This is a genomic window from Salipiger bermudensis HTCC2601 (assembly GCF_000153725.1).
Taxonomy (GTDB): Bacteria; Pseudomonadota; Alphaproteobacteria; order Rhodobacterales; family Rhodobacteraceae; genus Salipiger; species Salipiger bermudensis.
Map to the genome: position 1 here is coordinate 689,594 of NZ_DS022277.1, position 56,604 is coordinate 746,197.

Below are 56,604 nucleotides of genomic sequence, written 5' to 3' on the forward strand. Positions count from 1 at the left end.
GCGACATGCCGGCCTCGGCCTCGAGGAACTCTTCCTGCGTCATCTCGCCGGCCTTCACCGCCTCGGAGAACTTCCACAGGTGGGTGCCGGAGCCCACGCGCTCGCCGCGGAAATAGCCGTTCAGCATCGGCCCGCCGGTGACCACGATCGAGGGCACGTCGCAGGAGGCAGCGGCCATCAGCAGCGAGGGCGTGGTCTTGTCGCAGCCCACCATCAGAACCGCGCCGTCGATGGGTTGGCCGCGCAGCTGCTCTTCGATCGAGAGCGCCGCGAGGTTGCGGTACATCATCGCCGTCGGGCGGAAGGTGTTCTCGGAGGCCGAAAAGGCCGGAACCTCGACCGGGAAGCCGCCGGCCTCCCAGATGCCCGCCTTCACCTTCTCGGCCAGCTCGCGCAGGTGGCCATTGCAGGGGGTCAGGTCGGACCAGGTGTTCATGATCCCGATGATCGGGCGCCCGTCGAAGAGATCGTGCGGATGGCCTTGGTTCTTCAGCCAGCCGCGGTGGTAGATCGTGTCGCGGGAATTGCCGCCGTACCATTCCTGCGAGCGCAGGCGCCGGGGCCAGGGGGCAGGTTTGAAGGTCATGTCGGTCGGTCCATTGCTAGGGAGATCTTGGCAAGGCGGGCAGGGCGCGACAGCCGCGCGCCCGTGATGGCGCCTCAGGCCTTGTTTTTCTGGTAGACGTCGAAGAACACCGCGGCGAGCAGCACGAGGCCCTTGATGACCTGCTGGTAGTCGATGCCGATGCCCATGATCGACATGCCGTTGTTCAGCACGCCCATGATGAAGGCGCCGACCACCGCACCGATGATCTTGCCGGAGCCGCCGGACATCGACGCGCCGCCGATGAACACCGCCGCGATCACGTCGAGCTCGAAGCCGAAACCGGCCTTGGGTGTCGCGGTGTTGAGACGGGCGGCAAAGATCAGCCCGGCCAGCGCCGCGAGCATCCCCATGTTCACGAAGGCCAGGAAGGTGAGCCGCTCGGTCTTGATGCCCGAGAGCTTGGCCGCCTTCTCGTTGCCGCCGAGCGCATAGATGCGGCGGCCGAGCGTGGTGTTCTCGGTGATGAAGGCATAGATCAGCGTCAGGACCACCATCGAGATCATCACGTTGGGCAGGCCACGGAACCCCGCGAGCTTGTACATGACGTAGAACAGCGCGCCGCTGACGATGATGGTGCGCGCCCAGAAGAAGGCGGCGGGTTCTTCCTCCATGCCGTACTTGCGGTTGGTGATGCGCTGGCGCAGTCCGAGCCAGACGATCAGCATGACCGCGATGACCCCGGCGACCAGCGCCGTGCCGTTGGGGCGGCCAAGCCCGGTAAAGTCGGGGATGAAGCCGGTCGAGAGCGACTGGAAGCTGCGCTCGAACGGGCCGACGGACTGGCCCTCGAGCAGCCACAGCGACAGGCCGCGGAACACCAGCATGCCCGCCAGCGTGACGATGAAGGCCGGGATCTTCCAGTAGGCGACCCAGTAGCCCTGCCAGGCACCGATCACGATGCCGGCCACGAGGCAGGCCGGGATCGTGGCCCAGACCGGCCAGCCCCAGTTCACCATCATCACCGCCGCCAGAGCGCCGATGAAGCCCATCACCGAGCCGACCGAGAGATCGATATGCCCGGCCACGATGACGATCAGCATGCCGAGCGCCATGATGATGATATAGCTGTTCTGCAGGAACAGGTTGGTGATGTTGACGGGTTTCAGCAGGGTGCCGTCGGTCACCACCTGGAAGAAGAGCATGATCGCGATGAGCGCCACCAGAAGCCCGTATTCTCGCAGGTGCTTCGACAGGTACTGAACGAGACTTCCGCCGTTGTTCCCGCGTTTGTTTTCAGCCAGTTCCAACTGTCCCTCTCCCTATTCCGCCGCGCCCATGGCGGGCTCGTCGACCACGTCGGTCACGATCATCGACATGATCCGCTCCTGGCTCGCTTCGGCTGCACTCAGCTCGCCGACCAGCGCGCCCTCGTTCATCACGTAAATCCGGTCGCACATGCCCAGAAGTTCCGGCATCTCCGACGAGATCATCACCACGCCCTTGCCCTGCTCGGACAGGCTGTTGATGATGTTGTAGATTTCAAATTTCGCGCCCACGTCGATGCCGCGCGTGGGCTCGTCGAGGATCAACACCTCGGGCTCCGAGAACAGCCATTTCGACAGCACCACCTTCTGCTGGTTGCCTCCGGAGAGGTTCATCACCTTCTGGAAGACCGAGGGGGTCCGGATGTTCATCGCCTGCCGGTAGCGCTCGGCCACGCGGGTTTCCTCGCCCTCCGAGATGATGCCGTTGCGCGAGACGCTGGGCAGGTTCGCCAGCGTGGTGTTCTTCTGGATCGTCTCCTCGAGGATCAGGCCCAGCGACTTGCGGTCCTCGGTGACATAGGCGAGCCCGGACTCGATGGCGCGCCCGACGGTCGAGGTGTCGACCTCGCGCCCGTGCATCTTGACCCGGCCCGAGATGTTCTGGCCGTAGCTGCGGCCGAAGATCGACATCGCAAGCTCGGTCCGGCCCGAGCCCATCAGCCCGGCGATGCCCACCACCTCGCCGGCGCGGACCCGGAACGAGGCGTTGCGGATCACCTGCCTGTCCTTGTGCTCGGGGTGCCAGACCGACCAATCCTCGACCTCCATCAGCATCTCGCCGGCGCGATGCGGGCGTGGCGGGTAGCGGTTCGACATGTCGCGGCCCACCATGTCGCGGACGATGCGGTCCTCGGTGATGTCGTCGGTGCGGGTGTTCATCGTCGACACGGTCGCGCCGTCGCGGATCACCGTGACGCTGTCGGCCACGCGGCGCACCTCGTTGAGCTTATGGCTGATGATGATCTGGGTGACGCCCTGCGCCTTCAGCTCGAGCATCAGGTCGAGCAGCGCCTGGCTGTCGTGCTCGGACAGGGCCGCGGTCGGCTCGTCGAGGATCAGCAGCTTCACGTCCTTGGACAGCGCCTTGGCGATCTCGACCAGCTGCTGCTTGCCGACGCCGAGGCTGTCGACCAGCGTGCCCGGCGGTTCGCTCAGCCCGACCTTGTCGAGCAGGTCGGTGGTCATCCGGAAGGTCTCGCGCCAGTCAACGACACCCTTGGTGGCGCGTTCGTTGCCGAGAAAGATGTTCTCGGCGATCGACAGCAGCGGCACCAGCGCCAGCTCCTGGTGGATGATGATGATCCCCAGCTCTTCGCTGTCGTTGATGTCGGCGAACTGTGCGGTCTGGCCGTCATAGCGGATTTCGCCGTCATAGGTGCCGGCGGGATAGACGCCGGAGAGCACCTTCATCAGGGTCGACTTGCCGGCGCCGTTCTCACCGCAGATGGCGTGGATCTCACCCCGGGCCACCGTCAGGTTGACGTTGTCGAGCGCCTTCACGCCGGGGAATTCCTTGGTGATGGCGCACATCTCGAGCAGGGATGTCATGCCGTTGACCTCTCGTATTCAGGGGTGGGATCCGCGCGGGGCGGCGATGCGCGCCCGCTCCGTGGGAGACCGGTGCGGATCCCTCTGGGTCGACGCCGTGGCCGGCCCGGGTCCGGGCGTCCGGGGCCGGTGGCCCCGGCTCCGGTTTGCTCAGAACTCCGAGGCGTCGTGATAGCCGCTCTCGACGACGATCTCTTCCCAGTTCGAGCTGTCCACAAGCACCGGCTTGAGCAGGTAGGACGGGACCACCTTCTCGCCGTTGTCGTAGGTCTCGGTGTCGTTGATCTCGGGCTCGGTGCCGTTCTGCAGCGCCTCGACCATGTCGACGGCCACGCCCGCCAGTTCGCGGGTGTCCTTGAACACGGTGGAATACTGCTCGCCGGCGATGATCGACTTCACCGAGGGCAGCTCCGCGTCCTGACCGGTGACGATGGGCATCTCGAGATCGCCATTGCCGTAGCCCACACCCTTGAGCGAGCTCAGAATGCCGATCGACAGCCCGTCATAGGGGGACAGGACGCCGTGCACCCGCTCATCGGTGTAATGCGCGGAGAGCAGGTTATCCATCCGCGCCTGCGCCACCGCGCCGTCCCAGCGCAGGGTACCCACGGTGTCCATGCCCATCTGGCCCGAGACGATATTGATGGTGCCGTCATCGATCAGCGGCTGCAGCACCGACATTGCACCATTGTAGAAGAAATACGCGTTGTTGTCGTCCGGCGAGCCGCCGAACAGTTCGACATTGTAGGGCCCGTCGCCGAACCGCTCCTTCATGCCGTCGACCAGGGACGAGGCCTGCAGAACGCCGACCTGGAAGTTGTCGAAGGTGGCGTAATAGCTGACATAGGGGCTGTCGCGGATCAGGCGGTCGTAGCTGATCACCTCGATATCGGCGTAGTAGGCATTCTCCAGTGCGTTCGAGAGCGTGGTGCCGTCGATCGCCGCAATCACGAGGACATCCACGCCGCGGGTGATCATGTTCTCGATCTGGCTGACCTGGTTCGGGATGTCGTCTTCGGCATATTGCAGGATCGTCTCGTAGCCGGCGGCCTGAAGCTGCTCCTCCATCGAGTTGCCGTCGGAAATCCAGCGGGCGGACGACTTGGTCGGCATGGCGATGCCAATCAGGCCGTCGGCATAGGCGCCGGTAGCCAGCACGAGAGCGGCGGCCGAAACGGCCGCAAGTGACTTGATAGTCATGATCTCCTCCACATTCGCGGCCGGCTCCTCACGCCTTGGTGGCCGCTGATCAGTTCCTGGTCTCCTCAACCATCAACTGCGTAGCGCTTTCGATCTATATCTGTAAAATGCTATTATGAAAGAAATGCATATCATTTCAGGTATGGCGACCGGATGGATCTGAGCAGACGGCTGAAGCCGAACCACCTCAAGTTGATCGATGAGATCGCGAAGAAGCAGAAGCTGCAACTCGCGGCCGAGGCGCTGTCTATCTCGCAGCCGGCGGCAAGCCGGATGCTGGCGGATATCGAGACCAATATGGGCACGCCGCTATTCGTGCGGCACCCCCGCTGGATGGAGCTTACCCAGGCGGGGCAGGCGGTCCTGCGCCACGTGCGCGTGGTCCTTTGGGAGCTCGAGACGCTCGAGGCCGAGGTCGAGAGCATCGCGGGCGGCCGGTCAGGCGTGGTGCGGGTCGGAGCGGTGACCGGTCCGGCGGTGGGCTGCCTGATGCCGGCGCTGCGCAAGGTGAAGGACGAGAGCCCCGATATCGAGACCACGATCGAGGTCGGCCCGTCGGTGCAACTGGTTCGCGGCCTGCGCGAGGGTCGGCTTGATTTCATTATCGCGCGGCTGACGCCGGAGCAGGACAGCAGCGAGTTCCACGTCTACCCGGCCCGCTCGGAGCGCGTCACGCTACTGGTGCGCGACACGCATCCGCTGGCGGGCGTACCGGATCTGCCCCTCGAGGCGGTGGCGGGTTACGAATGGGTGATTCAGGAGCGCGGCTCTCCGATCCGGCAGGCGGTGGAGGCGGCGTTCCTCGAGGCCGGCACGCCGGTGCCGGCGAACGTCTCGAACTCCTCGTCGCTGTTGATCGTGCTCTCGATCATCGCGCAGGCGGACGTGATCTCGCCGCAGTCCGAGGAGGTCGCCGAGATCCTGACCGGCAGCGCGCTCGGGGCGCGGCTGGTGGCGCTGCAGATGGCCTGCGACATGACGGTCTCGCCGTATTTCGTCCTTTCCAACCGCAGCCAGCAACTGCCGCGCGCCTCCGAACGGGTTCTGAAGGAAGTGCTGAGGCGGTTGTGAGCAAGGCCCCGCGCGCGGCCCGAGATGACCTGACAGCTAGAGCATCGCGGACAGGCCACGCGCGCCGGCCGAGAGGGCGGTCGCGAGCAGCACCGAGAGCGACACCAGCCGGTAGCGTTTCTCGCTGGTCAGCGCGAACAGCCTGCCGCCGAGCCAGGTGCCGCCAAGCATCACCGGAAAGGCACAGAGCGCCGCGACGAGGTCGCTGCCGTGCAGGAGGCCTGCGACGGCAAGACCGGGCAGCGCGATGGCGGCGGTGATGGCCACGAAGATCATCAGGCTCGCCCGCATTCGCGCGGCGGCTGCGCCCGTATAGAGGAAATAGGTGATCGCCGGCGGTCCCGGCATGGCGGCAAGCCCGCCGAAGAATCCCCCCGCGAGCCCGGCCGGAAAGGCCAGCCGCAGCGCCCCGGCACCGCGCGGTTTCTGCGGCAGCGCCAGCATCGGGATGGCAAGGCAGATGATCGCCGCGATCACCACGCGCATCACGTCGGGATCGAGCCAGCCCAGAAGCAGGATGCCCGGCGGCGTGCCGATCAAGGCGCCAAGGCCCATGCGGCCGAGCTCGCCTCGGTCGAATTGGCCGTGGAGGCTGATCAGGTCGCGCACCCCCACGAGGCACTGCAGCAGCACCGCGATCACCACCGCCTGCGCTGGCGGGATCACGAGGCTGAGCAGCGGCACCGCGGCGAGCGCGAAGCCGAAGCCGGTGAGGCCGCGGAGCACCGCCGCGATCCCCACCACGCCGCAGATCTCTGCGATCGTCACGAAGGAAAGACCGGTCAGCATCAGCTCATCGATAGCACGACGGTCTTCTTGCGGGTGAAATGTTCGAGCATCGACTCGAGCGAGGCCTCCTTGCCAAGCCCCGAGCGCCCAAAGCCGCCATAGGAGAGGTTCGGCTGGATGGTGAAGCCGGCATTGACCTGCACGAATCCCGCATCGAGCTGCTTGGACGCGGTCAGCGCGGTGGCGAGGTCCTTGGTCCAGATCGAGGCGGCGAGGCCGAACTCGGTGTCGTTGGCCTGCGCCATGACCTCGTCATAGCTGGTCCATTTCCGGATCACCGTGACCGGGCCGAAGATCTCTTCCTGCACCACCGGGCTCTGCGGGTCGATGCCGAGAACCAGCGTCGGCTGAAGGAAGAGATCGGGCGCGACCGTGTCGGCCTCGGGCAGTTTTGCGCAGCGGATCACCTCGGCCTCGGGCGCGGCATCGGCCAGCGCGACGTAGCCTTTCACCTTTGCCACCTGCTGCGGCGAGGAGATGGTGCCGATATCGGTGGCCTCATCGAGCGGATCGCCGATCACCAGGGTGTCGAGCCGCGCCTTCAGCGCCGCGACAAAGGCGTCGTGGATGTCCGCGTGCACGTAGATCCGGCTGGCGGCAGTGCAGCTCTGGCCCTGCCGGGTAAACCGCATGCCGGTCACGGCACCTTCGACGGCGCGCTCGAGATCGACATCCGCGCAGACGATCATCGGGCTCTTGCCGCCGAGTTCGAGCGACACCGGGATCAGCCGTTTCGCGGCCGAGATGTAGATCTTCTCGCCGACGGCTTCCGAACCGGTGAAGGTGATCTTGGCAACGTCGCGATGATCGACAAGCGCCTGTCCGCATTCGGCACCGCTGCCGCAGACCACGTTGATCACTCCCTCGGGCAGCAGCGCGGCCAGCATCTCGGCGCAGGCATAGGTGGCGAAGGGGGCGACCTCGGAGGCCTTGATCACCACCGGGTTGCCGGCAACCAGCGCCGGCGCGATCTTGAGCATCATCAGCACCAGCGGCACGTTCCACGGCAGGATCGCACCGACCACGCCCACCGGCTCGCGGGTGGTGGCGGCGAAGACGTCAGGGGCGAATGGAAGGGTCTCACCCTTGATCTCGGAGCCCAGCCCGCCGAACATCTCGAGCAGGTCGGCGGCGACGCGGATCTCGCCGCGGCACTCGGTGCGGATCGCCTTGCCGGTCTCGCGGGCCAGCAGATGCGCCAGCGGCTCGAGTTGCGCCAGCATGATGCGGCCGGCTTCGGCCACCAGCCGGCCGCGCTCGCGCGCCGGGGTCTCGGCCCAGTCATGCGCGGCGGCCTTTGCGGCGGCGACGGCGGCATCCACGTCGGCGGCGTCGTTGGCGGCCACCTCGCCAAGCACCGTCATGTGGGCAGGCTCGATCACCTCGATGGCGTTGGCCGAAGGGACGAGCCTGCCGCCGATCAGGGCAACCTTGGAATAGCGGTCGCGCCAGAGTTCGGCCTGCGCGGCGGGGGAGATATCGTGCGTGTCTTTCATCTGTCCTTGCCCGGGCTCAGGCCCGGTTATCCTTGAAATGATACCAGTGATCGGCGCAGCGCTGTCCGATCCGGCGGAGCGGCGTCGGGACGCCATGACGGGGCAGGGCGCCCCGGAAGATCGTCAGGTCCGGGATAGACGTCCTGTCGCCGGCTGCAAGCTGTGCAAGCCACCGCCCGGCCTGCGCAGGACGCATCGCGCCGTTTTCCGGTGTCGCCGATGCTGGAGTAGATCGAATTTTCGGCATCCACGGAACGATCCCGCGCATGAGCTGGTGGCCGAGATGACTCCAGCCCACCGCGCTTGGGTTGGGCGCAAAGGGCTCTGGTCGGCTTGGTGGGCCGGTCAAAGGACCCTCTCGCTGCGCGAGGCCATAGCAGCGACCAAGCCCGTGGAAATCCGTCATGCGTTCGTTCCGCGCCGCCGGTCTACGGGCCGTCAGCCTCGCTGTCCTCCACGAGAAGCGCCCCGGCAATCGAGGCCGTATTGCTGATATGAGTGCGCATCGTGAGGGCCGCCATGGCACCATTGCGTGCCCTGAGAGCTGCGAGGATCGCGTGATGTTCCGAGATCGAAGCCTCCATTCTCGAAACCTCGGTGTTCGGGATCGGAACCCTCTGGCTTTCGGTCAGCACGTCATGAATGGACCGGTAGAACATGCGCAGCATCCCGTTCGGGCAGGCGTCGGCGATCTGCGAGTGGAAATCGAGATCGGCCTCCACATGCGCCAGAAGATCACCCTTTCGCCAGGCCTGTTCGAAGGTCCGCGCGGCGGCTTCGAGCGCTGCGAGTTGTACGTCCGTCATCACCGGGGCCGCGAGGCGACACATCTCGCTTTCGATGACGAGCCTCGTCTGAAACACTTCGGTGATCGAATAGCGGGCATCATGTCGCCAGTTCTGGCCGGCCTTGGGCGCGCGCGTGCGCTCTCCGGTCACGAAGGTGCCGCGCGCGGGCAGCGTACGGATGAGCCCGAGCGTTTCGAGGGTCAGAAGCGCCTCGCGCAAAGAGGCGCGGGAGACACCCAGTCGCTCCGACAGGATCCGCTGCGAGGGAAGCTTGGCATCGGGAGGGAATTCGCCGCTACGGATCATCTCCTGAATCCGACGCGTCACGACCTCCGTGACCGGCAGCTTTCCAAAGTCTTCTTCCATCGCTCTGTTCCTAATTCTGAGCATTGCCTGCGGCCGCGGCTCTCGCAGCGCCGAAATTAGTGATTGCACACTTGCAAAAATCTTGCCAGCGTGATCCTACCGGTATGACTGGTCTGACCGGTTGATCCGAACGCTTCGGATGCAAGACAACAGGGAGAAAAAGATGCTCAGAAAATTCATCGTTCCGGTTTGGGTTGTCGCCGCTGGCGCAGGTGCTGCGGCTCAGGCGCAGGACGCGCTCGAGGTCGGTGCGAATATCGGCAACGTGCCTTGGGAGTTCCAGGACGAGAGCGGCGAATTCGTCGGCTTCGAGGTCGAGCTCGCAAACGCGGTTGCGTCGCAGCTCGGACGCGAGGTGGAGATCGTCAACATCCCGTTCAACGGGCTGTTCTCGGCGGTGCAGTCGGGCCGCATCGACATGGCGATGTCGTCGATCACCATCACCGACGAGCGCCTGCAGTCGGTGAGCTTCGCGCAGCCCTACTATGACAGCGACCAGTCGCTCACCGTTGGCGCCGAGGGTCCTGCCTCGCTGGACGAGATGAAAGACAAGGTCGTCGGTGTCGACACCGGCTCGACCGGCGACATGTGGGCCACCGAGCACGCCGAGGACTACGGCTTCGCCGACATTCGTCGCTACGAGGGCCTGCAGCCGGCCATGCTCGACCTGACCGCTGGCCGCATCGACGGCTACATCTCGGACATCCCGGCGCTTCAGTACTACGTGAAGGACAAGCCCGCTCTGGAGGTCGTGCAGCGCATCGAGACCGGTGAGAAGTACTCCTTCATGTTCGCCAAGGACGCGGAGCTGGCCACCGAGGTCAACGAGATCCTCAGTGGTCTGAAAGAGGACGGGACGCTCGCGGAGCTGCACGAGAAATGGTTCGGCGCAGCGCCCGAGGCCGGAACCTCGACGGTGACCGTTCTCGACATGCCGAGCGCCCAGTAAGCGCGCGCGATCCGGGCGCGGGAGCGCCCGGGTCCCTGCAGGGGATCCAGATGGACTTGTTCGAAACCTTCCTCAATTTCGAGGTGCTCGCCCGAAGTTTTCCGATGTTGCTCAAGGGGCTCTGGCTCACGCTCAAGCTGGGCGCCGCGAGCATCCTGGCTGGGCTCGTGCTGGGCCTCGCGCTGTGCATGATGCGGCTCTATTCGGTGCGGCCGGTGCAGATCCTCACGCGCATCTACATCGACGTCTTCCGCTCGATCCCGCTGCTGGTGCTGCTCATAATCGTTTACTACGCGCTGCCCTTCGTCGGGGTGCGGCTCTCGCCCTTCGCGTCGGCCATGACCGCGCTCACGATGGTCTCGGGGGCCTACACGGCCGAGATCTTCCGCTCGGGGATCGAGGCCATCCCGAAAGGCCAGTTCGAAGCCGCCGCGGCCCTGGGCCTCGGTCATCGCCAGACCATGGTCGACGTCATCCTGCCGCAGTCGATCCGCATGGTGATCCCGCCGCTGACCAACAATTCGATCAACGTCGTCAAGGACACGGCGCTGGCCTCGGTCGTGGCGATGCCGGACCTGCTGAAGCAGGCGACGCAGGCGCAGGCGCTTGCGGCCAACCCGAGCCCGCTCATCGGTGCCGCGGCGATCTATCTCGCGTTTCTGCTGCCGCTGGTGCTGCTGGTGTCGCGTCTGGAGCGGCGGCTCAACCGGGGGAAAGCATGATGTCGGGCTATATCAGCATCCGGAACCTGCAGAAATTCTACGGCCACTATCACGCCCTGCGCGGCATCGACCTCGAGATTGCGCGCGGTGAAGTGGTGTGCGTTGTCGGCCCTTCGGGCTCGGGCAAGTCGACACTGATCCGATGCATCAACAGGCTCGAGGATTTCTTCGCCGACAGTGCCATCCATGTCGACGGCGTGCCGGTGTTGCCCGGGGCCAATCTGGCCAAGGTGCGCGCCGAGGTCGGCATGGTCTTCCAGAGCTTCAATCTCTTTCCGCACCTCACCGTGCGCCAGAACATCATGCTCGCGCCGCGCCGCGTGCGGGGAACGACGAAGGCCGCGGCGGCCGCCCAGGCCGACCAGCTGCTCGCGCGCGTCGGGCTGGAATCGCAGGCCGAGAAATACCCCAGCGGCCTGTCTGGCGGCCAGCAGCAGCGCGTGGCGATCGCCCGTGCGCTGGCGATGGAGCCGCAGGTGCTGCTCTTCGATGAGCCCACCTCGGCGCTCGATCCCGAGATGGTCGGCGAGGTGCTCGACGTTATGCGCGACCTCGCGCAGACCGGCGTGACCATGGTGGTTGTGACCCACGAGATGGGTTTTGCCCGGCAGGTCGCCGACCGCGTGATCTTCATGGATGGCGGCGAGGTGATCGAAAGCGCGCCGCCCGCGGAGTTCTTTTCCGCCCCGCGCGAGACGCGCACCCGCAACTTCCTGCACGCCGTGCTGGACCACTGAACACCACTTCGAGACAGACACAGGGGCAGCCGATGTCAGAGTACACAGATCAACTGGATATGGAGTTCGTGCGCGGCCAGTTTCCCGCGTTGGCCAAGGACTGGGCGTTTTTCGACAACGCTGGCGGCTCACAGACGCTGCAGGGCGCGATGGACCGGATCGTCGAATTCCTCACCCATCGCGACGTGCAGATCGGCGGCAGCTACGAGATCTCGCAGCTTGCGGCGGAGGCGCTGATGGATGGGCGCCGCGCCGCTCAGACCTTCGTCAACGCCGCGCGGCCCGAGGAAATCGTGTTTGGTCCCTCGACCACGGTGTTGGTCCAGACCCTCGCGGCCGCCATGCGCAGCCAGTTCGAACCCGGCGACGAGATCATCGTGACCCATGCCGACCACGAGTCCAACATCGGGCCGTGGGAGCGGCTGCGCGAGTTCGGTGTGGAGATCAAGGTCTGGCCCATCGACACGTCGTCGATGCAACTGCGTCTCGAAGACCTCGCGCCGCTGATGGGGCCGCACACGAAGCTGGTCTGCGTGCACCATGTCTCCAACATTCTGGGGTCCATCAACCCGGTCGGCGAGATCGCAGATTTCGTTCACAGGCACGGTGCGAAGATCTGTGTCGACGGCGTCGCCTATGCGCCGCATCGCGCCATCGATGTGACCGCATGGGATGTCGATTACTACATCTTCAGCCTCTACAAGTGCTACGGGCCTCACACCGCGGTCATGTATGGCAAGTACGAGCTCCTGGCCGAGCTCGACGGGCTCTATCACTACTTCTACGGCAAGGATAAGGTCCCCGGGAAGCTCGAGCCGGGCAATCCGAACTACGAGCTGGCCTACTCCATGACGGCTGTGGTCGAGTACGTGCAGGCGCTGGGTCGCCGCGCCGGATCGGATGCGGAGGGGCGCGCGTTGTTCGAGGCCGGCTTCGCGGCCATAGCGCGTCAGGAGGAAGTGTTGACCAACCGTCTGCTGGATTGGCTGGGCGCGCGCAACGACTGCCGGGTGATCGGCGATCCCGGGAATGGCGGCAACCTGCGCGTTCCGACGATCTCCTTCCGTGTCGAGGGCGTGAACTCGGGGGCAGTCGCGCGTGGGATGGACGACCACAAGGTCGCGATCCGCTTCGGCGATTTCCACTCGCGCCGTTTGGTCGAACGTTTGGGGGAAGATCACGACGACGGCGTCGTGCGCGTCTCGATGGTGCACTACAACACCCTCGCAGAGCTCGAGCGCATGCTCTCGGCACTGCCTGACGTTCTGAGCGGCGCCGAGCTGACACTGGCGGCGGACGCGGATTGAATAGCATCGCCAGCGGAGGCCTGTGGCGCGGCTGTGATGGTCGCGCCCGCTGGGCGCGCCCGACGCCTCGGACCACAGCAGTCCGGGCGTCTGTGGGGCTTGGCTCATCCCTTCGTCCGGGTGAGTTGCAGAAGCGGCGTTTCCTGCGGTTGTCCCCGGGGGCGTGATGCCCTTCACTGTCAGGGGCAGTCCTGACCGTCGGTTGGAGGGTGCCCCTGCAGGTGCACCGCTTCTATGGGGCACGACCATTGCAGCCTGCCAGGCTGTACAATCAGAGACCCGGACAGCCTCAGGACGAATGCCATGGACCAGACCTATCACATCGCACAGCGCCTTTTGCTGGCCTACGACGAGATGCCGCGTGGAGAGCGGCGGCTGGCCGACCTTCTGCTCGAGGATGTCGGCGTGCTCGCTTACATGACCGCAGGCGATATTGCTGATCAGGCAAACGTGTCGAAGGCCACCGCAGCACGGCTCTTCCGGCGGCTCGGCTATCGCGGCTATCGCGAGGCACAGCACGAAGTGCGCGAGAGCCAGTCCGCCAAGCCCACGGCGCCCGAGGTTCCGGCGTTCTCGGGCGGGTTTCTCTCTCCGGGAGAGTATCTCGATGCTGAGGTGAAGCATCTCGTGCGGACCTTCGAAAGCCTTCCGGCAGAACAGATGTCGGAAGCCGTCGAGATCCTCTGCCGCGCCGCCAAGCTCTGGGTGGTGGGCTTCGGCGAAGGCTATCCACTGGCGCTCTTCGCACGCGCGCTGCTCATCAAGGTCTTTCCGGACATCCGAATGATCCCCCTGAGCGGCTTTCCGGTGCCGGAGGAATTCGCCTCGATCAGCCCCGAGGACGCGGTGCTGGCCTTCGGCGTCGGTCGGCGCACGGCCGAGCTGCGCAACGTGATCGGCTCGTCACGGCGCGCGGGCGCCAAGGTCATCCTCGTCACCAACTCGCTCGCGGCGGGCGACAAGCGGGGCGCCGACCTGATCCTGCGCGGTCGCTCGGAAGGGCCGACGGTCTTCGGTTCGATGACCGCGCCGCTGAGCCTCGTCACCTATCTCTGCGCCCGGGTTGCGACGCGGACCGGCGATTCGGCGCAGAGGCGACTCGACCACATCGAGTCGATCCATTCGCAATGGGCTGAAGAAAGCAGCAAATGAGATCGCTCGGTTTTCAGAACTGAAAAGAACGATCTGCCGCGCACGTGAAAAAGATTCATTTATGAAAATCGACATGTCGTTTGTGAACCTTTTTCTTGCGCCGGCCTGTATCCTGCCCGGAGCCTTGTCTGCATGTCGCTCCTCGATCCGAGGCGACGCACCGCGACTTGATGGAGATGAGGAACATGGACGACACACGCAGAAGACTGCGCGGATTGCCCGCGCTGCCCGGGCTCGCGCTGACGGCGTCACTGACACTCGGCGCGACAACGGCCAGCGCTCAGGAGCTTGTCTGGGCACGCTATGGCGACATCGACAGTCTCGACCCGCACCGCGCCACAAGCACCCTGTCGATGCAGGTCTGGGACCAGATCTACGATACGTTGCTCGCCTTCGACATGGAGGGGAACCCCGGGCCCAACATGGCCGCAAGTTGGGAGGCCAGCGAGGACGGGCTGGAGTACACCTTCACCCTTAACGAGGGGATCATGTGCCATGACGGCACGCCGTTCGACGCCAATGACGTGAAGTTCACCATCGACCGGGCCTTCGGCGACACGCCGAGCCTGACCAAGACCAGCTGGGGCCCGATCACCGACGTGACGGTCGTCGATCCGCTGACCTTCAAGGTCACTCTGGCAAGCAAGTTCGGCGCCTTCCTGCCGTTCCTCGCCGACAGTTTCTCGTCGATGATCTGCGACAGCAACACGGCCGAGACCTTCGGCTCGACCACCGCCATTGGCACCGGGCCGTTCAGTCTTGACGAATGGGTCAAGGGCAGCGAGGTCGCGCTGTCGAAGAACCCGGATTACGTCAATTACGGCGAGCCCTACGACAACGAGGGAGCCCCTCATATCGACAGGCTGCTGATCCGCACTGTGCCGGAGGCTCAGACCCGCCTCGCTGCGCTGCGCACCGGCGAGGTGCATATCGCCGAACCGCCCTTCGATGACATCGAGGCCATCAAGGAGGCCGGCGAGCTGGAGATCATGGTCGCCGAGAACACCGGTCAGGACGTGTTCTGGGAGTTCACCACCTCGCGTGCGCCCTTCGACGACATCCGCGCCCGGCAGGCGGTGGCCTATGCCACCGATCCGCAGATGGCGATCGACATCATCTACGGTGGCCTGACCAACCGCGAGTGGTGCCCGGTGGCGCGCGGTGTCTTCGGCAACGACCAGGAGTTCTGCAAGCAGTACGGCTACGAGTACGACCCGGAAAAGGCCAAGGCGCTGCTCGCCGAGATGGGCTACGGCCCGGACAATCCGCTCGAGACGACGATGTTCGTCTGGACCGGTGGCAACCGGCACAAGCTGGCCGAGATCTTCCAGTCGCAACTGGCGCAGGTCGGCATCGATGCGGGCGTCGAGATCATGGACATCGGGACCATGAACGCCCGTGTGAAGGCGCAGAACGAGGACACCACCTCGGACGAGCCTGGCACGTTCGACATGATGACCTGGTCCTGGTACGACCCGGATATTCTCTACCAGCTGTGGCACTCGCCGGGCGCCTATTCAGGCTACCAATCGCCCGAGCTCGACGCGATGCTCGAGGAAACCCGCACCACGATCGATCCCGACGCCCGGCTTGAGAAGGTGCAGGCGGTGATCAAGTACCTGATGGAAAACGCAGTGCATATCGGCCTCTACAGCCCCGGCTGGGAGTGGGTCTTTGCGGTGCGTCCCGAAGTCGAGGGGTTCAAGGTCGGTCCCTTCCTGCACCCGAACTTCCTTGACGTGACGGTGGTGAGCGGGGGCTGAGGACCGTCCCCCCAACGGATCGCTTCCCCTCACGACCTCGGCGCGCGGCCTTGCTCCCGCCGCGCGCCGGACCCTTCCCTTCGGCAAGGAGATGCCCCATGGGCAAGTTCATCCTGCAGCGCCTGTTCGCCGCGCTCGTGACCATCTGGATTGCGACCATCGCGGTGACCATCCTGATCCACCTGGTGCCGGGCGATCCGGTGCGGATCATGTATGGCAGTTTCCAGACCACCCCCGAGGAACTCGAGGCGATCCGCGTGCGGCTTGGGCTCGACCAGCCGATCTGGACCCAGTACCTGATGTATCTCGAGCGCCTCGTGCAGGGCGATCTCGGCCGCTCCATCGTCGGCGACCAGCCGGTGCTCGACGTGCTGCTGACGCGCTTCCCGGCAACACTCGCGCTCACCGTGTCGAGCCTTGCGATCGCCATCGTGGTGGGCATGAGCCTCGGCTTCCTGGCCGCCTACAAGCGCGGCACATGGGTCGATGTCGGTGCCATGGTGCTGGCGATCGTCGGTGTGTCGATGCCGCATTTCTGGCTCGGCCTTCTGTTGCTGTTCCTGTTTGCCCTTCAGTTGCAATGGTTGCCCGTGGCGGGCGGTGACTGGCGCAGCCTGCTGCTGCCGGCATTGACGCTCGGGCTCGCCAATGCCGCCGTGCTGGCGCGCCTGACCCGCTCGGCGATGATCGACATCTTCGACCAGGATTTCATCCGTACCGCCCGCGCCAAGGGTCTGCCGCGCTCGATCGTGCTGTACCGCCACGCGCTGCGCTCGGGGCTCGTGCCGGTGGTGTCGATGCTGGGCCTGCAGTTCGCCTACCTCATGGGCGGCGCCATCGTGATCGAGAATGTCTTCGCCTGGAACGGCGTGGGGCGGCTGGCGATCGAGGCGGTGCTGTCGCGCGACTACCCCCTGATCCAGGGCTTCATCCTGTTCTTTGCAACCGTGGTCGCGCTGGCATCGGTGGTGATCGACATCGCCTACGCCTTCCTTGACCCCCGCATCCGGTATTCGTGATGATCCACTCATCCTCCACCGCCGAGCTGGCGGACGATCTCGCCACCGCCTCCGCGCCGCGCAAGCGCAGTTTCTGGCGGGCGCTCCTTGCCGGCCCGTCCGGCCTGATCGGCCTCGTGATCGTGGCGGTCCTGATATTCGCGGCACTGACCGCTCCGGTGATCGCGCCCTACGATCCGCTGCGTATGGCGGCCGGGCCTCGGCTCGACGCCCCATCCACGAACTATCTCATGGGCACCGACGATTTCGGCAGGGACGTGCTGAGCCGGATCATCTACGGCGCGCGGCTGACGCTGCAGATCGGCGTGATCGCCGTCGGCATCTCGCTGTCCTGCGGACTGCTGCTCGGCCTCGTGGCCGGCTATTCCTCGGGCTGGACCGAGCGGGTCCTGATGCGGCTGGTGGACGTGCTCTTCTCGTTCACCGAGATCGTGATCGCGCTCGCCTGCCTGGCCATCTTCGGCGTCGGCCTGACGAACGCGATGATTGCCATCGGCATCGCCTCGATCCCGTTCTACGCCCGTGTGACCCATTCCGTGGTGCTGGTGGAGAAGGGCAAACCCTATTTCGAGGCTGCCGTCGCCGCGGGCGCGGGCCACCTGCGGCTGATCTTTCTGCATCTGCTGCCCAACGTGGTGCCGACGCTGATCGTCATCGGCACACTGGGGGTCTCCACCGCGATCCTCGCCGCGGCCGGGCTGTCCTTTCTCGGGCTCGGTGCACAACCGCCACAGCCGGAATGGGGCTTCATGCTGTCTTCGTCGCGCGATCTCATCAGTCGCGCTCCGTGGATGATGATCTTTCCCGGCCTCGCCATCGCCACCACCGTCCTGGGGTTCAACCTGCTGGGCGACGGCATCCGCGAGGCCCTCGACCCGAGGCAGACAGACCGATGACACCAGACACAGACGCCCCGCTCCTGTCCGTCAGGGACCTGACCATCTCGTTCGGCAAGGGCCGCCACCGGAACGTCGCTGTGAAGGACCTGAGCTACGATCTGCGCGCCGGTGAAACGCTGGCCATCGTCGGCGAGAGTGGCTCCGGCAAGAGCGTATCTTCAATGGCGCTGCTGGGTCTCTTGCCGCGGGGCGCCGCGACCATCGAGGCCGGCAGGGCCCGGTTCGACGGTCGGGATCTGTTGCACCTGAGCGACGAGCAGCTGCGCGGCATCCGGGGCGACCGGGTGACGATGATCTTCCAGGAACCGATGACCTCGCTCACCCCGGTGCTGCGCATCGGCCAGCAGCTCACCGAGGCGCTGATCGAGCACAAGGGCATGAGCCGGTCGCAGGCCGCGGCGCGGGGCCGCGAGATGCTGACACTGGTGGGGCTCGACGACGCCCCACGCCGCATGAAGCAGTTCCCGCACGAGCTGTCGGGCGGTATGCGTCAGCGGGTGATGATCGCGATGGCGATGGCCTCGGACCCGGCGATCCTGCTGGCGGATGAGCCGACCACGGCGCTCGACGTGACCGTGCAGGCCCAAATCCTCGATCTGATGCGCGACCTCAAGGCCCGCTTCGGCACGTCGATCATCCTGATCACCCATGACATGGGCGTTGTCGCCGAGATGGCCGACCGGGTCGTTGTCATGCGCAAGGGGCGTAAGATCGAGGAGGGCACGGTCCGCGAGATCTTCGAGACGCCGCAGCAGGACTACACCAAGGCGTTGCTCGCGGCGGTCCCACGGCTTGGGGCCCATGCGGCGGCGGCGGAGCCGCGGCAGGTGGTCGACAGCCCTTCACGTCCCGGCGCACGGCTGCTGCATACGCACGGCATGTCCAAGACCTTTCGCGAACGCGGGCTTTTCGCGGCTAAGGCGGGGGGCACGGCGGCGATGCAGGACGTGGGCTTCGACCTCGCGGCGGGAGAGACGCTGGCGCTGGTCGGCGAAAGCGGTTCGGGCAAGTCCACCACGGGACGGGCGGTGCTGCGATTGCTGGAGCTTGACCAAGGCGTGATCGAGATCGGCGGGACCGACATGCGACGGCTCTCTGGTGGTGCGGTGCGCAAGGCGCGGCGCGAGATGCAGATGATCTTTCAGGACCCCTTCGCCTCGCTCAACCCACGCCTCAGCGCCGGGCGGCTGGTGGCAGAGCCGATGGTGATCCACGGCCTTGCAAAGGGCCGCGAGTTGCAGGACCGGACCGAGCAGCTTTTCACGCGCGTCGGGCTCGAGGCAGACCACATGCGCCGCTTCCCGCACGAGTTCTCGGGCGGTCAGCGCCAGCGCCTGTCAATCGCGCGCGCCTTGTCGGTGAACCCGAAGTTGATCGTCGCCGATGAACCGACCTCGGCGCTCGATGTCAGTGTCCAGGCGCAGGTGCTCGAGCTGATGCTCGAGCTGCAACAGAGCCTCGGCCTCGCCTATCTCTTCATCAGCCACGACATGGCGGTGGTCGAGGAGGTGGCGCATCGCGTCGCAGTGATGCGGCGCGGCCGGATCGTCGAGATCGGGCCGCGGCACGCGGTGCTGAACGATCCGCGCCATCCCTATACCCGCGCCCTGCTCGCGGCGGTGCCGGTGCCGGATCCGACCCGCACCCGGGGCACCTTGCCGACGCTTGACACAAGCACCCTGCCCACCGGGCCGCTGACCGAGATCGCCCCCCAACACATGGTGGCAAGTTGACCATAGGAATAGCAGTGAAGGCCCCGGGTGCCGCCCGCGCGGCGCTGGCCGGGCTCGAGGCGGTCGAAGCCGTCGGGCGAGGTGCCATTGGCGGTTTCGTCAGCCTCACGGTGCTTGCACCGGATGGCGCGGTGCACGATCTCGGGGTGCAGCGCGGCGGGGCGCGGGCGATGCTGGCCGAGCCGCAGCTCGCGGCGCTGGCGGAGGCCCGGTTGGCGGTGTTGATGTCCTCGGCGCCGGACCGGCCCGAACCCCTGTCGCAGTTCACCCCCGGTGCCGCCGATGCAGGGCTGATGACCGGGCACCGCCTGCCGAACATGCCGGGCCTGAACGGGCCCCCCCCGAACCTCGTCGCGCTTCAGGCGCTGCGCGAGGGGCTGTCTCCCGCGCAGGCGATCGACCGGGCGCTTGCGGATGCCCCGGATCTTGACGCCGGGCTCATCGCCATGACCCCGAGCGGCGAACTCGCGATCGGAAACTCGGCCTCGGTGGCGGAACGACCCGATATCGGAGAGGCGCTTGTGGTCGAACCGGGCCTGTCGATCGCAGTCCTGCACAACTCGATCCTGCCTCACGAGGCGCTCGCGGATCTTGCGGTCTCGGCGATCCACGACACGCTGGCGCCGCTCGACGCATGGAGCGGCTCGGGCAGCGCCATCGGTCTCAGCGTTCGCCCCGGCCCCCGCAAGCGCGCGCTTCTGCTCGACGCGGATCGCGGTACACCGCTGGGGTTCGAGGCGGAGGGAGAGGAGTGGCGACGCCCGGAATGGGAGGGCTGTCCGGTCCGACGTGGCGACCCGGTGGTCGCGGCGGAGCAGGTCGTGGGTTATGTCGTGCAGGAGGCCTATTGCATCCTGCGGGGTGGCACCGTGACCCAGGCGCGGGGCGACCACCACCTTACCTGGACACGGAGCGAGGCGACATGACTGGCGATTTTGAATGCGACCTGCTGATCCGGAATGCGGAGGTCTACGACGGCACCGGTGCACCGCCCGTCATGGCCGACGTGGCGGTGGCGGGAGACCGCATCGCGGCTGTCGGCGCAGGGCTGACGCTGTCGGCGCGCGAGGTGGTCGAGGCTGCCGGGCTGGCGCTTGCGCCGGGCTTCATCGACGTCCACACCCATGATGACCTCGCCGCGATGCACGTTGAGACCAGCCTGCCGAAGCTGAGTCAGGGCGTTACCACCGTAGTGACAGGCAATTGCGGGATCAGCCTTGGGCCAAGCCCGCTCACGCGGCGTGACACCGTCGTGCCGCCGCTCGACCTGATCGCCACGGCAGAGGAATACCGCTACCCGCGCTTTGGCGATTACCTCGACGCGCTGCGCCAGCACGCCCCCGGCGTGAACGTGGTGCCGCTGGTCGGTCACACGGTTCTGCGCGCGCGGGCGGTGGAGGATCTGACCGGGCCGGCACGCGCTGAAGAGGTCGAAGCGATGCGGCAAGGTCTGGCAGAGGCGCTCGATCAGGGCGCTGCCGGGTTGTCCACCGGGCTGGCCTATCCGCCCGCCAAGGCGGCCACGACCTCCGAGGTGCTGCCCCTCGTGGGCGAGGTCGCGACCGCCGGTGCCCTCTGGACGACCCATATGCGTGACGAGCGGACCGGGGTGGTCTCGGCGGTGGCCGAGACCATCGACATCGCCCGGCGCAGCGGCGCACGGACGCTGATCTCGCATCACAAGTGCTGCGGCGAGGCCGCCTTCGGCCTCTCACGCACCACGCTCGCGATGATCGAGGAGGCGCGTGGCGAGATCCGGCTCGACATCGACGTCTACCCCTACACCGCCAGCTCGACGGTTCTGATCGAGAGCTTCGCACGCGACAGCCGGAGGGTGACGGTCAGCTGGTCGGACCCGCATCCGGACATGGCGGGGCGCGATCTCGACGAGATCGCCGCGTTCTGGGGCATCGATCCGATGGCGGCGCTCGACCGGCTGCGGCCCGGCGGCGCGATCTACCACCAGATGGACGACGACGATCTGGAGCGGATCCTGTCCTGGCCTCCGTCGCTGGTGGGATCCGACGGGCTGCCCCGCGACCGGCGCCCGCATCCGCGCCTTTGGGGCGCCTTCCCCCGCGTGCTGGGCCTCTACGCCCGCGAACAGGCACTGCTGCCGATGGCGGGCGCCATCGCCAAGATGACCGGCCAGACGGCAGACGTTCTTGACCTGCCTGACCGCGGGCGGATCGCGGAGGGGGCCTTTGCCGACCTCGTGCTCTTCGATCCCGAGACCATCCGCGATGCCGCCAGTTTCGAAGATCCCGTGCGCCCGTCCATCGGGGTCCGCGCTGTCTATGTGAACGGACGCCGCGCCTATGACGGCGAGACGAACGAGGGCAGCGCCTGCGGCAGGCTGCTTGCGCGTTCCGCGTGACGCCTTCGCGGATGAAATCGGCCACATCCCCGGGCGAAATACGGCCAGCCTGGCAGAATTGATCGTGGCCCCGGCCTCGAAGAAAAGCCGGGGCCGTTCGCGTGGAAAGCAATGCTCAGGGGGCTTGCTGTGCATAGGGAATGCACATGAAGACAGGGGCACTGCTCGGCTGTGTCGAGCCGAACCCAGAGTTGATGGGTGTCCGGATTGACAATTATAAGTTGAAAAATATCGACGGGCGTGGAACAGTCACGCCACACGGCATTTCCTGTGCCATTCGGCGTAATTAGCTTTGGAGTCATCGTATGACTCACTTTACTCGCCTCCCAATTGCGGCGTTGCTTCTTTTTCCAATGGCTGCTGTCCCTGCTATTGCGGAAGATTTCCAATACGACACGCCAGCCGATATCGCGGAAACCGATTTCGCTGACGATCCGGACGGGCTTGCGGAAATGCAGCGGCGATGGACCGATGCCATGACGGCTTTCACCGACATGGCCATCGCCGGAAATCCCTGGACGAATGTGAACGATGCGCCCCGGGTCAATTACCTCGATCCGGCGGAATATGATCAGACCGTCAATACGGCGGTGCAGCCGATCACGTGGACGGCCTTTCCCAACAAGGTGAACTGGTATTTCAGCACGTCGCAAGGCACCCCTTATGCGCTCGATCCCGCGCTGACCTATCCGCTGGCAGACAAGGGCAATCTTGCCGACGACGCGGTTCTGCAGACTTGGATCGACGCGCACGGCGCGACGTACGCCAAGACCCTTCGGGCAAACCTGTCGGACGTTCTCGCCAAGTATCCTGCCCTGGGCGAGACGCCGGGCGACGGCTTTGCCGCGGTGTCGATCCCGACCGGCGTCTCGGGCGTCTGTCCGGTGGTGCACTGGGACCAACCGCAGGATGAATGGGCGCTCTACAGCTCGCGGGTCGGCGGGCCGCGGGGGTGGAAGGACGAATACAACGAATGGGTGGTGACCCGGAACGAGGGCGGGCAGATCACCAAGATCTCGTTCACCGCGGAGAACCCGGAATACTGGTTCACGCTCTGGGAGGTCGATCCGGAAAAGGTGCTGGTGCTTTACCAGCAGCTTGTTGGACCCCAGGTCGTGGTCGAGGATCTCTACCTGCGCGATGCCGAAGGGAACGTGGTCAACGATGCCGCGGGCAATCCCGCCTACAACCCGCTCAACAAGTGGAACTACGGCAACGAGGCGACGGAGACCGGCGGCGGCGCAGTGCACCTGACGAGCCCGCCCAACACGGTGGGCGCAGAGATGTATCTTGGCGGCGCGGCAACGATCCTGCGGGACCTGCCGGGCGATCAGTACAGCCCCGCGAACATGATCTGCTCGGGTCAGTATGGCGGCAACTTCCGCAACTCCGACCCCAATATCGGCATGCAGGGAAACCAGGTGGTGCGCAATGTCGGCAAGCCGATCACGCTGACCAACCCGATCGCGCTGTACATGCAGATGCCGGACTTCTCCAACTACGAGACTCCGGACGGCACGCCCGCTTCCGAGTTCTTCACGGTGGTGCGCGGGCGCACGGCGGCCGAGGCGGGGCCGGATGTCCATTACGACCAGATCCTGCACGCGACCTTCGAGGTGCCGGCCGAGAAGGGCTACACCGTGTCAGACATCGTGATCTCGCCTCCGACGAACGAGGACCGGGTGTTTCCGGGCATGGTCTTGCGTACGCCGCCGCTGCCGATCCTGTATGGCAGCCAGATCGCCGAGACCTTCAATCAGGCGCTGGCGGCGACTGCCTATCTGGACGTGGACCTCGCGGACAGCACGCGCTTCCCACCCGTCGCCGAAAAAAGCCCCGCCTCGGCCCAGAACGGCTGGGCGCAACCGCTGGTGGCGATGGCGGTCTTCGATGCAGTTCAGAGCCAGCCGGCGATCTCTGCTGCGACGATCCCGCTCTTGCCATTCGAGACGCCGCCGGGCGTGTCACTGCCGCACATGGCGCTCGAGGTGCTTGGGGGCGCGATGGCGCCGGTGATCGACTATGTGGGGCCGGACGGCACGGTGGCGCAGGGCATCACGGTTACATTGAACGGCGCCATGCCGCAGACCGATGCACCGGCGGATGACGGCATCTACGAGGTCATTCTCTACGATCTTTCCATCGAGATCGGCCCGGACGTGCCGGACGGAAGCTACGGTGTGCGCGTCACCAATCCCGGCAACGATCCCGATGTGCCGGTGCCCGGCAACATCCTCGTCCGGTCCGGCCAGTAGTTCGACAGCGGAGATCAACGCCATGACACGTCCCCTTGTCCTTTCCGCCCTCGGGCTGATCCTGAGCTCCGGAAGTGCGGCGCTGGCGCAGGACGCGCCGTCCTTCCCCTGCCTCAACCCACCGACGCTAGGTCCGACCTTTCCGGGAGACACGCTTCTCAGCGACCAGCAATCGTTCAATTGCTTCGCGTGGCAGGAGTTCATCGCGGTGACCTGGCCGCAGGCAGGCGGAGATCCCGGGGTCTACGGCGATCCGGGCGGCGGGCCCACGGTCTTCGAGACGTTCATGACTTCGGCGGAACTGATGCCTCCGGCGGATTACGTTGCGCCGCCCGAGGCCGCGGAGGGGGTGCGCCAGCTCGCACGGACCGCGAAGCTCGACGGCAACTTCAACCCCGGGAGCGATATCAACGAGGCGACACCGACGACCGCGTGGCTCGCCGACCGGGATGGTAACCTCGTCTGGTACGAGATCCTCGTGAACGACGCGGAGGCCGACTACATCATCGGAAACCAGCTGTTCAAGGCGGCGAGACAGAGGGCGATGGTCGAGGATGGCGGTCGGATCGACCTGCCAATGGGGGTTTTCAACGACAGCTCGGGAGCGGCGGAGTTCAAGGCCGCATGGCTGTCCGTCACCGACCCCGACGATCCACGTTGGACGCGGTATCTGACGGCCGATGCCCAGTTCTGCAGCGGGACCGGTGGCGATCAGGTCTGCACGACGGGAACCGTGGCGCTCGTGGGGCTGCACATCCTGCACAAGACCTCGGCGCAGCCAAGCTGGACGTGGTCCACGTTCGATCACGTGGACAATGCGCCGGACCAGGCCCAGGTTGATGCCGGGACGCTCGACCGCGAGTACCGGTTCTACCGCGAAAGCGGGTGTGTCGAGATGCCGGTGCCTGAGTCCTGCGCGGCGTTCGACAACGCAACGACAACCTCTTGCCTGCCGAACGTGTCGCCGGCCTATGCGCTCAAAGATTTCCAAGGCGGGGTGGTGGATCCGGGAAGCGCCTGCCAACCCTACCCGATCCAGGTGACACGCCAGTTTTCGCTGCCGTCGACGAACGAGAACCCGATCGTGGCGACGAACGCCGCGGCACAGGCGATGATCGCTGCGGCCAACCCAGACAGCGTGTTCCAGTACTACCAGCTGGTCAACGTGCTCTGGGCAGACAGTCCGGTCGACGAGAACGCGGGAGCGACCGCGCCGATGTCGCCGCTGTCGGAAACCGCGTTCCGCCCGGCGCTCAATGCTTTCAAGGTGTCGAACCCAATGCTCGAGACCTATGCGCAGGACGTCTCCTGCGTGGAGTGCCATTCCGGCGCGACGATCAAAGACGGCGGTGGCTCGGACGGGGTGCCGGCCTATGCATCGGATTACAGCTTTATCTTCGGAATGGCCCAACAGTAGTCTCAACGGTCTCGATACCCGATCCCGACGCGTTCGATGTCATTGTCGCGCGCCCCGAGGCGGTATCGCAGCGGCGTCGAGCCATCGAGATCGCCGAGGCGAGCTCTCCGGTCGTGATCTCGCAGCCCGGGTGTCTACAAGGCGTCTGCCCTTCGAAATGCGCCGATGGTCGCGCCGCGCAGGCAATTGCCCCTATCCCTCGACCCAGAGGAAGAACGGTGCCGTCTCGCCAAGTGCGTCGCCGGCATTCGCGACCGACACCGACCGGGTGCCGGGCGCGGCGTCCGCGCCGACATCGACCGTCAGGCGCAGGAGCTGCTGCGGCCCGGGCTCGGAGTTGCCGGGCACCGCGTAGACCACGTCTTCCAGCCCTTCGACCGTTACGGTGATCGCGGCGTCGGGAGATGTATCGCCTTCGCGGAAGAATGCCACCTGCGGGAGCGCTCCCTCCGCCTCGAACGCCGAGCCGAGCAGGGCCAGCGTTGCCGTCGTCCCGGGCATGATCCGCGGCGCCACGATGATCGTGTTCGATGCCAGCGTCATCGCCACGCCGCGCGCGTTCGGCACCGCCGACGCGTTGTATCCGTCCCAGAGGTCCTGATACATGATCTGCTGCGGCTGGGCCTTGGCGAAAGGTGCGGAGAGCCCCGCCACGCAGGGCTGTGGCGCCTGCGGCGTGTCGGCGGCCACCGCGCGGGGGAAGAGCGCCACCTGGATGGTCGGCAGCATCTGGCTGCCGTAGCGGATCGGCTCGCCATCGACCGCGATATCACCGACCTCGAAGCTCACGCCGGCATCGCGCCACGCCTGGGGGATCTCGAATTTCGCGTGCAGGAGGAAGTTGAAGTTGGACGGGAAACCGGGCAGCGTTTCCTGCCCGCGCAGGATGGTCCAGCAATCGGCAGCGCTGGCCCCCTCGGGCAGGTTGGGATCATCGGGCAGGACGTAATTGGTGAAGGTCGGTGTCTGGATGTAAAGGCCGATCGGATCGGCGAGAGACACCCGGAAGCCGCCGCCGAAGCCCACGATCTGGTTCGAAATCTGTCCGATATGCGGGTCTGAATTGCGCATGATCTGGCCATATTGGGCGCAGCAGATCAGATCCGTGCCGTTGGCATTGCCCATGTTGCGCAGGACCGTCGCAGCGCCGGCAAGGCCGAGTTCGGTCTGTAGCGTGTTGGGTGTGGAGGTGAGGTGCATCGCGCCGCCGCCATCGGCCGTCCGGTGCGGGCCGCTGTTCCACTTGTTGAGTGGATTGTAGGCCGACCGACCGGTGCCGGGATCGATCACCGGGTTTCCCGCGGCATCGTGCAGTTCCAGATCGGCAAGGGTGATCTGCGGGCGCCCGAGGATCTCCTGATAGATTTCAAGCACCGTCTCGGGCGAAACGGACCAGAGCGTGTACCAGTACTCTGGGTTCTCGCAGACAAAGTCGATGCGGGTGATCCGGCCATCGGTGCGGTCGCCCTCCCGCGTTACGGCCATCTCGCAATACTCGTCCATCCAGCCGCGCGGACCGTAGGGCTGGAACTGGTTCGTGGGGCCATTCGCGGGGATCTCTCCACCGGTCTGCTCCGCGCAGATCGTGGTGGTCGCAGGGATGGGGGCGATGGGCGCCGAGGTCGAATAGCCGAAATCGACGAACTCGAACCGCTGTTGTTCGCTCAATGCGTCGAGATAGAACACCGCGCGGTTCGGAAAGGCGGTCCAGCTGACCTTCTCGACGATAGAGCCGGTGAGGTCGGTAGACAGCGGGTTGTAGTAGTAATCCTGGTTTGCGGCGAAGAGCGTGGTGAAGGGATTGCCGCGGATCGCCTGTTCCGTCCAGCCGTTGGCGTTGATGTTCCACGCGTCGTTCAACGCTGCCTGCAGCGTCGGATTGGCGGCCAGGTCCTGGATGAACGCGGGTGTCGAAAATGCCGACAACGGGACGCTCTGCGCAAGCGCCGGCCGTGGCAGGCCGGCGGCAAGGGCAGCGGCCGAAGCCCCGGCAAGAAAGCCGCGGCGCGAGAGGTGAGGTGATGCTGTGGGGCCCATGTCCGTCTCTCCTCTCACTCGCCAGCCGGGATTGGCAGGGCGTTCTGAAAGCTGAAGCTGTAGTCCGAAGCAAAAGGCGTCAGCGCATCGTTCTGGCTTGGCCAGGCGAGTTTCGCTCCCATATGGCAGCTGATGCAGGTGGTGCCCTGGATATACGTCTCCATCGTGGTGTTCGCGACGGGTCTCTCGGTCGGCGCAGGCCGCATGCCAGAGATCGAGAGCGGGGCGGTCGATGGCGCGCGGTTGGGCGTGTTCTCGTCGACGGGACTGTCCGACCAAAGCACGTCGACCAGCATGTAGTTGGCGAAGACCGAGTCCGGAGCGGCCGCGCGGATCATCGACTGTGCGGCGGCGTTGAGGGACGCGACGAGGTTGTCCTGCCCGTCGGCAATGGCGTGCTCGCGCGCCACCTGTACCGGCATCGGCGGACAGTCCGGCGTGACGCAGAAGCCAGGCGAAGCGTTCGGTGTACAGGATGTCTCGGTCGGCGAGCCGACTTTGGAGGCGTCGCAAAAGAGCGTCCCGTCTGGCCGCGCGACTGAATTGCCGACGCATTGCGCCGGGATCGCCTGCGAGGCGCAGGACGGGTTGAAGAAACGGAACTCGTTGCCCACGTCGCCTGCCGAGACTGCGGCGGCGTCGGGAGCGTTCGCGACATGCTCGAAAGTCGACCAGATCCATTGCGGCTGGCTCTCGGTCTTGTGGATGATGTGAAGACCGACCAGCGCCAGCGTGGCAGTCTCGCAGCTGCCATGCGCGGGGTCGTGGATCAGCGCTTCGGTCAGCTTGTAGGTCGACCAGACGGGCTGAGCAGGGTCGGGGACTTCGACCCAGGCGGATTTGAGCTCGATGGCGCCCACCGCTCCGCCTGTCCGACCGCGCGGCAGATCCACCTCCTGTCCACCGAGCGTGGCAAGATAGCCCTCCACCGCGTTGTAGAGGCGGTTCGCGACGATGTAGTCGAATTCGTCGCGGTTGATCATGATCTCGTACCAGACCTGGTTGCCGTCCCGGTCGGCGAGCCAGTTGGGCGAGCCGTCGAAGGGGAAGGCCTCGGCAATGTCGTCGGGCGCCTCGAAGTCGATGGAGACCTTGGAGGAGCGGGTCAGGACCCGCGTGCCCGGCGTGTAGATTTCCGCACAGGCGGCAGGCGCCGGGGGCAGCTCGCCGAAGGGCGGCGGCGGGCTGCCATCGGGCAGAAAGACGCTGTGGATGTCGGAATAGGTTTCCCAAACGGTGGGTCCGGTGTCGTCCGGCGCGCCGAAATTCGCGACCGGATCGGGGCCTGCCGGCGCATCGATGCCGTCGGCTTTCCAGTTCAGCGCGATGAATTCCTGCCAGGCAAAGCAGTTCAGCGAGTTCTGATCGGTGATCGGGCTGTCCGAGGGGACGGTCGAGTCAAGTGTTGGCGGGTTCAGGCAGGGAAAGGCCGGGCCGTCCTGCGCCGCCGCCACGGTGCCGCCACCAATGAAGAGCCCTGCGGCAAGGCCCGCCGCTGCAATCTTGCGTCTCATCACTCCGGGTCCCTCCCTCAGGAAATCATTGCCGTCGTCCGTTTCGGTCAGCCGCCGCAGCATGGTGTGACGGGCGGGTCCGCCGCGGTGTCCGCAGGCGGTGCGCCCCAATGGAAGCGCGGTACGAAGCCCGGCAGCGCCGCGGCTTCGTCATCGCCCAACCGGTGGCCATCGCTGAGGCGTGTGACGACCGCCGTGACCTCTGGAGCTTCGGGCCCCGAGAGGCCGAGCGCCGCCACGGCCCGCCGGGCAGTCATCAGACGCGTCACGCCATGTCGGATGCAGCGGCCCTTGTCGTCGACGATGCCCATGCCGATGCGCGAGAAGCGGCCCACGTAATTCGGGCAGGCCGGGCCGATATCCCCGGCATCCGCGTCCGGTTTCTCGAGAAAGACATCGATGGTGTAGCTGTCATGGGTGCAGCGCACGCCGGAGAAGGCGATCCAGGGACCGCCAGCGACGGCCGGCGCCGTGGAGAGGCCCGCAGCCTGCGGTTTGTCCTGCGCCGCGCCTTGGCGGGTGGCGCGGTAGGAGGGCACCGTCACCGGCCCATAGTCGTAGCCCAGTCGCCTGCAGTCCTGCGCCATTTGGCCGAGCGTGGTATAGCGCCAGCGCTCGGGGGAGGCCTCGTCCACGGCTGTCGCAAGCGGTCCCACGAAGGGCTGAAGCGGCGTCTGCGTCGTGTACTGCGCACCCGGGTGGGCGCGGATCCAGATCTCCAGCATCCTGTCGATGTTTGCGTGGTAGGAGATAAAGATCGGATCGAAGGCGGTGTAGGCGTTGTCCGCCATGTCGTAGCCGATCCAGCCATGGTAATTGTCATGCGGCTGCTCGTAGAGCCCGTCGAAATTGATCTGCCGGAACGGGTAGAGGTCGTCGGGCTGCGGAGGGGTGAAGACCGGGATGTTGGCCCAAGGCACGCCGGTCGCTCCCCAGGCGCCCTGCGGGGTCGAGAAGCTGTCGAACAGCAGCGCGTCGGCCACCTGATCCTGAAAGATGCGGGGCATCTCGAAATACCGCGCGCGGTCCGGATCGGCGGGATCGGAAAACACCTCGAGCCGCTGCACGTAGCGGCATTCGTCGCCGGTGCAGCGGTCGGGCGCGACGTCGCATTTCTTCGATCGGCCATCCTTGGCGGCGGCAAAGCGCAGCGGGTTCGGGCGGGTGCTCCCGTCGGGATGCACGTAGGTCTCGTCGAGGAAGGCCTGGGGTAGGCCCGCGCGCGGGCTCGTGGGGTCGGCGGCATCCCAGGCCATCCAGTCCCAGTAGGGGATCGCCATGCCGATCCTGTCCTCGAGATACATCAGGAACGCGCGGTGCCAGAAGCCGAAAGCCTCTTGGTAGTGCAGGCACCAGTTGGTGTGGAGATAGGCCCACTGCTGCCATGGGCTGGAGGGTGAGGATGAGCCGACATGCATGATGTCGTCGAGCGCGGCGCGAAAGGCGGTCAGCTCCGCCTCGCTCAGTGCGGTGATGTCTTTTCGCACGCGCAGGCCCGGATCCGGCTGCACGGGTGGCGGGATCCGCTCCGCTGGATCGAGCGTCGACGTCGCGTCGCGTGGGCATCCGGCATTGATCCAGGCGCGGAGGGTCTCGAGCGCTTCGTCGGGCCACATCTGCCGCTGGTCGCGGGTCAGTGGCATGTTGCGAGAAGCGAGGTGGTTGTAGATCGTGACAGCCCAAGTCGTCACGCTGTCGTAGTCTGTGAAGTCGATGAGATAGGCTGCCATGCAGCGAGTCCAGAAATATCCGACATCCTCTCGCTCCGCCTCGTCGATCCAGTATGGCATTGCGAAGAGTGGCGAAATATCGACGTCCCAGACAGGTGGTTTTTCTATCATTTTCTCAAAACTCATCGCGGGATGGCAGAGTTTGAATTCGCTGACGTGAATGAGAGCTTACGACACGTGTCGCGGATTTGCATTACCAATTTGGAGAGTGTTGTGATTTAATTTCTCCTATTGGTAGAGCCTCAATGACTCGCGAGGGCGCCGCGCTGCCCGATCAATTCCGCGCCAGCGGGCAAATGCGGAGGGGCGATCCGGAGAATTGACAGGGAATGTCCATGCAGTCCGTAGCCTACTTGAAGATACACCCCGGAGTAGGCATCGCACGGCTGGGCAATGCGCGCGGCGAAGGGCCTGCCGCGCAGCGGACGGATTATTTTGTCGGTCCGGTGCGCCCCGGTCCGGTGGCGCCACCGCCGGGCGGCTACAAGGTCGAGGGCTGCGTGAAGCGGCAGGCAGCGGAGTTCCGCGTCTTCGCTTACGACGCGGAGGGCGGTTGCCTTGGCGAAGTGACGGCGGCGGAGGCGCGGATCGACTGGACTGTCACCGTGGCCAATACCAAAGCATCCTGGCTGACCTTCAATGGCCAGAAGCCCGGCGCGCCGAGGAACCCGAAGATCTCCGGCCCGGCGCGCGCCGGGCTCGAGATTGCGCCGGGGCCGCGCTCCATCTCGGGTGCGCATGCGGGTCCGGTGCGGTTCGACAGCGGGCAATTCGTGGCCGACCCCGAAACTGCGCCGGTTGCGGTGCCGCTTGGCGAGTTGCTGACCGATGGCGCCGGCCGGCTCCTCGTCCTTGGCGGACACGGGCACTCCGCGGCGCCCGGGGGTGAGCCGATCGAAGATTATGCCAACAATGACGGGTGGCATGACGATACCTCGGACGGGCGGGTTGCCGCGCAGGTCACGCTTCCTGACGGTCGCGTCCTCGACGCCGCGCCGTCATGGGTGATCTGTACGGTGCCGAAATTCGCGCCCGCGCTGGAGAACGTGGTGACGGCGTATGACATGCTTTGGGATCTCTGGGTGCAGGGCCACCCGGAGGACCGGCCAACGACCACCGACTACTGGACCGACGTGCATCCGGTGCTCCTGCGGATCATGAACGTACGCTGGACCATGGGAACCGGGCCGGTGCACGCTTTCGCCGTCCAGATGGCGATGCGGGAGGCCGCAACCCGCGGCGACCGCAAGGCGCTCTTTGATCGCATCCGCAGCCCTTACGGTGACAATCGCGGGCTGATGAACATGCCGATGCTGTATTCCGACCAGTATGTCTGGCGTCCGCAGGGCGATGCCGGCTTTGCCGTGACGGGCGTGATCTACGACCATCTGCGCCGCTGGGTCGACGTGGGCGCACCCGGGGGGGCGCCGCCCGCGACGCCGGGTGCCGACGCCCCGGTGACGCCCGAGGGGATGGACCGTGCGGCGTTGGAGAATGCCTGTGGCGGGCCGTTCTACCCGGGCATGGAGTTCGGCTGGATGATGCGCGATGTCTACACCTGGGCAGAGCCCTTCCGGCTGGCGGAGGCGCAGCGGGCCTCGGTCACTGGCAAGCTCGAGCCCGGCGACGTGACGAAGCAGATGGCCGTGCCTTGGCAGGCGGATTTCCTGCAGTGCCGGCGCGACACGGTTGACGCTCCGGCGCCCGGGGCGACGAAGGCGCCGCCTGAAGACACGGCGCAGCTCGCCGGGCCGGTCTACTATCCGGGCTGGTGGCCACAGCACAGGCCGGACATGGTGACCCCCTTCGGGCAGACCGTGCCAAGGGTCTGGACCCGGGGGATCGGGATCAACGATACCGCCGGGTTTATTGCGGAGTGGTCGAAACTTGGCTTCGTTCTGGAGCGCGCTGGCGTCTACTGGGAAACCGAGCGCGACCTTCCGGAGCCGCCCGAGCCGCCCGAGCCGCCCGAGCCGCCCGAGCCGCCCGAGCCGACATGACTGTGCACGATGTCGCAGTCATAGGGGCCGGACCTGCGGGGCTGGCGGCGGCCCTGACGCTGGCAGAGGGCGGCGCTCGGGTGGTCGTGTTGGAGCGGTCCGAGTCGTTTCGCGATATGCCCGGCGAGCACCTCGGGCCGGCAGCCCTCCCGGTCCTCGCGCGGCTCGGCTGGACGCCCCGAGCGCCCGGCGCGGTGCCGCTCTCTGCCATCGTCAGCCACTGGCGCGCGGGTCCGCCCGTGCGGCAGGAGGCGCTGTTCGACCCGTATGGCCTCGGCTTCGCCATCGAGCGCGCGACGCTCCTGTCGGATCTCGCCGCACGGGCCGGGGCGGCAGGTGCCGCCCTGCGGTTCGGATCCACCGCGCGAGGGATCTCGGGTCGCCCCGGTGACTGGCGCATCACCTGCGATTCCGGTGACGTGACGGCCGGAGCGATCTTCGACGCAAGCGGCCGGGCGCGGCGCGTGGCGCGGGCGCTCGGGGCGGCCGCGGGAGCGGCTGACGACTTGATCTGCCATCACCGCGTTCTGGCAGGGGCGGACGCGGGCGCGGTCGAGCTCGTTCTGGAAGCCGTGGACCAGGGCTGGTGGTATACCTTGGCTCTGCCGCGGCCCGGCCGGATCGCGGCAGGGTTCGTCACCGACCGCATGACCGGCGCGGTTTGGGAGAGTGCCCTTGGCCGCGCCCCCGCGACGCGCGCTCGGATCGGCGGCTTTTCCGAGTGCACCCGCTGCACCGTGCCCTGCGGCAGCCCGGGCCAGCACCTCGCGGGCGGCGCGGGCTGGCGGGGACTGGGGGATGCGCACGCGGCGTCCGATCCGCTGTCGGGCCTTGGTCTCGCGCGGGCGCTGTCGGACGGGCGGGAGGCCGCGCGTGTCTATCTTGGACTTGCTCCGGAACCGGTGCCGTTGCCGCCCCGCAGCGCCGAGACCGCAACGCGCCGCCTGCTCTATGCCGAGGCCGGTGCGCGCTGGCCCCGTGCATCGTTTTGGCGGGCGCGAACCGAGGACAAGCGGCGGCCTCTTGCGCTTCGGGAGAGGGCGTAGACCTGCGGTTGCGGGCTACGCCATCCTCGACATGTATCAGCCCCAGCTCGACGGCTTCGAGCTGGCCGAGCGGGTCGCGGCGATCCGGTTGTCCGCCGACATGACCGGACGGGGCGGGAAAGCCTCCCGCCGCCGCCAGTTGTCCGGTGCGTTGCGCGCCGCGTGCGGTCTCAGAACTCGACGCCCTTCTGGGCCTTCACCCCATCCTTGAACGGGTGCTTGAGCAGCGTCATCTCGGTCACGAGGTCGGCCGCCTCGAGCAGCTCGGGCTTGGCGTTGCGCCCGGTGAGGCAGACATGGGTCATCGGCGGCTTCTCGGTGAGGAGGAAATCCACCACCTCGTCGATCTCGAGGTAATCGTAGCGCAGCGCGATGTTGATCTCGTCAAGCAGCACGAACTGGATCTCGGGGTCACGGATCTGGGCCTTGGCGATCTCCCAGCCGTTCCGCGCCGCAGCGATGTCGCGTTCGCGATCCTGCGTGTCCCAGGTGAAGCCCTCGCCGGAGATGAAGAAGCGGCATTCCTCGGAGAAGCGGTTGCGCAGGAACTCGGCTTCGCCCGTGACCCAGTTGCCCTTGATGAACTGGACCACGGCGCAGGGCATGCCATGCCCGATGCAGCGCATGATCATCCCGAAGCCCGAGGAGGACTTGCCCTTTCCGGGGCCGGTATGGACGATGATCAGGCCTTTCTCCTCGGTCTTTCCCTGCATCATTCTGTCGCGGGCGGCCTTGATTTTCTTCATCTTTTCTTTGTGACGGGCGTTTTCGTCGGCGGGTGTCTCGTCGCTCACCGGAAGCTCCTTCGCTTGACAAGGGCGGAAATTGCGGCGCATCTGGCACCACGCTGGTGCCTGTGTAAACAGGTGAAAAGGGAATGCGCCAGCCCGGGAAACCGGGTCAAGCGCAGCCGCCCCCGCGACCGTGACCGGAAAGGTCCTCCACCGCCACTGGCCTTGCGCCGGGAAGGCAGGGGGGCCGCTGGATGGCGCTGCCATCCTGCATCCGCAAGCCGGGAGACCTGCCAGCGCAAGACGACACCAAGACCGGACGGGGTGTGCCGGGGACGGGTTCATGCCGCCGGTTCATGCCGGGGGTGATCCTGCTCGCATGCCTTTGCCGACACCAGCGGAGAGGCCTGTGCAGAACGATCCACAATCCAGCGCCGAGAGCGAGCTTCTCGTTTGCGTCAAGTGTCGCCGCGGCCCCGAGGCGCCCGCCGATGACCGCCGTCCGGGGCGCCGCCTCTACGACCGGTTGTGCGCGCTCGGGCCCCCCGCGGGGGTGCGGCTGCGCGCCGTCGAGTGCCTGCAGAACTGCGAGGCGGGCTGCACCGTGGCGCTGCGCGGCGCGGGCCGGTGGACCTATGTCTACGGGCAGCTCGACGACGAGGCCCATGCCGAGACGCTGCTCGACGGCGCCGGCCGCTATCACGCCACCGCCGACGGGCTGATCCCGTGGCGCGAGCGCCCGGAGCATTTCAAGCGCAACTGCGTGGCGCGCGTGCCGCCCGCGACCTTTCCAGACCCCCTTCAGGAGACCGACCAATGAGCGACCTCAGGAAGCTGCCCGTCACCGTGATCACCGGCTTTCTCGGCTCCGGCAAGACCACGCTGATCACCGGGCTGATGCAGAACCCCGGCGGCAAGCGCCTTGCCGTGGTGGTCAACGAGTTCGGCGATGTGGGCGTCGATGGCGAGATCCTCAAAGGGTGTGCGATCCCCGACTGCCCGGCGGAGAACATCATGGAGCTGTCGAACGGCTGCATCTGCTGCACCGTCGCGGATGATTTCATCCCCACCATCAAGGCGCTGATGGCGCTCGAGCCGCGCCCCGATCACATCCTGATCGAGACCTCGGGGCTCGCCCTGCCGAAGCCGCTGCTGAAGGCGTTCGACTGGCCCGACATCCGCTCGCGCATCACCGTCGACGGGGTGATCGCGCTGGCCGATGCCGAGGCGGTGGCGGCAGGGCGTTTCGCGCCCGACGTGGCGCGGGTCGACGCGCAGCGCGCCGCCGATGACAGCCTCGATCACGAGACCCCGCTGTCGGAGGTGTTCGAGGACCAGATCGCCTGCGCCGACATCGTGCTGCTGACCAAGCCCGACCTCGCCGGTCCCGACGGCGTCGCGCGCGCCAAGGAAATCATCGCCGCCGAGGCGCCGCGCCCGATCCCGGTCATCGAGGTGGCCGAGGGCGTGGTCGACGCCCGCGTCATCCTCGGGCTCGAGGCGGCGGCCGAGGATGACATGGCGGCGCGCCCGAGCCACCACGACACCCCGCATGACCACGATCACGACGAGTTCGACTCGATCGCGGTGGAGATCCCCGAGCTGAGCGATCCCGCCGCCCTCGTCCGCGCCATCGAGGGGCTTGCGCGCGAGCACAACATCCTGCGGGTCAAGGGCTATGCCGCGGTGGCGGGCAAGCCGATGCGCCTGCTCGTGCAGGCGGTCGGCGCGCGGGTGCGTCACCAGTTCGACCGGCCGTGGGGCGCGGGCGAGGCGCGGCACGGCCGTCTGGTGGTGATCGCCGAGCATGACGACATCCGCCGCGACGTGATCGAGGCGGCGCTCGGCGCCGCCCGCCAGCCCGCCGAGTAAGGCCCGCCCGCCATGCACGTCATCTTCCGCGAAAGCCACGGGCTCGAGGAGAGCGAGACCCCCACCGATCTCGGGCAGAGCCCGGCGGATCTGGTGGTGCTGTCGTTCTCCGACAGCGATCTCGGGGCCTTCGCGGAAGCGTGGCACCGGGCCGCGGGCGGCCTGCCGGAGCTGGGGCTGGCCAATCTCGCTGCGCTGAAGCATCCGCTGTCGGTCGACACCTATGTCGAGCAGACGCTTGCGGGCGCGAAGGGCATCCTGATCCGGCTGATCGGCGGGATGCCCTACTGGTCCTACGGTCTGGCGCAGGTGCGGGCACTTGCGCAAGAGCGAGGCATCGCGCTGGCGGTGCTTCCCGCCGACGGGCGCGAGGACGCGCAGCTCGATGCGGTCTCGACCCTGCCGGTCTCGACCCTGCGGCGGCTGGCGCATCTGTGCGACACCGGCGGCGCGGTGGCGGCGCAGGCGGCGCTGGCCCAGATGGCGCTGGCGGCGGGGCTCTATGCCGGGCCGGTGCCGGGCTCGAAGGCGCTGCCGCCGTGGGGGCTTTGGACGCCTGAAAATGGTGTGCTGGAGAGTGTGCCGCCGCGCGCTTTGGCTGATCCGCAGGGCGCGCTGGCCGGGCGCCGGGTGCTGGTGGTGGTCTACCGATCCTACCTCGTGGCCGCCGACATGGCCCCGGTCGAGGCGCTATTCGTGCAGTTCCGCGCCGAGGGGGCCGAGGTTCTGGCGCTGTTTGCGCCCTCGCTCAAGGTCGCCGCGCTGACCGATGAGATCGAGGGAGCGATCAGGGCGTTCGCCCCGGATGCAATCGTGAACCTGACGGCGTTCTCGGGTCGTGGCGAGAGCGGCGGCTCGGTGCTCGACGTGGCCGGAGTGCCGGTGTTTCAGGCCGCGCTCGCGACCTCCACCCGGCGCGCGTGGGAAGAGGCAGAGCGCGGGCTCTCACCCGCCGATCTGGCCATGCACGTGGTGCTGCCCGAGGTCGACGGGCGGCTCAGCGGCGGGGTGATCTCGTTCAAGGAGCCGGGCGCCCGCGATCCGGCGCTGCAATTCGCGCGCATGGTGCACCGCCCGCACGAAACGCAGGTGGCCGCTCTGGTGGCGCGGGTCGCGGGCTGGCTGCGCCTGTCCTCGTTCGACACAGCCAAGCGGCGGGTGGCGCTGGTGCTCTCGACCTATCCCGGCAAGGACTGGCAGATGGGCCACGCGGTCGGGCTCGACGCGCCGGCCTCGGCGGCGGCGATGCTCGAGGATCTGCGCGCGGCGGGCTATGACATTCCGGCGAAGACGGGGGATCTGCCGACCCGGCTGCAGGAGGAAGCGATGCGCTGGCCTCTGGAGGCGTACCGCGACGCGCTCGCCGCCCTGCCGCAGGCCCTGCGCGACGATCTTGCCGCCGCATGGGGGGCGCCGGAGGATGATCCCTCCTGCGAGGACGGTGCGTTCCGTTTCCCGGCGGTCGAGCTTGGCGCGGCGCTGCTGGCGCTGCAGCCCGAGCGCGGCACGCCCGCGCGGCGCGAGGACGACTACCACGATCTGCAGCGCGTGCCGCGCCATGGCTACGTGGCGTTCTGTCTCTGGCTGCAGGGCCGGGCCGACGCGCTGGTGCATATCGGGGCGCATGGCACACTGGAATGGCTGCCGGGCAAGTCGGTGGCGCTGTCCGAGCGCTGCTGGCCCGAGGCGCTGACCGGCGCGCTGCCGGTGATCTACCCGTTCATCGTCAACGATCCCGGCGAGGCGGCACAGGCCAAGCGCCGGATCGGCGCGGTCACGCTGGGCCACATCCCGCCGCCGCTGAAACCGGCCGGCACGCCGGAGCGGCTGGCCCGGCTCGAGGCGCTGCTGGACGAGTTCTCCAATGCCGACGGGCTCGACCCGCGCCGCCGCAACCGGTTGCAGGGCGACATCCGGGAAGAGGCGCGCAGCCTCGGGGTCGAGGACGATCTGGGCCTCGATGCCGCCGGGTGCAGCGCCGAGGCGATCACCCGCATCGACCGCTTCGTCTGCGATGTGAAGGAAAGCCAGTTCGGTGAGGGGCTGCATGTCTGGGGCCGCCCGGCCCACCCCGGCGCCCCGTTCGAGACCGCGGCCTCGGTCGACGCGGAGCGCGCCGCGCTGCTTTCGGCGCTCGAGGGCCGGTGGATCGCGCCGGGGCCGTCGGGCTCGCCCTACCGGGGCCGGGGCGACGTCCTTCCGACCGGGCGCAACCTCTTCACCACCGATCCGCGCGCGGTGCCGACGCGCGCCGCCCACGCGCAGGGCGTGCGCCTCGCCGACGAGCTCGTCCGGCGGCACCTGCAGGACGAGGGCGACTGGCCGCGCGGGCTGGTGGTCGATCTCTGGGGCTCGGCCACCATGCGCACCGCCGGCGAGGAGTTCGCCATGGCGCTGCACCTGCTGGGTTGCCGCCCGGTCTGGGACGCGGGCAGCGAGCGGGTGAGCGGCATCGAGGTGCTGCCCATCGCCGAGCTCGACCGCCCGCGCATCGACGTCACCCTGCGCGTGTCGGGGCTGTTCCGCGATGTCTTTCCGACGCTCTCGGCGCTGTTTGCCAGCGCGGTGCGGGCGCTCACAGCGCGCGACGAGGCGGCGGATTTCAATCCTTACGTGCTGCGCCCCGGCGCGCGAGTCTACGGGCCGCGACCGGGCAGCTTCGGGCTGGGGATGCTGGACGCGCTCGAGGATTACAGCGAGGACGGGCGCCGCCGCGCCGGGGAGGCGTGGCTGGCGGCCTCGAGCTGGGCGCTCGATGGCGAGACCGCGGCGCATGATGCGGCCGGGCTGCGCCGGCAGGTCGCCGCGGCGGACGGTTTCGTGCACCCGCAGGACCTGCCTGAAAGCGACCTGCTGCTGGCCGCCGACTATGCCGCGCACGAGGCGGGCTTTGCCGCGGCCAAGGAGATCACAGGCGGCACGGCGCGGCTCTACCATCTCGACAACACCGATCCCGCGCGCCCGCGTGCGCGCGCCCTGAGCGAAGAGGTTGCGCGCGTCGTGCAGGCCCGCGCAGGCTCGCGCGGCTGGATGCAGGGGATGCGGGCGCATGGCTTTCGCGGTGCCGCCGAGATCGCCGCGACGCTCGATCACATGGCCGCCTTCGCGCATCTCGCCGGGGTCGTGGGGCCGCATCTCTTCGATCTCTATTACGAGGCCACGCTGGGCGATGACGACATCGCGGGGTTCATGGCCGAGGCCAACCCGCAGGCGCTCGAGGCGCTGCGGGCGCGGTTCCGCGCGTTGGCGGAGGCCGGGCTGTGGCAGACCCGGCGCAATTCGATCCGTGCCGCGCTGGAGGCGGGGGCATGATCGGGGTGAAGGGCTGGTGTCCGGGCGCGCATCGCCCGATGATGTCGGGCGACGGGCTGGTGGTGCGGGTGCGGCCAAGGCTGGCGCGGCTCGACCGGGCGCAGGCGTTGGGGCTCGCGGCACTGGCGCAGCGCTTCGGCAGTGGTGTCATCGATCTGACCAGCCGCGCCAACCTGCAGATCCGCGGCGTGGCCGAGGCCGATCACGAGGTGCTGCTGCAGGAGTTGGCGCGGCTTCATCTGCTCGATGCCGATGCGAGCCTCGAACGCCGGCGCAACGTGCTTGTCACGCCGTTCTGGCAGCGCGGCGATCTGACTGAGCGCCTCACGCGGGCGCTGCTCGGGGCCTTGCCCGCTCTGCCGGAGCTGCCGGCCAAGGTGAGCTTTGCCGTCGACACCGGCGCGGCGCCGCTGCTGGGGGGAGCTTCGGCGGATGTCCGGTTCGAGCGCGGGTCCTCGGGCCTGATCCTGCGCGCCGACGGGGCCGCACGCGGCAGGCCGGTCACGGAGCAGGACGCGATCCCGGCGCTGCTCGAGATGGCGCGCTGGTTCGACGCAAACCGCAGCGACAGCGCGCGGCGGATGCGCGCGGTGCTCGGACAGGCGCGTTTGCCCCAAGCGTGGCAGGCGGAGCCGCCCTGCGCCGCCGGGCCGCCCCCCGAGCCGGGCCCGCACGCGGCGGGCATGGTGATCGGCGCGGCCTTCGGGCAGTTCGACGCCGCCGAGCTGGCGCGGCTGCTGGGCGAAAGCGAGGCACCGGCGATCCGCGTGACGCCGTGGCGGATGCTGATGCTCGAAGATGTGGCTGACGTGCCTGCCGGACCGTTCATCACCGCTCCCGGCGATCCCCTGCTTGGCGTCGATGCCTGCCCGGGCGCGCCGTTCTGCGCCTCGGCCAGCGTCGAGACGCGGCCCTTGGCCCGAAAGCTGGCCGCGAGACTGGCCCGCGATGCCGCGGGACCGGGCGGGCTGCACGTCTCGGGCTGCGCCAAGGGCTGCGCCCGGGCGCGCCCCGCCGCCCGCACCCTCGTTGGGCGCGACGGCCGGTTCGACCTCGTCGAGAACGGCTGCGCCGGCGACCCCCCAAACCGAACCGGGCTCAGCCCCGAAGACCTTGTGACCGGAGCCATTTAGCCGATGACCTATACCTACAAGACCGACGGCGCGGCGATCTATGCCGAGAGCTTCGCCACCATCCGCGCCGAAGCCGCGCTCGACCGGTTCCCCCCCGAGGACGAGCCGGTCGTGGTGCGCATGATCCATGCCGCCGGCATGGTGGGGCTCGAGGCGCGTGTGAAGTTCTCAAAGGGCTTCACCGACCGCGCCCGGGCCGCGCTCGGGGCCGGCGCGCCGATCCTGTGCGACGCGCGCATGGTGTCGGAGGGCATCACCCGCCCGCGCCTGCCGGCGGACAACCGGGTGATCTGTACCCTGCATGATCCGCAGGTGCCCGCGCTGGCCAAGGAGATGGGCAACACCCGCTCCGCCGCCGCGCTGGAGCACTGGCGGCCGCATCTGGGCGGCGCTCTGGTGGCGATCGGCAACGCGCCGACGGCGCTGTTCCACCTGCTCAACATGCTGCAGGACCCCGGCTGCCCGCGCCCGGCGGCGATCATCGGCTGCCCGGTGGGGTTCGTGGGCGCCGCCGAAAGCAAGGCGGCGCTCTGGGCCGACCAGCCGGCGCCCTGCTGCGTGGTCGAGGGCCGGCTCGGGGGCAGCGCCATCACGGTCGCCGCCGTCAACGCCATCGCGAGCCGCGCCGAATGAGCGGCGCGGTCACCCCCGGCACGGTCTACGGCCTCGGGCTCGGCCCGGGCGATCCGGACCTGATGACCGTGCGCGCCGACCGGCTGCTGCGCGGCGCGCGCCACGTGGCCTTCTTCCGCAAGGCCGGGCGCAAGGGGCAGGCGCGCGGCATCGTCGAGGGGCTGCTTCCCGACGGCGCGCAGGAGCTGCCGATGGAGTACCCGGTGACCACCGAGATCCCGTTCACCGACCCCGAGTACAACCGGCTTCTGGCGGAGTTCTACGAGGCCTGCACCGAGCGGCTCGCGGCGCTGGCCGAGGCCGGCGAGGACGTGGTGGTGCTCTGCGAGGGCGATCCGTTCTTCTATGGCTCGTTCATGCATCTCTACATGCGGCTGGCCGACCGGGTGCCGCTCGAGGTGGTGCCGGCGATCACCGGCATGTCGGCGGCCTGGACCGCGACCGGCGCACCGATCACCTGGGGCGACGACATGCTGAGCGTGCTGATGGGCACGCTGCCCGAGGACATGCTCGCCGCGCGCATGGCCGAAAGCGACGCGCTGGTGGTGATGAAGATCGGGCGCAACCTCGACAAGGTGCGCCGGGCGCTGCGCCGGGCGGGGCGGTTCGATGCCGCGTGGCTGGTGGAGTTCGCCTCGATGCCGGGGCAGAGCGTGCAGCGCCTCGCCGAGGCCGCGGGCCGGGTGACGCCCTATTTCTCGATCATCGTGGTGCATGGACAGGGGCGGCGGCCATGACCGGGCGCGTGGTGGTGGCCGGGCTCGGACCCGGTGCCGAGGCGCTGGTGACGCCCGAGGTGCGCGCGGCGCTCGACGAGGCCAGCGACGTGATCGGCTACATCCCTTATGTCGCGCGCGTGGCCGACCGGCCCGGACTGGTCAAGCACGCTTCCGACAACCGGGTCGAGCTGGACCGGGCGCGCCATGCGCTCGAGCTGGCGGGGCAGGGGCGGCGCGTGGTGGTGGTCTCGTCGGGTGATCCCGGCGTCTTCGCCATGGCCTCGGCGCTGTTCGAGGCGGTCGAGGCCGGGCCGCCCGCGTGGCGCGATCAGCGCATCGAGGTGCTGCCGGGGATCACCGCCATGCTGGCGGCGGCGGCGCGGGCCGGGGCGCCGCTCGGGCATGATTTCTGCGCCATCAACCTGAGCGACAATCTCAAGCCATGGGCGCTGATCGAGAAACGGCTGCGGCTGGCGGTCGAGGCGGATTTCGCCATGGCGCTCTACAATCCGCGCTCCAAGGCGCGGCCCGAGGGCTTCGTCCGCGCGCTCGACCTGCTCCGGGAGGCCTGCAAGGACGCCCGGCCGGTGATCTTTGCCCGCGCGGTGTCGACCTCCGAGGAGACGCTGCGCGTGGTGCCGCTGCCCGAGTGCCGGCCCGAGATGGCCGACATGCGCACGGTGGTGCTGGTGGGTTCCTCCCGGACCCGGGTGATCGCGCGGGAGGGCGCGCCCTACGTTTTTACCCCGAGATCGGCATGACCGAGCCAGCGCATCACCGCCTGCGGATCGTGGGTCTCGGCCCGGTCGGGCAGGGTGGGCCGGTCGATCATCAGCACCGGCAGCCCAAGCTGGCGCGCGGCGGCGATCTTGGCCACCGCGCCGGGGCCGCCGGCATTCTTGGCGACCACGAGCTCGGTGCCATGCGCGCGCATCAGCGCCACATCGCCTGCGAGCGTGAAGGGGCCGCGCGCGACGACGCAGTCGTGGCGCGGCAGCGGCACCGCCTCCGGCGCATCAACGAGGCGCAGCAGGTAGTGATGCTGCGGCTGCGCGGCGAACGCCTCGAGATGCATCCGGCCCACCGCGAGAAAGACCCGCATCGCGGGGCGGTCGAGCCCCGCCACCGCGCCGGCGATATCGGGCACGCGCTGCCAGCGATCCCCGGCAAGCGGCTGCCACGGCGCCCGGCTGAGCGCGAGGAGCGGCAGGTTCAGCGCGGCGCAGGCCTGCGCGGCGTTGCGGCTCATCTGCGCGGCGAACGGGTGGGTTGCGTCGATCATGTGCGTGATGCGCTGCTCTCGCAGGTAGCGCGCCAGCCCCTCCGCCCCGCCGAACCCGCCGATGCGCGTCGGCAGCGGCTGCGCGGCGGGCGTTCTGGTGCGCCCTGCGAGCGACAGCCGCGCCGCGATACCGGCCCCGTCCAGCAGCGCCGCGAGGGCCGAGGCCTCGGTGGTGCCGCCAAGCAAGAGGGGGCGCGGCATGTCTGGTGAGGCCATCATGGGGGATCCGTGGCTGACGATTGTCGGGCTCGGCGAAGATGGCGCGGAAGGGCTGCCGCCCGCAAGCCTTGCGGCGCTCGATGCGGCGGAGGTCGTGATGGGACCGCCACGCCACCTCGCGCTGCTGCGGGAGGGGCAGGCGAGAGGCATCGCCTGGCCGGTGCCCTTCGCCGACGGCATTCCGCCGCTTCTGGCCCTGCGCGGGCGGCGGGTGGTGGTGCTGGCCTCGGGCGATCCGTTCTGGTGCGGCGCCGGCACGGTGCTGGCGCGTCATCTGGATCCCGGGGAGTGGCGCGCGCTGCCCGGCCCGTCCTGCGTCTCGCTGGCGGCGAGCCGGATGGGCTGGGGGCTCGAGGGCGTACTTTGCCTCGGGCTGCACGCCGCCCCCCTGAGCCGGCTGCGCCCGCATCTGGCACCCGGCGCGCGCGTGCTGCTGACCCTGCGCGACGGGGACGCGGTTGCGGTGCTTGCGGGCGTCCTTTGCGAGGCGGGCTTCGGCGCCTCGCAGGCCACGGTGATGGAGGCGCTCGGCGGCCCGCGTGAGCGGATCACGACCAGCCGCGCAGATGCCTTGCACGGCAATTTCGCGCATCCTCTGTGTGTCGCGCTGGAGGTGGCGGGGCCGGGGGCCGCGCTGCCGCTCGCCTCGGGGCGGGGCGACGACTGGTTCGAGAGCGACGGCCAGATGACCAAGCGCCCGGTGCGGGCGCTGACCCTGTCGGCGCTCGCCCCGAGGCTGGGCGAGCACCTGTGGGACATCGGCGGCGGCTCGGGCAGTATCTCCATCGAGTGGCTGCTGTCGCACCCCTCGCTCAGCGCCACCGCCATCGAGTCGCGCGCCGATCGGGCGGACCGCTCCCGCGGCAACGCCTCGCGGCTCGGCGTCGACCGGCTGCAGGTCGTCACCGGGGCGGCGCCTCAGGCGCTCGACGGGCTTCAGGCGCCGGATGTGGTGTTCGTGGGCGGCGGGCTCGATGCGGCGCTGCTCGGCTGGCTCGAGGCGCGGCTCGCGCCGGGCACACGGCTTGTCGCCAACGCGGTGACGCTCGAGACCGAGGCGCTGCTGCTCGCCGCGCAGGGAAGGCGAGGTGGCGATCTGCTGCGCATCGAGCTGGCAACTTCGGCGCCGCTCGGGCCCCGCCGGGGCTGGACGCCGTCGCGGCCCGTCGTGCAGTGGAGTGTGACGTTGTGATCGTCGCCGGGTTCGGATTCCGGGCAGGGGTCAGCGCGCAGAGCCTTGCCGACGCGCTGGCGCTGACCGGGGCGGCGCCCGACGCGCTCGCCACCGCCGAGGACAAGGCCGCGCACCCCGCGTTCCGCGCCCTTGCCCACGCGCTGAACCTGCCGGTTCACGCGCTGCCTGCCGCAGCGCTCGACCAGCCGACCGCGACGCGCTCCGCCGCATCCCTCGCGGCGCGGGGCACCGGCAGCCTTGCCGAGGCGGCGGCGCTCGCGGTGGTGGGCCCGCGCGCGCGGCTGCTTGCACCGCGCCAGATCTCACCCGACAGGATGGCCACATGCGCCATCGCGACAGGAGACCCCGAATGACGGTTCATTTCATCGGCGCCGGCCCCGGCGCCCCCGACCTGCTGACCCTGCGCGGGCGCGACCTGATCGCGGCCTGCCCGGTCTGCCTCTATGCCGGCTCGCTGGTGCCCGAGGCGGTGCTCGCGCATTGCCCGGAGGGGGCGCACATCGTCAACACCGCGGCGCTCGACCTCGATGCGATCATGGCCGAGATCCGCGCCGCGCACGCGGCAGGCCAAGACGTGGCGCGGCTGCATTCCGGCGATCTCTCGGTCTGGTCGGCGATGGGCGAGCAGCTGAGGCGGCTGCGGGCCGAGGGCATCCCGGTCTCGGTCACGCCGGGCGTGCCGGCCTTTGCCGCCGCCGCCGCCGCGCTCGGCACCGAGCTGACGCTGCCGGGACTGGCGCAGTCGGTGGTGCTGACGCGTACGCAGGGCCGGGCCAGCGCGATGCCGGAGGGCGAGACGCTGGCCAATTTCGCCGCAACCGGCGCGACGCTGGCGCTGCACCTGTCGGTGCAGAACCTCGCGACCGTGGTGGCCGAGCTTGCACCGGTCTATGGCGCCGACTGCCCGGTGGCGGTGGTCTACCGGGCGAGCTGGCCCGACGAGCGGATCCTGCGCGGCACGCTTGCCGATATCGAGGCCCGGATGGAGCCGCAGATCACCCGCACGGCGCTGATCCTCGTGGGCCCCGCGCTGGCTGGCGAGGGCTTTGACGAAAGCTGCCTCTACGCCCCGGATTACGACCGGCGCTACCGCCCGCAAAGCGCCTCGAGCCCGTGGTCGGGCTGGAGCGAAGACTGATGCGCGGGGTTCTGATCTCCGCCCCGTCCTCGGGCACCGGCAAGACCACGGTGATGCTGGGACTGTTGCGCGCACTCTCCGAGGACGGGCTCGCGGTGCAGGGGTTCAAGTCGGGCCCGGACTATATTGACCCGGCCTTCCACCGCGCCGCCTGCGGGCGGCCCTCGTTCAACCTCGACAGCTGGGCGATGGGCGAGGGGCTGCTCTCGGCCATTGCCGGGCAGGCGGCGGGTGCCGATATCTGCGTCGCCGAGGGCTCGATGGGGCTCTACGATGGGGTCGCGACCCGCGGCCTCAGCGGCTTTGGCACCAGCGCCGAGACCGCGCGGCGCATGGGCTGGCCGGTGGTGCTGGTGCTCGATGTGGGCGGGCAGGCGCAGAGCGCCGCCGCCACGGCGCTGGGGTTCCGCAGCTACATGCCCGATCTGCCCTTCGCCGGGGTCATCCTCAACCGAGTGGCCTCCCCCCGGCATGAGCGGCTGATCCGGGCGGGCATGGAGCGCGCCGGCCTGCCGGTGCTGGGCGTGCTGCCGCGGCGTGGCGACCTGACCCTGCCCGAGCGCCATCTGGGCCTCATTCAGGCGGTGGAGCATCCCGATCTCGAGGCCGCGATCGTGGGCTACGCGGCCTTCCTGCGGGAGCATGTCGATCTGGCGGCGATCCGCGCCGCCGCCTCCGGCCATCCGCTGGGCGAGGCCGGGCCGCTGCCCGCGCCGCCCGCGCAGCGCATCGCGCTGGCGCAGGATGCGGCGTTCTCCTTCACCTATCCGCACCTGCTCGAGGGCTGGCGCGCGGCGGGGGCCGAGATCCTGCCGTTCTCGCCGCTGGCCGACGAGGCCCCCGATGCGCGCGCCGATCTGGTCTGGCTGCCCGGCGGCTACCCGGAGCTGCACGCCGGCCGGCTGGCCGCGGCGCGGCGGTTTCGTGCGGGGCTGTGCGCCCATGCCGAGACCCGCCCGGTGCATGGCGAATGCGGCGGCTACATGGTGCTGGGGCAGGGGTTGATCGACAAGGAGGGCACCCGGCACGAGATGGCGGGCCTGCTGGGGCTGGTGACAAGCTACGAGCGGCGCAAGTTCCACCTTGGCTATCGCCGCGCGGTACTGCACGCGCCGTTGCCCGGCCTCGCGGCGGGCACCGCCCTGCGCGGGCACGAGTTCCACTACTCGACCATCCTCGAGCAGCCCGATCCTGCCCTGGCCGAGGTCGCGGATGCCGACGGCGCTCTGGTGCCGGAAACCGGCTCGCATCGCGGCCCCGTCAGTGGCACCTTCTTTCACCTGATCTCGCAGGAGGAGCGCGCGTCATGAGCGGATTCGTCAGTTTCGTGGGGTCCGGCCCCGGCGATCCGGAGCTGCTGACCCTCAAGGCCGTGGACCGGCTGGGCCGCGCCGAGGCGGTGCTGTTCGACGATCTCTCCGCCGGGCCGATCCTCGCCCATGCCAACCCAAAGGCGGATCTCGTCGGGGTCGGCAAGCGGGCCGGGCGGGCCTCGCCCCGGCAGCACCATGTCAGCCGGCTGCTGGTCGAGTATGCCCGCACCGGGCAGCGCGTGGTGCGGCTGAAATCCGGCGACAGCGGGCTGTTCGGCCGCCTCGAAGAAGAGCTTCTGGCGTTGCGCGAGGCTGGCATCGGTTACGAGATCATCCCCGGCGTGCCGTCGGCGGTGGCGGCGGCGGCGGCCTGCGGCATTCCGCTGACCCGGCGGCTCACCGCGCGGCGGGTGCAGTTCGTCACCGGGCACGGCGCCACCGGCGCGCTGCCTGAGGATATCGACCTTGCGTCGCTCGCGGATGCCGGCGCCTCGACGGTTGTGTTCATGGGCAAGCGCACCTTTCCCAAACTCGCCGAGATGTTGTTTGCGAGGGGCCTGCCGCCCGAGACCCCGGCGCTTCTGGCCGAGGCGGTCTCGACCCCCGAGCAGCAGCTCCACCGCAGCACCGTCGCCACTCTGGCCGAGCGCCTTCAGGCGGGCTTCGCCGACGCGCCGGCGCTGATCCTCTACGGGCCGCTGGCCGAGGTCGGGGTGGGCTTCGATGACTGAGCTCTGGCTGATCGGCATCGGCACCGGCAACCCGGCGCAACTGACGCTCGAGGGCCGGCAGGCCCTGCGCGAGGCGGCTTGCGTGCTGCTGCCGCGCAAGGGGCCGGGCAAGGACGATCTCGCGCATCTGCGGCTTGCGATCCTCGCGGACTCCGGCAGCGCCGCCGAGGTGATCCCTTTCGACATGCCGTTGCGCGACGAAAGCCTGCCCTATGACGAGCGGGTCGCGCGCTGGCACGAGGCCATCGCCGCGCGCTGGCAGGCGGCGCTGGAGGACGCGCCCGAGGGGCCGGTGGCGCTCTTGGTCTGGGGCGATCCGGGGCTTTACGATTCCACCCTGCGCATCGCCGCGCGGCTGCCGGGACCGCCACGTCTGCGGGTGGTGCCGGGGATCACCGCCCTGCAGGCCCTGACCGCCGCCCACGCGACCCCGTTCAACACGATCAACGGCGCGGTCACGGTGACCACCGGCCGGAGGTTGCGCGACGGGGGCTGGCCCGAGGGTGCCGAGAGCGTGGCGGTGATGCTCGACGGGGCGTGCAGCTTCCGCTCGCTGCCGCCCGAGGGGCTGCGGATCTGGTGGGGGGCGTTTCTCGGGATGCCCGAACAGATTCTCGAACACGGAGCGCTCTGCGAGGCTGGACCGCGTATCGTGGCACGGCGAGCCGAGGCCCGTGCCCGGCATGGCTGGATCATGGACACCTACCTGCTGCGCCGCGAGCCGGTCTAGACCGGCACCAGACGCCCGTCGCGCAGCTCCAGAGCCTCGGGTGCCAACGCCGCGCGGAAAGAGGGGGCGTGGCTGACCAGAAGGATCGCCTGCGGCAGGGCACACAGGATCTCGAGCAGGCGCGCCTCGTTCTTGGTGTCGAGCGCGTTTGTCGGCTCGTCGAGCAGCAGCGCCTCGGGCTCCATCGCCAGCACTGCGGCCAGCGTCACCAGACGCTTCTCGCCCCCCGAAAGCTTGTGGGTGATGCGCCCTTTCAGGTGCATGAGGTCGAGATCGTCCAGAACCTTGTCGACGATGGCCAGCGCTTCGTCCCGAGAGCGTCCGAGATTGAGCGGGCCGAAGGCGATGTCCTCGGCCACGGTCGGGCAGAAGAGCTGATCGTCGGGATCCTGAAAGACCAGACCGACGCGGCGCCGCAGCTCGTGGAAATCGGCCTCTTTCGAGCGTGATGTGCCGAACGCGGTGATCGTACCCGAGTCCGGCGCCTGCAGCCCCATAATGATCCGCAGAAGGGTCGACTTGCCCGAACCGTTGGGCCCGGTCAGGGACAGGCGCTGGCCGGGCGCAAGGCGGAGCGAGGCCCCGTCGAGCACCGGCGGATGGCCGGGGTAGGCAAAGCGGATGTCCCGCAGATCGAGCAGCGTCATAGGGTATCCAGCAGCAGAAGGCCAAGGCAGAGAGCGGTCATCGCCGCGCCGACGACCCGGTCGCGCCTGGTCAGTGCGAAGTCCTGCATCAGAAGCAACCGGCCCGAGAAGCCCCGGCATTTCATCGCCCCGAGGATGCGCTCGGAACGTTCGATGGCCCGTACCAGCATCATGCCGACAAGATAGCCGAAGCTGCGATAGGTGTGCCAGTTGCTGCCGGGGCGGAAGCCGCGCACCTTCATCGCGCCGCGCAGGCGCAGGTATTCCTCGCGCAGGACCTCGATATAGCGGATCGTGAACATTAGCAGGTGCACCAGTGTTTCGGGGCAGCGCAGCCTGTGCAGCGCGTGGCCCAGCGTCACCGGCTCGAGCGTTCCGACCAGCACCATCAGGGCGAGGATCACCGCATTGGCGGTCAGCGCGATCTCGACCGCCTGCCAGAGCCCTGCCCAGCTGGCGGTGAGGCCCCAGATCGTGACGATCGGAGGGCCCGGGACCGAGAACGGCAGCAGCACCAGCATGAACAGAATGAAGCCGTCCATCATTGCCATCCGCTTCAGGGTGGGCACCGGTGGCAACCGCGACGCGGCAAGCAGCAGCAGCGCCGTGGCCAGCGCGGCGCAGAGCGCCGGCAGCGAGGTCAGCGCCACCGTGACGGTGCCGAAAAGGCAGGCCATGACGATGCGCAGACGCGGATCGAGTGCTCCGATGATCCCCGCCCGATCGCTGTCGCCGGCCTCGGAGAGGGTCGCCTCGCGATGTCCGAGCGCATGTGCCATCAGCCCGCGAGCCTGCGCCGTGCGGCAAGGTAGAAGCCCAGCCCGAACAGCCCGACGATATAGCCGATGCCGCCGAGGATGGTCTGCAGGTCGTTGTGCTCTCGATAGGCGGCGATCTCGCGACGCAACGGGCGGATCTCGTTGCGCACCGCCTCGGCGATGGCCCGTCGCCGGGTCTCGGCAAGCGCGGCCATGCTGGCGCCGGCGTCGGCGGCGGGGGCAGGAGCGGCGGGCGGTTCGGCCTCCGGGGTGGCGGGTGCGGCGGCACCGAGGATTCCCGCCACCTCTTCGGCCGGCATGGTGACTTCGGCCACGTGACCGGCTCCGAGATCGGCACGGAAGGTGTGAGCGACGGGCGCAGTCGGGACGAAGAGGAAGAAGCCGTCCTCGTCGGTGATCGTGCGGCCAAGCTCGGCCCCGTCCGGCCCGGTCACGACGACCTCGGTCCCCGCGGCCATGTCGCCGTTCGAGAAGCCGAGTTCGCCCTCGATGGCATCGCCGGACGGAAACACACCGGCGACGACCTTGTGGGCCAGAGCGGGCAGTGGCGCGCAGAGCAGCGCCGTGATCAGGAAAAGATGTCTCATGCGATGGCGTTCCGGGTGAAGAGCTCCGGTTTGACCTTGCGGGCGAGCAGCACGGCAAAGCCGGCGAGCAGCGCCTCGATGACCATGACCGGAAGATGGGCGAAGAACACGAGCTTTGCGGCGGGCAGGAACGCGTCTCCCGACAGCGCCAGCGACAGCGCGACCATCGCGGTTGTCCCCGCGATGGCGAAGCCACCGCCAAGGCCGCCCCAGAGCGCGCCCTGACCGGGAGTGCCGCGCCCGATCAGCCGCCCGAAAATCAGCCATGCCAGCATCGCTGGCAGGGCGATGTTGAGGGTGTTGATCCCAAGGACCGTGAGCCCGCCGAAGCCGAAGAATACCGCCTGCAGCAACAGGCCGACGAAGAGCGCCGGAAAGGCGGCCCAGCCGAGCAGCAGCCCGGCCAGCCCGTTGAGGATCAGATGCACCGAGGAGGGCCCGATCGGCACGTGGATCAGCGACGCGACGAAGAAGCTTGCAGATAGAACGCCCGCGGTCGGGATCCGGTCGATGTCGAGCGATCTCAGGCCCATGGCGATGCCACCGGCGGCGGCGATGCCGCCACCGAGGACCACCGCGTTCGACAGGGCGCCGTCGACGATGTGCATGCGCGCCTACTCCAGATCCCAGGCGCGGATCCAGATCACCGCGTCCTGGCTGAGTTCCTTGCCCTCGTGCTCGGTCTCGGGGCCCGAGCCTAGCGCGGCAAAGCCCCAGTAGCCGGCCTTGGGGACGCCGAAGGTGAAGTAGCCATTGGCGTCCGAGACCGCCACCACGGCCCCGCCCGGCAGCGGCGACACGGTGGGCTCGGAGGACGCCGCGCTCTGCATGTCGGGCTCGGCCGCCATGTACTCGATCTCGATTTCTGCCCCGGCAACCGGGGCGCCATCGGCGACAACCTGGCCTGTGAAGGTGCCTCCGGAGATGACGTTGTAGGGCTTGTTCAGCGGGATGATCTCGGTTGGCAGGCCGACCGGCTGGTCCCAATCGGTGGGCAGTTCGTTGCGGTTCAGGAAGGCCTTGGTGATCTGCTGGATATAGATCTCCTCGGACTCCTCGTAGTAGGGCTGCGGCACCGTCACCAGCACGTAATCGCCCGAGCGCCTGACCGGCACCGTGCCCCGGAAGGCCGCGCCCTCGTTCTCGCCGCCGCTGAACATGACCGGTTCGAGCGTGCCGAGAAGATCTGTCTTCTCGCCGTTGTGGATCATGAAGAACGCTTCGGGCGTCTCCAGGTCCATCACGTGGCCGTTCTCGAACGGGTGCCAGAAGATCAGCTTCACCGGCACATCGCCAGGCGTCTCGATCATCGTGTCGGTGGTGTATTCCAGCAGAAAATGCGCCTGCGCGGCTGCCGGGATGGCAAGCGCCGCTGCTGCGGCAATCAGGGTCGTCTTCATCAGGCTCGTCGTCCTTGTCCTTTGCGCCACACCCGGCGCAACTGTCTTTGAGACATCGGGACAAGAGCTTGCGATCCTCGCGCGCGGACAGGGCCGGCACCACGCGGATCCGCTCTGGCGCTCACCCCGACGCCCGGCTTGGCGCCCGTTCCAGGGGCGCGTATCCGGCAGGTCTCCTGACTTGCGGGTCATCGCGCGGGCTGGCCTTCCCGGATTGCTCCAGTGGCACGATCAGCCGTTGCTCGCCGCTTACAGTTGCGGGGGCAGTCGCAGAATTGGCCGTGACCGAATGGCCCGTGCCGCACTGCGTTCCCTTCTTGCGCCCGGGGCAGAGACTGCACCGGGACCGGATATGCGTCAGTGATGCCAGAGTTTTGCCGCACGCGTCAATCGGCGTCTCGCTGCAGGGCAGCGAGACGCGCCCACCGCGACCCTGTCAACGACCTGCGGCAGCCACTCGGGCTGCCGGGGCTTGCCGCTGTGCTGATGCAGGCAGCCCACCATCCGACATTCCCGGTCGGAGCCCGGCCGAGGCACCCTCCGGGCGTGGCCATCCGAAGTCGCCACCAGTCGTCTTGGCAAGTTTGCAACATCGTTTGGAAACCTGAAACATGCAATTGCATGTTATGCCATGCCCGGAGTAAGCGAACGTCAAGCCAGGCCCTGCCCAGCCAACCTTTGGGAATTTGTGAGGGGAACAGGGATCATGGCATCGACCATCACCAAAACGGTATTGCTGGCCGGCACCGCAAGCGCGGCGTTCGCGGCGCAGGGCTGGGGGCAGGAGCTTGAGGGCTACTACGCGCTAGACCCGTTGTATTTCGAACAGCTTGACGGCCTTGCCGGCGCCGCGGACCGCGCCACGTCGATGTACGTGTCGGGGCGCGAGCTTGAACATGCGCGCACCGGCGATCTGAAGGACCTGTTCTCCGGCATTGCCTCGGTGAGCGTCGGCGGGGCCATTCCCGTCGCCCAGAAGATCTTTGTCAACGGCGTCGACATGCTCAATCTCGGCGTCGTGGTCGACGGCACCGCGCAGAACAACCGCACCTTCCATCACGCCACCGCGAACGCCATCGACCCCGGCCTGCTGGAAGAGGTGCGTGTCGATGCCACCGTCTCGCCCGCCGATGCCGGGCCCTATGCGCTGGCCGGCTCGGTGGTGATGGAGACCGTGGACCCTGAGCGCCTGCTGGACGAAGGGCGCAACTTCGGCGGCAATGTGCGCCTGAGCTACGGCGACAACGGCGAGACCTTCCAGCGCGCGCTGACGCTTGCGGGCCGCACCGGCGGGCTGTCGGTGCTGGGCTATGCCAAGCGTGCCACCGGCGAGGACTATGTCACTGGCGATGGCGACACCATGGGGGGCACCGCCGCCGATCTCGACAGCCTGCTCGGCAAGATCGCCTACGAGAGCGAAAGCGGTCATCGCATCGAGTTCTCGGGCCAGCAGCTTCGGGATGACACGTTGCGCCAGTACCGGGCCAATTTCGGCGGCGACGACTCGGACCTGCGCACCTACGACACCACGCGCACCAGCTATTCGCTGCGCTACGAGAACACCGCCGCCACGGGGCTGTGGGATCCCTCGGCGCATCTTGGCTATTCCGAGAGCGATATCATCGTCGAAGAGCCATATGACAGCAACGGCCTGTCCTGGACCAAGTCGGCGACGCTGATGAACACCTTCAACCTCGCGACAGGCACGGTCAACGCGGGCTACGACTGGCGCGAGCGCTTCGGCGAATACGACAGCCCCGCCTTTGACGAGTACCAGACCGAACAGAGCGTCACTCACGGCCTTTTCGCACAGGCCCGTCTGCAGCCGACCGACGCGCTCGGCCTGTCCTTCGGCGCGCGCTACGACTGGCAGGAGTTCGAGGGCGTCACCGGCGAGGAGGTGTCCCATTCCGGTGCCTCGGGCAACCTTTCGGCGACCTACGCGGTCACCAATGAGCTGACGCTGCGCGGCGGTGTCTCGTCGGTCTTTGGTGGCATCGACATCGAGGACAACTACACCTATTGGGAGTTCCTGCCGCCCTTCGACTATGGCACGCTCGATCCGTCCCGCGCCCGCAATGCCTCGCTGGGCCTCGACTGGGAGCGCGGCAGGCTCAAGCTTGGCGGCGAGCTCTTCATCACCCAGATCGACAATGCCCGCGGCGGCACCGACAATTTCGACTTCGAGAGCCGCGGCTTCAACATCGGCGCGAGCTACGGCTGGGACAGCGGATTTGCCCGTTTCACTCTTTCGAAAAGCGACACCCGCATCGACGGAGACCGGTCCGACAGCTACGACCAGCTTGATTTCGGTGCGCCGCTCGGCACGGTCATGGCGTTCGAGATCGATCAGGAGACCGGCGTAGATGGTCTGAACGTTGGTGGCGGCATAGATGCCGCGCTCGATTACGAGATGCCCTCGGGCCTCGAGGATCTCGAGGGCTACACCGTCGTCAATGCCTATGCCGAGTACGTGCCGCCGCAACTCGACAACATCACCGTGCGCGCGTCCGTCGACAACCTGTTCGACACGGAATACGCGGATCGCGCCACCTATGGCAGCGACTACGTCGGCTTCACCACGCTCAAGGAGCCGGGTCGGACGTTCTCCCTCACCGTCGTCGGACGCTTCTGAACACCGCACCGCGCCCGCAGGTCGGGCGCGGTGCCCCATTCAGGGATAGAGCCGGATCAGCATCCGTGACAGCGCATAGGCCTCCTCGGTGCTCATCCGTGGACCAAGCCGCGCGCGAATGGCCTCCTCGTAGACCGTCCAGAGGCGTGCGTGCAGCCCTTTCCCGGCCTCGGTCAGCGCGAGCATCTGCCCGCGCCCCGGCCCCGGTCTCGGGCTGCGGCGAATCCAGCCGGTCGCCTCGAGCCGGGCGGCGTGTCGTGAGAGCGAATATTGCGGCATGAACAGCTTGTCTTCGAGTGTGGCCATTGCGATGCCATCCGGGCCGGCGCGCTCGAGCTCGAGCAGGATCTCGTACCAGACCGGATCGTCGACGCCCTCGCCCTTGAGCGCGCGGGCGATCTCGGGGCCAAGGCAGCGCTGGATCCGCAGAAGATTGAACCAGACGCGGTTGTAGGCCATCTCGTCGTAGGAATCTGATGCGAATGCCGGGTGCCTGCTGTCGGTGCCTTGCGCGCTCACGTCGGGTCTCCAGAGTGTTTCCGGGATCGGGATACCCGGCCCGGGCCGGCGGGCCAAGGCCCGGCAGCGATGCTGGCGAGCGACGCGCACATCTTGCCCCCGACCACGCTTCTTTCCGAGCGAGGGGGGGAGGGACCAGCCTGTCGGTCGAGGCGCCGGAGACAGGGAGGTTGGTTCAGCCCGCTTGTCGCTGAGGCCGCAGCCGCCAGTCTTCGGAACGGATCGGCCGCCACCGTCGCGCGGTGACCGATCCGTTGTCACGTCATCGTTTCGGCAAAAGCTTCGAGCAGCCTGAGCCGGTCGGTGGCATACTCGACGATTTGGCTGGCGGTGTCCGTGGGCACGCTGTCGGGCAGCCGCTCGAGCGCGCGATGCAGCGCACCGGGCGCGGCGGCCAGGAGATCGCGGACGGCGCGATGCCGCGCCTCAACCGGCACACCGGCGCGATGTGCGGTTTCGTCGAAGTGCCGTGGCAGGATCTTGTCGAGACGATAGTGGCCGCGCTTGCCTACCGACATGGCCAGCTGGAGATCCTTGTGCCGGAACCCCGCGCGCAGCCGTTCAGGGGCGGCGCTCATGATGTCGTAGAGCGGCGTCATGCGAAAGCCGTCGCCCTCGAGGAAGATCGAGTAGTTCTTGGCATGCCCGTCGATCGCCGCGATCATCCAGTTGAAGATCTGCGCTTTCAGGAAGGCCGCCTGATCGTCGATCGGAGTGTCGGACTGCTGCAGCAGCGCGAAGCACTCTGCCATCGATGGCCCGCCATGCTGCTGATATTTCTCGGCGGAGAACCGGCCCATGGCCTGCAGGAAATCCTCCTGCGGAACCCGCACGAGACCGCCGGCCCGTCTTGGCCGTCGGTCGAAGCGCTCGACGACCAGGGCGATCTGGTCCTCGAACTGGTGGATCTCGGCCTGGTTCGCCGGCAGTCCCATCTCGCGGGCGAGCAGGAGGCAGAAATACTCGTTCTCGACGCTTCCGCTCATGTCGAGCCCGCCGCCCACGATGCCCATGGGGCGCTTGAAGATATGCGTCGTCGGGGTCGATCCGAGCGGGCGCATCCAAGCGCCGTCCTTGCGCAGATAGGCGGTCTTTTCCTGTGCCCCCGCCAGCGAGATCCGAAACGGCGCGCCGGGGTCGATGCCCAGCGGGGTGGTGCTCAGCGACCTGAGCGTGTCTGCGATCTCCGCTTCGGATTGAGCCTCGCCGTCGATCCGGAACGGGTCGGGCGGGGTTGCGCCA

50 protein-coding genes and 2 riboswitches (2 of these 52 only partly in view) are annotated in these 56,604 nt (G+C 67.9%); of the genes, 30 read left to right on the forward strand and 20 right to left on the reverse strand.

From position 1 onward, the window contains the following. The 4 genes from araD to chvE all read right to left on the reverse strand — a co-directional run. Nucleotides 1-586, reverse strand: partial view of an L-arabinonate dehydratase gene (gene araD / locus R2601_RS22200; RefSeq protein WP_007802947.1) — the start only. 1,160 nt of this gene lie to the left of the window's left edge; only the first 586 of its 1,746 coding nucleotides appear in the window; it begins with the start codon at nucleotides 584-586; the stop codon falls past the left edge of the window. A gap of 74 nt (nucleotides 587-660) precedes the next feature. Further along, on the reverse strand, nucleotides 661-1,854 hold the full coding sequence (mmsB, locus tag R2601_RS22205) for a multiple monosaccharide ABC transporter permease (RefSeq protein WP_007802949.1): 1,194 nt from the start codon (nucleotides 1,852-1,854) through the stop codon (nucleotides 661-663). Nucleotides 1,855-1,866: 12 nt separating this feature from the next. Beyond that, on the reverse strand, nucleotides 1,867-3,420 hold the full coding sequence (mmsA, locus tag R2601_RS22210) for a multiple monosaccharide ABC transporter ATP-binding protein (RefSeq protein WP_007802951.1): 1,554 nt from the start codon (nucleotides 3,418-3,420) through the stop codon (nucleotides 1,867-1,869). Nucleotides 3,421-3,570: 150 nt separating this feature from the next. Further along, complete coding sequence (chvE, locus tag R2601_RS22215; protein ID WP_040545869.1) at nucleotides 3,571-4,620, reverse strand: multiple monosaccharide ABC transporter substrate-binding protein; 1,050 nt, start codon at nucleotides 4,618-4,620, stop codon at nucleotides 3,571-3,573. 153 nt (nucleotides 4,621-4,773) lie between these two features. Between chvE and R2601_RS22220 the strand changes: the two genes are divergently transcribed. Beyond that, on the forward strand, nucleotides 4,774-5,691 hold the full coding sequence (locus R2601_RS22220) for a LysR family transcriptional regulator (protein ID WP_007802955.1): 918 nt from the start codon (nucleotides 4,774-4,776) through the stop codon (nucleotides 5,689-5,691). A gap of 36 nt (nucleotides 5,692-5,727) precedes the next feature. Here the strand turns inward: R2601_RS22220 and R2601_RS22225 are convergent, their stop codons facing one another. The 4 genes from R2601_RS22225 to R2601_RS22235 are packed head-to-tail and all read right to left on the reverse strand — an operon-like array spanning nucleotide 5,728 to nucleotide 9,130. Continuing rightward, a complete protein-coding gene (locus tag R2601_RS22225) occupies nucleotides 5,728-6,480 on the reverse strand; it encodes a sulfite exporter TauE/SafE family protein (RefSeq protein WP_007802957.1) in 753 nt (250 codons plus the stop codon). Then, on the reverse strand, nucleotides 6,480-7,976 hold the full coding sequence (locus R2601_RS22230; protein ID WP_007802959.1) for an aldehyde dehydrogenase family protein: 1,497 nt from the start codon (nucleotides 7,974-7,976) through the stop codon (nucleotides 6,480-6,482). Before R2601_RS22230 ends, R2601_RS22225 begins: the two co-directional genes overlap by 1 nt. Before the next feature lie 16 nt (nucleotides 7,977-7,992). Further along, nucleotides 7,993-8,382: a hypothetical protein gene (locus R2601_RS26715; protein WP_144266941.1), complete on the reverse strand. Its 390-nt coding sequence runs from the start codon at nucleotides 8,380-8,382 to the stop codon at nucleotides 7,993-7,995. A gap of 22 nt (nucleotides 8,383-8,404) precedes the next feature. Next, a complete protein-coding gene (locus R2601_RS22235) occupies nucleotides 8,405-9,130 on the reverse strand; it encodes a FadR/GntR family transcriptional regulator (protein WP_007802961.1) in 726 nt (241 codons plus the stop codon). Between the two features lie 163 nt (nucleotides 9,131-9,293). Between R2601_RS22235 and R2601_RS22240 the strand changes: the two genes are divergently transcribed. The 13 genes from R2601_RS22240 (at nucleotide 9,294) to R2601_RS22300 (ending at nucleotide 25,460) form a co-directional block, all read left to right on the forward strand. Next, nucleotides 9,294-10,079, forward strand: a complete 786-nt coding sequence (locus R2601_RS22240) for a transporter substrate-binding domain-containing protein (protein WP_050768484.1) — start codon at nucleotides 9,294-9,296, stop codon at nucleotides 10,077-10,079. Nucleotides 10,080-10,129: 50 nt separating this feature from the next. Continuing rightward, entirely contained in the window at nucleotides 10,130-10,801 is a 672-nt protein-coding gene (locus R2601_RS22245; RefSeq protein WP_007802965.1) for an amino acid ABC transporter permease, read from the forward strand. After that, the gene (locus R2601_RS22250) at nucleotides 10,801-11,538 is read left to right on the forward strand and encodes an amino acid ABC transporter ATP-binding protein (protein ID WP_007802967.1); all 738 of its coding nucleotides are present in this window, start codon (nucleotides 10,801-10,803) and stop codon (nucleotides 11,536-11,538) included. Before R2601_RS22245 ends, R2601_RS22250 begins: the two co-directional genes overlap by 1 nt. Before the next feature lie 32 nt (nucleotides 11,539-11,570). Further along, entirely contained in the window at nucleotides 11,571-12,845 is a 1,275-nt protein-coding gene (locus tag R2601_RS22255; RefSeq protein WP_040545717.1) for a cysteine desulfurase-like protein, read from the forward strand. A 303-nt stretch (nucleotides 12,846-13,148) separates the two neighbouring features. Further along, on the forward strand, nucleotides 13,149-13,997 hold the full coding sequence (locus tag R2601_RS22260) for a MurR/RpiR family transcriptional regulator (protein WP_007802972.1): 849 nt from the start codon (nucleotides 13,149-13,151) through the stop codon (nucleotides 13,995-13,997). A 185-nt stretch (nucleotides 13,998-14,182) separates the two neighbouring features. Beyond that, nucleotides 14,183-15,760, forward strand: a complete 1,578-nt coding sequence (locus tag R2601_RS22265; RefSeq protein WP_050768485.1) for an ABC transporter substrate-binding protein — start codon at nucleotides 14,183-14,185, stop codon at nucleotides 15,758-15,760. A gap of 98 nt (nucleotides 15,761-15,858) precedes the next feature. After that, nucleotides 15,859-16,779: an ABC transporter permease gene (locus R2601_RS22270; protein ID WP_007802977.1), complete on the forward strand. Its 921-nt coding sequence runs from the start codon at nucleotides 15,859-15,861 to the stop codon at nucleotides 16,777-16,779. Next, nucleotides 16,779-17,675: a nickel transporter permease gene (gene nikC, locus R2601_RS22275; RefSeq protein WP_007802979.1), complete on the forward strand. Its 897-nt coding sequence runs from the start codon at nucleotides 16,779-16,781 to the stop codon at nucleotides 17,673-17,675. The genes R2601_RS22270 and nikC overlap by 1 nt, the downstream gene beginning before the upstream one ends. Next, nucleotides 17,672-19,411: an ABC transporter ATP-binding protein gene (locus R2601_RS22280; RefSeq protein WP_007802981.1), complete on the forward strand. Its 1,740-nt coding sequence runs from the start codon at nucleotides 17,672-17,674 to the stop codon at nucleotides 19,409-19,411. Before nikC ends, R2601_RS22280 begins: the two co-directional genes overlap by 4 nt. Further along, nucleotides 19,408-20,337 carry a DUF6963 family protein gene (locus R2601_RS22285; RefSeq protein WP_040545718.1) on the forward strand — a complete coding sequence of 310 codons (930 nt, stop codon included), beginning with the start codon at nucleotides 19,408-19,410 and terminating at the stop codon, nucleotides 20,335-20,337. Before R2601_RS22280 ends, R2601_RS22285 begins: the two co-directional genes overlap by 4 nt. Next, nucleotides 20,334-21,788, forward strand: a complete 1,455-nt coding sequence (locus tag R2601_RS22290; protein ID WP_007802984.1) for an N-acyl-D-amino-acid deacylase family protein — start codon at nucleotides 20,334-20,336, stop codon at nucleotides 21,786-21,788. The genes R2601_RS22285 and R2601_RS22290 overlap by 4 nt, the downstream gene beginning before the upstream one ends. A 353-nt stretch (nucleotides 21,789-22,141) precedes the next feature. Continuing rightward, a complete protein-coding gene (locus tag R2601_RS22295; protein WP_007802986.1) occupies nucleotides 22,142-24,043 on the forward strand; it encodes a DUF8225 domain-containing protein in 1,902 nt (633 codons plus the stop codon). A gap of 22 nt (nucleotides 24,044-24,065) precedes the next feature. Beyond that, complete coding sequence (locus tag R2601_RS22300; protein WP_007802988.1) at nucleotides 24,066-25,460, forward strand: hypothetical protein; 1,395 nt, start codon at nucleotides 24,066-24,068, stop codon at nucleotides 25,458-25,460. A gap of 192 nt (nucleotides 25,461-25,652) precedes the next feature. Here the strand turns inward: R2601_RS22300 and R2601_RS22305 are convergent, their stop codons facing one another. From R2601_RS22305 to R2601_RS22315, 3 genes are read right to left on the reverse strand one after another with little or no spacing between them, the layout of a single operon-like run. Continuing rightward, entirely contained in the window at nucleotides 25,653-27,497 is a 1,845-nt protein-coding gene (locus R2601_RS22305) for a DUF8225 domain-containing protein (RefSeq protein ID WP_007802990.1), read from the reverse strand. 14 nt (nucleotides 27,498-27,511) lie between these two features. Further along, nucleotides 27,512-29,011 (reverse strand): hypothetical protein, encoded by a 1,500-nt coding sequence (locus R2601_RS22310; protein WP_144266942.1) that lies wholly within the window; start codon nucleotides 29,009-29,011, stop codon nucleotides 27,512-27,514. A gap of 47 nt (nucleotides 29,012-29,058) precedes the next feature. After that, nucleotides 29,059-30,741: a tyrosinase family protein gene (locus R2601_RS22315; RefSeq protein WP_040545719.1), complete on the reverse strand. Its 1,683-nt coding sequence runs from the start codon at nucleotides 30,739-30,741 to the stop codon at nucleotides 29,059-29,061. A 335-nt stretch (nucleotides 30,742-31,076) separates the two neighbouring features. Here R2601_RS22315 and R2601_RS22320 point away from each other — a divergent pair, with 335 nt between their 5' ends. Both R2601_RS22320 and R2601_RS22325 read left to right on the forward strand, forming a co-directional pair. Then, a complete protein-coding gene (locus R2601_RS22320) occupies nucleotides 31,077-32,741 on the forward strand; it encodes a LodA/GoxA family CTQ-dependent oxidase (protein WP_144266943.1) in 1,665 nt (554 codons plus the stop codon). Beyond that, nucleotides 32,738-33,787: an FAD-dependent oxidoreductase gene (locus tag R2601_RS22325; RefSeq protein WP_007802998.1), complete on the forward strand. Its 1,050-nt coding sequence runs from the start codon at nucleotides 32,738-32,740 to the stop codon at nucleotides 33,785-33,787. Before R2601_RS22320 ends, R2601_RS22325 begins: the two co-directional genes overlap by 4 nt. A gap of 170 nt (nucleotides 33,788-33,957) precedes the next feature. On the opposite strand, the gene cobO is transcribed toward R2601_RS22325, so the two are convergent. Beyond that, a complete protein-coding gene (cobO, locus tag R2601_RS22330; RefSeq protein ID WP_007802999.1) occupies nucleotides 33,958-34,581 on the reverse strand; it encodes a cob(I)yrinic acid a,c-diamide adenosyltransferase in 624 nt (207 codons plus the stop codon). 37 nt (nucleotides 34,582-34,618) lie between these two features. Beyond that, nucleotides 34,619-34,830, forward strand: a riboswitch (cobalamin riboswitch). Between the two features lie 67 nt (nucleotides 34,831-34,897). On the opposite strand from cobO, the gene R2601_RS22335 reads away from it, so the two are divergent. The 7 genes from R2601_RS22335 to cobJ are packed head-to-tail and all read left to right on the forward strand — an operon-like array spanning nucleotide 34,898 to nucleotide 42,948. Next, nucleotides 34,898-35,338, forward strand: coding sequence for a DUF1636 family protein (locus R2601_RS22335; RefSeq protein WP_050768487.1), 441 nt, complete (start codon nucleotides 34,898-34,900; stop codon nucleotides 35,336-35,338). Next, the gene (cobW, locus tag R2601_RS22340; protein ID WP_007803001.1) at nucleotides 35,335-36,390 is read left to right on the forward strand and encodes a cobalamin biosynthesis protein CobW; all 1,056 of its coding nucleotides are present in this window, start codon (nucleotides 35,335-35,337) and stop codon (nucleotides 36,388-36,390) included. The genes R2601_RS22335 and cobW overlap by 4 nt, the downstream gene beginning before the upstream one ends. A 12-nt stretch (nucleotides 36,391-36,402) precedes the next feature. Next, nucleotides 36,403-39,702, forward strand: a complete 3,300-nt coding sequence (cobN, locus tag R2601_RS22345; protein WP_007803002.1) for a cobaltochelatase subunit CobN — start codon at nucleotides 36,403-36,405, stop codon at nucleotides 39,700-39,702. After that, a complete protein-coding gene (locus R2601_RS22350) occupies nucleotides 39,699-40,835 on the forward strand; it encodes a ferredoxin-like domain-containing protein (RefSeq protein ID WP_007803003.1) in 1,137 nt (378 codons plus the stop codon). Before cobN ends, R2601_RS22350 begins: the two co-directional genes overlap by 4 nt. 3 nt (nucleotides 40,836-40,838) lie before the next feature. Next, nucleotides 40,839-41,468: a precorrin-8X methylmutase gene (locus R2601_RS22355; protein WP_007803004.1), complete on the forward strand. Its 630-nt coding sequence runs from the start codon at nucleotides 40,839-40,841 to the stop codon at nucleotides 41,466-41,468. Then, entirely contained in the window at nucleotides 41,465-42,205 is a 741-nt protein-coding gene (locus tag R2601_RS22360; RefSeq protein ID WP_007803005.1) for a precorrin-2 C(20)-methyltransferase, read from the forward strand. Before R2601_RS22355 ends, R2601_RS22360 begins: the two co-directional genes overlap by 4 nt. Continuing rightward, a complete protein-coding gene (gene cobJ / locus R2601_RS22365) occupies nucleotides 42,202-42,948 on the forward strand; it encodes a precorrin-3B C(17)-methyltransferase (RefSeq protein ID WP_007803006.1) in 747 nt (248 codons plus the stop codon). Before R2601_RS22360 ends, cobJ begins: the two co-directional genes overlap by 4 nt. On the opposite strand, the gene R2601_RS22370 is transcribed toward cobJ, so the two are convergent. After that, nucleotides 42,921-43,670 (reverse strand): cobalt-precorrin-6A reductase, encoded by a 750-nt coding sequence (locus R2601_RS22370; RefSeq protein WP_007803007.1) that lies wholly within the window; start codon nucleotides 43,668-43,670, stop codon nucleotides 42,921-42,923. The genes cobJ and R2601_RS22370 overlap by 28 nt on opposite strands. Between R2601_RS22370 and R2601_RS22375 the strand changes: the two genes are divergently transcribed. Genes R2601_RS22375 through cobF form a run of 6 tightly spaced genes read left to right on the forward strand, consistent with a single transcriptional unit; the run spans nucleotide 43,669 to nucleotide 48,795 of the window. Then, nucleotides 43,669-44,880, forward strand: a complete 1,212-nt coding sequence (locus tag R2601_RS22375) for a bifunctional cobalt-precorrin-7 (C(5))-methyltransferase/cobalt-precorrin-6B (C(15))-methyltransferase (RefSeq protein WP_007803009.1) — start codon at nucleotides 43,669-43,671, stop codon at nucleotides 44,878-44,880. The genes R2601_RS22370 and R2601_RS22375 overlap by 2 nt on opposite strands. Next, entirely contained in the window at nucleotides 44,877-45,236 is a 360-nt protein-coding gene (locus R2601_RS22380; protein WP_007803011.1) for a cobalamin biosynthesis protein, read from the forward strand. Before R2601_RS22375 ends, R2601_RS22380 begins: the two co-directional genes overlap by 4 nt. After that, on the forward strand, nucleotides 45,233-46,021 hold the full coding sequence (gene cobM / locus R2601_RS22385) for a precorrin-4 C(11)-methyltransferase (RefSeq protein WP_007803014.1): 789 nt from the start codon (nucleotides 45,233-45,235) through the stop codon (nucleotides 46,019-46,021). Before R2601_RS22380 ends, cobM begins: the two co-directional genes overlap by 4 nt. Further along, entirely contained in the window at nucleotides 46,021-47,331 is a 1,311-nt protein-coding gene (locus tag R2601_RS22390; RefSeq protein ID WP_007803016.1) for a cobyrinic acid a,c-diamide synthase CobB, read from the forward strand. The genes cobM and R2601_RS22390 overlap by 1 nt, the downstream gene beginning before the upstream one ends. Continuing rightward, nucleotides 47,328-48,065, forward strand: a complete 738-nt coding sequence (cobA, locus tag R2601_RS22395) for a uroporphyrinogen-III C-methyltransferase (protein WP_007803018.1) — start codon at nucleotides 47,328-47,330, stop codon at nucleotides 48,063-48,065. Before R2601_RS22390 ends, cobA begins: the two co-directional genes overlap by 4 nt. Then, nucleotides 48,058-48,795, forward strand: a complete 738-nt coding sequence (gene cobF / locus R2601_RS22400; RefSeq protein ID WP_007803020.1) for a precorrin-6A synthase (deacetylating) — start codon at nucleotides 48,058-48,060, stop codon at nucleotides 48,793-48,795. The genes cobA and cobF overlap by 8 nt, the downstream gene beginning before the upstream one ends. Here cobF and R2601_RS22405 read toward each other — a convergent pair. The 5 genes from R2601_RS22405 to R2601_RS22425 are packed head-to-tail and all read right to left on the reverse strand — an operon-like array spanning nucleotide 48,792 to nucleotide 52,208. After that, entirely contained in the window at nucleotides 48,792-49,442 is a 651-nt protein-coding gene (locus R2601_RS22405; protein WP_007803022.1) for an energy-coupling factor ABC transporter ATP-binding protein, read from the reverse strand. The genes cobF and R2601_RS22405 overlap by 4 nt on opposite strands. Beyond that, entirely contained in the window at nucleotides 49,439-50,221 is a 783-nt protein-coding gene (gene cbiQ / locus R2601_RS22410; RefSeq protein WP_007803024.1) for a cobalt ECF transporter T component CbiQ, read from the reverse strand. The genes R2601_RS22405 and cbiQ overlap by 4 nt, the downstream gene beginning before the upstream one ends. Then, nucleotides 50,221-50,808, reverse strand: coding sequence for a NikL family nickel/cobalt ECF transporter subunit (locus R2601_RS22415; RefSeq protein ID WP_007803026.1), 588 nt, complete (start codon nucleotides 50,806-50,808; stop codon nucleotides 50,221-50,223). The genes cbiQ and R2601_RS22415 overlap by 1 nt, the downstream gene beginning before the upstream one ends. Beyond that, complete coding sequence (cbiM, locus tag R2601_RS22420; protein ID WP_007803028.1) at nucleotides 50,805-51,416, reverse strand: cobalt transporter CbiM; 612 nt, start codon at nucleotides 51,414-51,416, stop codon at nucleotides 50,805-50,807. The genes R2601_RS22415 and cbiM overlap by 4 nt, the downstream gene beginning before the upstream one ends. A 6-nt stretch (nucleotides 51,417-51,422) precedes the next feature. Continuing rightward, nucleotides 51,423-52,208: a DUF4198 domain-containing protein gene (locus R2601_RS22425; RefSeq protein WP_007803030.1), complete on the reverse strand. Its 786-nt coding sequence runs from the start codon at nucleotides 52,206-52,208 to the stop codon at nucleotides 51,423-51,425. A gap of 149 nt (nucleotides 52,209-52,357) precedes the next feature. After that, nucleotides 52,358-52,574, reverse strand: a riboswitch (cobalamin riboswitch). 340 nt (nucleotides 52,575-52,914) lie between these two features. Here R2601_RS22425 and R2601_RS22430 point away from each other — a divergent pair. Further along, nucleotides 52,915-54,843 (forward strand): TonB-dependent receptor domain-containing protein, encoded by a 1,929-nt coding sequence (locus tag R2601_RS22430; protein ID WP_007803032.1) that lies wholly within the window; start codon nucleotides 52,915-52,917, stop codon nucleotides 54,841-54,843. 39 nt (nucleotides 54,844-54,882) lie between these two features. Here the strand turns inward: R2601_RS22430 and R2601_RS22435 are convergent, their stop codons facing one another. Together R2601_RS22435 and R2601_RS22440 are read right to left on the reverse strand one after the other, a co-directional pair. Then, the gene (locus R2601_RS22435; protein WP_040545722.1) at nucleotides 54,883-55,302 is read right to left on the reverse strand and encodes a MarR family winged helix-turn-helix transcriptional regulator; all 420 of its coding nucleotides are present in this window, start codon (nucleotides 55,300-55,302) and stop codon (nucleotides 54,883-54,885) included. Nucleotides 55,303-55,619: 317 nt separating this feature from the next. Then, nucleotides 55,620-56,604 carry the 3' portion of a HipA domain-containing protein gene (locus tag R2601_RS22440; protein WP_007803035.1) on the reverse strand. Its footprint extends 335 nt past the window's final position, so 985 of the gene's 1,320 nt are visible here — the last part of the coding sequence; its start codon lies beyond the right edge, outside the window; the stop codon is at nucleotides 55,620-55,622.

Bases quoted from the DNA above. Each gene is read 5' to 3' on its own strand.
- mmsA (WP_007802951.1), bottom strand. From the start codon at position 3,420: ATGACATCCCTGCTCGAGATGTGCGCCATCACCAAGGAATTCCCCGGC.
- chvE (WP_040545869.1), bottom strand. From the start codon at position 4,620: ATGACTATCAAGTCACTTGCGGCCGTTTCGGCCGCCGCTCTCGTGCTG.
- R2601_RS22220 (WP_007802955.1), top strand. From the start codon at position 4,774: ATGGATCTGAGCAGACGGCTGAAGCCGAACCACCTCAAGTTGATCGAT.
- R2601_RS22225 (WP_007802957.1), bottom strand. From the start codon at position 6,480: ATGCTGACCGGTCTTTCCTTCGTGACGATCGCAGAGATCTGCGGCGTG.
- R2601_RS22230 (WP_007802959.1), bottom strand. From the start codon at position 7,976: ATGAAAGACACGCACGATATCTCCCCCGCCGCGCAGGCCGAACTCTGG.
- R2601_RS26715 (WP_144266941.1), bottom strand. From the start codon at position 8,382: ATGACGGATTTCCACGGGCTTGGTCGCTGCTATGGCCTCGCGCAGCGA.
- R2601_RS22235 (WP_007802961.1), bottom strand. From the start codon at position 9,130: ATGGAAGAAGACTTTGGAAAGCTGCCGGTCACGGAGGTCGTGACGCGT.
- R2601_RS22240 (WP_050768484.1), top strand. From the start codon at position 9,294: ATGCTCAGAAAATTCATCGTTCCGGTTTGGGTTGTCGCCGCTGGCGCA.
- R2601_RS22245 (WP_007802965.1), top strand. From the start codon at position 10,130: ATGGACTTGTTCGAAACCTTCCTCAATTTCGAGGTGCTCGCCCGAAGT.
- R2601_RS22250 (WP_007802967.1), top strand. From the start codon at position 10,801: ATGTCGGGCTATATCAGCATCCGGAACCTGCAGAAATTCTACGGCCAC.
- R2601_RS22255 (WP_040545717.1), top strand. From the start codon at position 11,571: ATGTCAGAGTACACAGATCAACTGGATATGGAGTTCGTGCGCGGCCAG.
- R2601_RS22260 (WP_007802972.1), top strand. From the start codon at position 13,149: ATGGACCAGACCTATCACATCGCACAGCGCCTTTTGCTGGCCTACGAC.
- R2601_RS22265 (WP_050768485.1), top strand. From the start codon at position 14,183: ATGGACGACACACGCAGAAGACTGCGCGGATTGCCCGCGCTGCCCGGG.
- R2601_RS22270 (WP_007802977.1), top strand. From the start codon at position 15,859: ATGGGCAAGTTCATCCTGCAGCGCCTGTTCGCCGCGCTCGTGACCATC.
- nikC (WP_007802979.1), top strand. From the start codon at position 16,779: ATGATCCACTCATCCTCCACCGCCGAGCTGGCGGACGATCTCGCCACC.
- R2601_RS22280 (WP_007802981.1), top strand. From the start codon at position 17,672: ATGACACCAGACACAGACGCCCCGCTCCTGTCCGTCAGGGACCTGACC.
- R2601_RS22290 (WP_007802984.1), top strand. From the start codon at position 20,334: ATGACTGGCGATTTTGAATGCGACCTGCTGATCCGGAATGCGGAGGTC.
- R2601_RS22295 (WP_007802986.1), top strand. From the start codon at position 22,142: ATGGCTGCTGTCCCTGCTATTGCGGAAGATTTCCAATACGACACGCCA.
- R2601_RS22300 (WP_007802988.1), top strand. From the start codon at position 24,066: ATGACACGTCCCCTTGTCCTTTCCGCCCTCGGGCTGATCCTGAGCTCC.
- R2601_RS22305 (WP_007802990.1), bottom strand. From the start codon at position 27,497: ATGGGCCCCACAGCATCACCTCACCTCTCGCGCCGCGGCTTTCTTGCC.
- R2601_RS22310 (WP_144266942.1), bottom strand. From the start codon at position 29,011: ATGAGACGCAAGATTGCAGCGGCGGGCCTTGCCGCAGGGCTCTTCATT.
- R2601_RS22315 (WP_040545719.1), bottom strand. From the start codon at position 30,741: ATGGCAGCCTATCTCATCGACTTCACAGACTACGACAGCGTGACGACT.
- R2601_RS22320 (WP_144266943.1), top strand. From the start codon at position 31,077: ATGCAGTCCGTAGCCTACTTGAAGATACACCCCGGAGTAGGCATCGCA.
- R2601_RS22325 (WP_007802998.1), top strand. From the start codon at position 32,738: ATGACTGTGCACGATGTCGCAGTCATAGGGGCCGGACCTGCGGGGCTG.
- R2601_RS22335 (WP_050768487.1), top strand. From the start codon at position 34,898: ATGCCTTTGCCGACACCAGCGGAGAGGCCTGTGCAGAACGATCCACAA.
- cobW (WP_007803001.1), top strand. From the start codon at position 35,335: ATGAGCGACCTCAGGAAGCTGCCCGTCACCGTGATCACCGGCTTTCTC.
- cobN (WP_007803002.1), top strand. From the start codon at position 36,403: ATGCACGTCATCTTCCGCGAAAGCCACGGGCTCGAGGAGAGCGAGACC.
- R2601_RS22350 (WP_007803003.1), top strand. From the start codon at position 39,699: ATGATCGGGGTGAAGGGCTGGTGTCCGGGCGCGCATCGCCCGATGATG.
- R2601_RS22355 (WP_007803004.1), top strand. From the start codon at position 40,839: ATGACCTATACCTACAAGACCGACGGCGCGGCGATCTATGCCGAGAGC.
- R2601_RS22360 (WP_007803005.1), top strand. From the start codon at position 41,465: ATGAGCGGCGCGGTCACCCCCGGCACGGTCTACGGCCTCGGGCTCGGC.
- cobJ (WP_007803006.1), top strand. From the start codon at position 42,202: ATGACCGGGCGCGTGGTGGTGGCCGGGCTCGGACCCGGTGCCGAGGCG.
- R2601_RS22375 (WP_007803009.1), top strand. From the start codon at position 43,669: ATGTCTGGTGAGGCCATCATGGGGGATCCGTGGCTGACGATTGTCGGG.
- R2601_RS22370 (WP_007803007.1), bottom strand. From the start codon at position 43,670: ATGCCGCGCCCCCTCTTGCTTGGCGGCACCACCGAGGCCTCGGCCCTC.
- cobM (WP_007803014.1), top strand. From the start codon at position 45,233: ATGACGGTTCATTTCATCGGCGCCGGCCCCGGCGCCCCCGACCTGCTG.
- R2601_RS22390 (WP_007803016.1), top strand. From the start codon at position 46,021: ATGCGCGGGGTTCTGATCTCCGCCCCGTCCTCGGGCACCGGCAAGACC.
- cobA (WP_007803018.1), top strand. From the start codon at position 47,328: ATGAGCGGATTCGTCAGTTTCGTGGGGTCCGGCCCCGGCGATCCGGAG.
- cobF (WP_007803020.1), top strand. From the start codon at position 48,058: ATGACTGAGCTCTGGCTGATCGGCATCGGCACCGGCAACCCGGCGCAA.
- R2601_RS22405 (WP_007803022.1), bottom strand. From the start codon at position 49,442: ATGACGCTGCTCGATCTGCGGGACATCCGCTTTGCCTACCCCGGCCAT.
- cbiQ (WP_007803024.1), bottom strand. From the start codon at position 50,221: ATGGCACATGCGCTCGGACATCGCGAGGCGACCCTCTCCGAGGCCGGC.
- R2601_RS22415 (WP_007803026.1), bottom strand. From the start codon at position 50,808: ATGAGACATCTTTTCCTGATCACGGCGCTGCTCTGCGCGCCACTGCCC.
- cbiM (WP_007803028.1), bottom strand. From the start codon at position 51,416: ATGCACATCGTCGACGGCGCCCTGTCGAACGCGGTGGTCCTCGGTGGC.
- R2601_RS22425 (WP_007803030.1), bottom strand. From the start codon at position 52,208: ATGAAGACGACCCTGATTGCCGCAGCAGCGGCGCTTGCCATCCCGGCA.
- R2601_RS22430 (WP_007803032.1), top strand. From the start codon at position 52,915: ATGGCATCGACCATCACCAAAACGGTATTGCTGGCCGGCACCGCAAGC.
- R2601_RS22435 (WP_040545722.1), bottom strand. From the start codon at position 55,302: ATGGCCTACAACCGCGTCTGGTTCAATCTTCTGCGGATCCAGCGCTGC.